General features: G+C 42.9%; 57 protein-coding genes. 31 read left to right on the forward strand and 26 right to left on the reverse strand.

Annotation, left to right across the window (positions count from 1 at the left end; all coding sequences use genetic code 11):
- Positions 1–105: 105 nt before the first annotated feature.
- The 4 genes from HC733_RS05255 to HC733_RS05270 form a co-directional block, all read right to left on the reverse strand.
- Complete coding sequence (locus tag HC733_RS05255) at positions 106–453, reverse strand: sulfatase-like hydrolase/transferase (protein WP_238937459.1); 348 nt, start codon at positions 451–453, stop codon at positions 106–108.
- Positions 454–684: 231 nt separating this feature from the next.
- Entirely contained in the window at positions 685–1872 is a 1188-nt protein-coding gene (locus HC733_RS05260; RefSeq protein WP_190364005.1) for a vWA domain-containing protein, read from the reverse strand.
- Positions 1873–1876: 4 nt separating this feature from the next.
- Positions 1877–2713, reverse strand: coding sequence for an AAA family ATPase (locus HC733_RS05265; RefSeq protein WP_190364006.1), 837 nt, complete (start codon positions 2711–2713; stop codon positions 1877–1879).
- An 83-nt stretch (positions 2714–2796) separates the two neighbouring features.
- Positions 2797–3018 (reverse strand): DUF1653 domain-containing protein, encoded by a 222-nt coding sequence (locus tag HC733_RS05270; protein WP_190364007.1) that lies wholly within the window; start codon positions 3016–3018, stop codon positions 2797–2799.
- 62 nt (positions 3019–3080) lie between these two features.
- Between HC733_RS05270 and HC733_RS05275 the strand changes: the two genes are divergently transcribed.
- The 10 genes from HC733_RS05275 to rpoS all read left to right on the forward strand — a co-directional run bounded on the left by HC733_RS05275 (position 3081) and on the right by rpoS (position 10115).
- The gene (locus HC733_RS05275; protein WP_190364008.1) at positions 3081–3560 is read left to right on the forward strand and encodes a DUF2947 family protein; all 480 of its coding nucleotides are present in this window, start codon (positions 3081–3083) and stop codon (positions 3558–3560) included.
- A gap of 49 nt (positions 3561–3609) precedes the next feature.
- On the forward strand, positions 3610–4242 hold the full coding sequence (locus tag HC733_RS05280; protein ID WP_190364009.1) for a hypothetical protein: 633 nt from the start codon (positions 3610–3612) through the stop codon (positions 4240–4242).
- Positions 4243–4282: 40 nt separating this feature from the next.
- On the forward strand, positions 4283–4576 hold the full coding sequence (gene ftsB, locus HC733_RS05285; RefSeq protein WP_190364010.1) for a cell division protein FtsB: 294 nt from the start codon (positions 4283–4285) through the stop codon (positions 4574–4576).
- Positions 4560–5252 (forward strand): 2-C-methyl-D-erythritol 4-phosphate cytidylyltransferase, encoded by a 693-nt coding sequence (gene ispD / locus HC733_RS05290; protein ID WP_190364011.1) that lies wholly within the window; start codon positions 4560–4562, stop codon positions 5250–5252. The genes ftsB and ispD overlap by 17 nt, the downstream gene beginning before the upstream one ends.
- A complete protein-coding gene (ispF, locus tag HC733_RS05295; RefSeq protein ID WP_190364012.1) occupies positions 5252–5728 on the forward strand; it encodes a 2-C-methyl-D-erythritol 2,4-cyclodiphosphate synthase in 477 nt (158 codons plus the stop codon). The genes ispD and ispF overlap by 1 nt, the downstream gene beginning before the upstream one ends.
- On the forward strand, positions 5725–6768 hold the full coding sequence (gene truD, locus HC733_RS05300) for a tRNA pseudouridine(13) synthase TruD (protein WP_190364013.1): 1044 nt from the start codon (positions 5725–5727) through the stop codon (positions 6766–6768). The genes ispF and truD overlap by 4 nt, the downstream gene beginning before the upstream one ends.
- Entirely contained in the window at positions 6752–7498 is a 747-nt protein-coding gene (gene surE, locus HC733_RS05305) for a 5'/3'-nucleotidase SurE (RefSeq protein WP_190364014.1), read from the forward strand. Before truD ends, surE begins: the two co-directional genes overlap by 17 nt.
- Before the next feature lie 5 nt (positions 7499–7503).
- Positions 7504–8142, forward strand: a complete 639-nt coding sequence (locus HC733_RS05310; protein WP_190364015.1) for a protein-L-isoaspartate(D-aspartate) O-methyltransferase — start codon at positions 7504–7506, stop codon at positions 8140–8142.
- 101 nt (positions 8143–8243) lie between these two features.
- Positions 8244–9071, forward strand: a complete 828-nt coding sequence (locus HC733_RS05315) for a peptidoglycan DD-metalloendopeptidase family protein (RefSeq protein WP_190364016.1) — start codon at positions 8244–8246, stop codon at positions 9069–9071.
- 57 nt (positions 9072–9128) lie between these two features.
- Positions 9129–10115: an RNA polymerase sigma factor RpoS gene (gene rpoS, locus HC733_RS05320; RefSeq protein WP_190364017.1), complete on the forward strand. Its 987-nt coding sequence runs from the start codon at positions 9129–9131 to the stop codon at positions 10113–10115.
- Positions 10116–10206: 91 nt separating this feature from the next.
- Here the strand turns inward: rpoS and mutS are convergent, their stop codons facing one another.
- A complete protein-coding gene (mutS, locus tag HC733_RS05325) occupies positions 10207–12786 on the reverse strand; it encodes a DNA mismatch repair protein MutS (RefSeq protein WP_190364018.1) in 2580 nt (859 codons plus the stop codon).
- Positions 12787–12808: 22 nt separating this feature from the next.
- Here mutS and HC733_RS05330 point away from each other — a divergent pair, with 22 nt between their 5' ends.
- Positions 12809–13300, forward strand: a complete 492-nt coding sequence (locus HC733_RS05330; protein WP_190364019.1) for a CinA family protein — start codon at positions 12809–12811, stop codon at positions 13298–13300.
- Positions 13301–13365: 65 nt separating this feature from the next.
- Positions 13366–14415 (forward strand): recombinase RecA, encoded by a 1050-nt coding sequence (recA, locus tag HC733_RS05335; RefSeq protein ID WP_190364020.1) that lies wholly within the window; start codon positions 13366–13368, stop codon positions 14413–14415.
- A gap of 52 nt (positions 14416–14467) precedes the next feature.
- On the opposite strand, the gene HC733_RS05340 is transcribed toward recA, so the two are convergent.
- A complete protein-coding gene (locus HC733_RS05340; protein WP_190364021.1) occupies positions 14468–15631 on the reverse strand; it encodes a DcaP family trimeric outer membrane transporter in 1164 nt (387 codons plus the stop codon).
- 379 nt (positions 15632–16010) lie between these two features.
- On the opposite strand from HC733_RS05340, the gene acs reads away from it, so the two are divergent.
- Positions 16011–17948, forward strand: a complete 1938-nt coding sequence (gene acs, locus HC733_RS05345; RefSeq protein ID WP_190364022.1) for an acetate--CoA ligase — start codon at positions 16011–16013, stop codon at positions 17946–17948.
- A gap of 93 nt (positions 17949–18041) precedes the next feature.
- Positions 18042–18695 (forward strand): response regulator transcription factor, encoded by a 654-nt coding sequence (locus tag HC733_RS05350; protein ID WP_171626696.1) that lies wholly within the window; start codon positions 18042–18044, stop codon positions 18693–18695.
- Between the two features lie 42 nt (positions 18696–18737).
- On the opposite strand, the gene purU is transcribed toward HC733_RS05350, so the two are convergent.
- The 4 genes from purU to HC733_RS05370 all read right to left on the reverse strand — a co-directional run bounded on the left by purU (position 18738) and on the right by HC733_RS05370 (position 24622).
- Positions 18738–19568 carry a formyltetrahydrofolate deformylase gene (purU, locus tag HC733_RS05355; RefSeq protein WP_171626695.1) on the reverse strand — a complete coding sequence of 277 codons (831 nt, stop codon included), beginning with the start codon at positions 19566–19568 and terminating at the stop codon, positions 18738–18740.
- Positions 19569–20117: 549 nt separating this feature from the next.
- On the reverse strand, positions 20118–20648 hold the full coding sequence (locus tag HC733_RS05360) for a hypothetical protein (RefSeq protein ID WP_190364023.1): 531 nt from the start codon (positions 20646–20648) through the stop codon (positions 20118–20120).
- Entirely contained in the window at positions 20648–20953 is a 306-nt protein-coding gene (locus HC733_RS05365; protein WP_190364024.1) for a helix-turn-helix transcriptional regulator, read from the reverse strand. Before HC733_RS05365 ends, HC733_RS05360 begins: the two co-directional genes overlap by 1 nt.
- A gap of 231 nt (positions 20954–21184) precedes the next feature.
- Positions 21185–24622 (reverse strand): PAS domain-containing hybrid sensor histidine kinase/response regulator, encoded by a 3438-nt coding sequence (locus tag HC733_RS05370; protein ID WP_190364025.1) that lies wholly within the window; start codon positions 24620–24622, stop codon positions 21185–21187.
- A gap of 375 nt (positions 24623–24997) precedes the next feature.
- On the opposite strand from HC733_RS05370, the gene HC733_RS05375 reads away from it, so the two are divergent.
- From HC733_RS05375 to HC733_RS05425, 11 genes are all read left to right on the forward strand, one after another.
- Positions 24998–25261, forward strand: a complete 264-nt coding sequence (locus HC733_RS05375) for a DUF4212 domain-containing protein (protein WP_171626693.1) — start codon at positions 24998–25000, stop codon at positions 25259–25261.
- 12 nt (positions 25262–25273) lie between these two features.
- A complete protein-coding gene (locus tag HC733_RS05380; protein ID WP_190364026.1) occupies positions 25274–26998 on the forward strand; it encodes a sodium:solute symporter family protein in 1725 nt (574 codons plus the stop codon).
- 99 nt (positions 26999–27097) lie between these two features.
- Complete coding sequence (locus HC733_RS05385; RefSeq protein WP_190364027.1) at positions 27098–28936, forward strand: DUF294 nucleotidyltransferase-like domain-containing protein; 1839 nt, start codon at positions 27098–27100, stop codon at positions 28934–28936.
- Complete coding sequence (locus HC733_RS05390) at positions 28936–29559, forward strand: exonuclease domain-containing protein (protein WP_190364028.1); 624 nt, start codon at positions 28936–28938, stop codon at positions 29557–29559. Before HC733_RS05385 ends, HC733_RS05390 begins: the two co-directional genes overlap by 1 nt.
- Before the next feature lie 107 nt (positions 29560–29666).
- Positions 29667–30680 (forward strand): erythrose-4-phosphate dehydrogenase, encoded by a 1014-nt coding sequence (gene epd / locus HC733_RS05395; RefSeq protein WP_190364029.1) that lies wholly within the window; start codon positions 29667–29669, stop codon positions 30678–30680.
- Positions 30681–30722: 42 nt separating this feature from the next.
- Positions 30723–31901, forward strand: coding sequence for a phosphoglycerate kinase (locus HC733_RS05400; protein ID WP_190364030.1), 1179 nt, complete (start codon positions 30723–30725; stop codon positions 31899–31901).
- A 143-nt stretch (positions 31902–32044) separates the two neighbouring features.
- Complete coding sequence (gene fba, locus HC733_RS05405; RefSeq protein ID WP_190364031.1) at positions 32045–33109, forward strand: class II fructose-bisphosphate aldolase; 1065 nt, start codon at positions 32045–32047, stop codon at positions 33107–33109.
- A 426-nt stretch (positions 33110–33535) separates the two neighbouring features.
- Complete coding sequence (locus HC733_RS05410; protein ID WP_190364032.1) at positions 33536–34486, forward strand: porin; 951 nt, start codon at positions 33536–33538, stop codon at positions 34484–34486.
- Between the two features lie 179 nt (positions 34487–34665).
- A complete protein-coding gene (gene phoB / locus HC733_RS05415) occupies positions 34666–35355 on the forward strand; it encodes a phosphate regulon transcriptional regulator PhoB (protein WP_070985814.1) in 690 nt (229 codons plus the stop codon).
- Positions 35356–35393: 38 nt separating this feature from the next.
- Positions 35394–36725, forward strand: a complete 1332-nt coding sequence (gene phoR / locus HC733_RS05420) for a phosphate regulon sensor histidine kinase PhoR (RefSeq protein WP_190364033.1) — start codon at positions 35394–35396, stop codon at positions 36723–36725.
- Positions 36726–36802: 77 nt separating this feature from the next.
- The gene (locus HC733_RS05425; protein ID WP_190364034.1) at positions 36803–37771 is read left to right on the forward strand and encodes a PstS family phosphate ABC transporter substrate-binding protein; all 969 of its coding nucleotides are present in this window, start codon (positions 36803–36805) and stop codon (positions 37769–37771) included.
- Positions 37772–37929: 158 nt separating this feature from the next.
- Here HC733_RS05425 and panC read toward each other — a convergent pair whose 3' ends face one another.
- From panC to sfsA, 7 genes are all read right to left on the reverse strand, one after another.
- The gene (gene panC / locus HC733_RS05430) at positions 37930–38778 is read right to left on the reverse strand and encodes a pantoate--beta-alanine ligase (protein ID WP_190364035.1); all 849 of its coding nucleotides are present in this window, start codon (positions 38776–38778) and stop codon (positions 37930–37932) included.
- A complete protein-coding gene (gene panB, locus HC733_RS05435) occupies positions 38778–39572 on the reverse strand; it encodes a 3-methyl-2-oxobutanoate hydroxymethyltransferase (protein WP_190364036.1) in 795 nt (264 codons plus the stop codon). The genes panC and panB overlap by 1 nt, the downstream gene beginning before the upstream one ends.
- A gap of 22 nt (positions 39573–39594) precedes the next feature.
- The gene (gene folK, locus HC733_RS05440; protein WP_190364037.1) at positions 39595–40077 is read right to left on the reverse strand and encodes a 2-amino-4-hydroxy-6-hydroxymethyldihydropteridine diphosphokinase; all 483 of its coding nucleotides are present in this window, start codon (positions 40075–40077) and stop codon (positions 39595–39597) included.
- The gene (gene pcnB, locus HC733_RS05445) at positions 40070–41428 is read right to left on the reverse strand and encodes a polynucleotide adenylyltransferase PcnB (RefSeq protein ID WP_194709990.1); all 1359 of its coding nucleotides are present in this window, start codon (positions 41426–41428) and stop codon (positions 40070–40072) included. The genes folK and pcnB overlap by 8 nt, the downstream gene beginning before the upstream one ends.
- A gap of 155 nt (positions 41429–41583) precedes the next feature.
- Entirely contained in the window at positions 41584–42489 is a 906-nt protein-coding gene (gene gluQRS, locus HC733_RS05450) for a tRNA glutamyl-Q(34) synthetase GluQRS (protein ID WP_190364038.1), read from the reverse strand.
- Positions 42490–42501: 12 nt separating this feature from the next.
- The gene (dksA, locus tag HC733_RS05455) at positions 42502–42945 is read right to left on the reverse strand and encodes an RNA polymerase-binding protein DksA (protein WP_190364039.1); all 444 of its coding nucleotides are present in this window, start codon (positions 42943–42945) and stop codon (positions 42502–42504) included.
- A 175-nt stretch (positions 42946–43120) separates the two neighbouring features.
- Positions 43121–43828, reverse strand: a complete 708-nt coding sequence (sfsA, locus tag HC733_RS05460; RefSeq protein WP_190364040.1) for a DNA/RNA nuclease SfsA — start codon at positions 43826–43828, stop codon at positions 43121–43123.
- A gap of 81 nt (positions 43829–43909) precedes the next feature.
- Here sfsA and pepB point away from each other — a divergent pair, with 81 nt between their 5' ends.
- Complete coding sequence (gene pepB, locus HC733_RS05465; RefSeq protein ID WP_190364041.1) at positions 43910–45205, forward strand: aminopeptidase PepB; 1296 nt, start codon at positions 43910–43912, stop codon at positions 45203–45205.
- A gap of 39 nt (positions 45206–45244) precedes the next feature.
- Here pepB and HC733_RS05470 read toward each other — a convergent pair whose 3' ends face one another.
- From HC733_RS05470 to gpmM, 5 genes are all read right to left on the reverse strand, one after another.
- A complete protein-coding gene (locus HC733_RS05470) occupies positions 45245–45664 on the reverse strand; it encodes a CBS domain-containing protein (RefSeq protein ID WP_190364122.1) in 420 nt (139 codons plus the stop codon).
- A gap of 113 nt (positions 45665–45777) precedes the next feature.
- Positions 45778–46515: a divergent polysaccharide deacetylase family protein gene (locus HC733_RS05475; RefSeq protein ID WP_190364123.1), complete on the reverse strand. Its 738-nt coding sequence runs from the start codon at positions 46513–46515 to the stop codon at positions 45778–45780.
- A gap of 73 nt (positions 46516–46588) precedes the next feature.
- Positions 46589–47812: a S41 family peptidase gene (locus tag HC733_RS05480; RefSeq protein ID WP_190364042.1), complete on the reverse strand. Its 1224-nt coding sequence runs from the start codon at positions 47810–47812 to the stop codon at positions 46589–46591.
- Between the two features lie 38 nt (positions 47813–47850).
- The gene (locus HC733_RS05485; RefSeq protein ID WP_190364043.1) at positions 47851–48984 is read right to left on the reverse strand and encodes a murein hydrolase activator EnvC family protein; all 1134 of its coding nucleotides are present in this window, start codon (positions 48982–48984) and stop codon (positions 47851–47853) included.
- Between the two features lie 2 nt (positions 48985–48986).
- On the reverse strand, positions 48987–50531 hold the full coding sequence (gene gpmM / locus HC733_RS05490; protein WP_190364044.1) for a 2,3-bisphosphoglycerate-independent phosphoglycerate mutase: 1545 nt from the start codon (positions 50529–50531) through the stop codon (positions 48987–48989).
- Positions 50532–50827: 296 nt separating this feature from the next.
- Between gpmM and HC733_RS05495 the strand changes: the two genes are divergently transcribed.
- The 4 genes from HC733_RS05495 to gpsA are packed head-to-tail and all read left to right on the forward strand — an operon-like array spanning position 50828 to position 53062.
- Positions 50828–51259: a rhodanese-like domain-containing protein gene (locus HC733_RS05495; protein ID WP_190364045.1), complete on the forward strand. Its 432-nt coding sequence runs from the start codon at positions 50828–50830 to the stop codon at positions 51257–51259.
- A gap of 11 nt (positions 51260–51270) precedes the next feature.
- Positions 51271–51528, forward strand: coding sequence for a glutaredoxin 3 (grxC, locus tag HC733_RS05500; protein WP_190364046.1), 258 nt, complete (start codon positions 51271–51273; stop codon positions 51526–51528).
- 37 nt (positions 51529–51565) lie between these two features.
- Positions 51566–52051, forward strand: coding sequence for a protein-export chaperone SecB (gene secB, locus HC733_RS05505; protein WP_190364047.1), 486 nt, complete (start codon positions 51566–51568; stop codon positions 52049–52051).
- 3 nt (positions 52052–52054) lie between these two features.
- On the forward strand, positions 52055–53062 hold the full coding sequence (gpsA, locus tag HC733_RS05510) for an NAD(P)H-dependent glycerol-3-phosphate dehydrogenase (protein WP_190364048.1): 1008 nt from the start codon (positions 52055–52057) through the stop codon (positions 53060–53062).
- Positions 53063–53082: 20 nt separating this feature from the next.
- Here gpsA and trmL read toward each other — a convergent pair whose 3' ends face one another.
- A complete protein-coding gene (gene trmL, locus HC733_RS05515) occupies positions 53083–53547 on the reverse strand; it encodes a tRNA (uridine(34)/cytosine(34)/5-carboxymethylaminomethyluridine(34)-2'-O)-methyltransferase TrmL (RefSeq protein WP_190364049.1) in 465 nt (154 codons plus the stop codon).
- 229 nt (positions 53548–53776) lie between these two features.
- On the opposite strand from trmL, the gene HC733_RS05520 reads away from it, so the two are divergent.
- Positions 53777–54631: a cation diffusion facilitator family transporter gene (locus HC733_RS05520; protein WP_190364124.1), complete on the forward strand. Its 855-nt coding sequence runs from the start codon at positions 53777–53779 to the stop codon at positions 54629–54631.
- Here the strand turns inward: HC733_RS05520 and HC733_RS05525 are convergent.
- The 3 genes from HC733_RS05525 to HC733_RS05535 are packed head-to-tail and all read right to left on the reverse strand — an operon-like array spanning position 54580 to position 57624.
- Positions 54580–55548: an alpha/beta fold hydrolase gene (locus HC733_RS05525; RefSeq protein ID WP_190364050.1), complete on the reverse strand. Its 969-nt coding sequence runs from the start codon at positions 55546–55548 to the stop codon at positions 54580–54582. The genes HC733_RS05520 and HC733_RS05525 overlap by 52 nt on opposite strands.
- Positions 55545–56957: an ATP-binding protein gene (locus HC733_RS05530; RefSeq protein WP_190364051.1), complete on the reverse strand. Its 1413-nt coding sequence runs from the start codon at positions 56955–56957 to the stop codon at positions 55545–55547. Before HC733_RS05530 ends, HC733_RS05525 begins: the two co-directional genes overlap by 4 nt.
- Entirely contained in the window at positions 56938–57624 is a 687-nt protein-coding gene (locus HC733_RS05535) for a response regulator transcription factor (RefSeq protein ID WP_190364052.1), read from the reverse strand. Before HC733_RS05535 ends, HC733_RS05530 begins: the two co-directional genes overlap by 20 nt.
- Positions 57625–57671: the final 47 nt, after the last annotated feature.

Below are 57671 nucleotides of genomic sequence, written 5' to 3' on the forward strand. Positions count from 1 at the left end.
TAATCTCCATTTTGCAAGGTTTTGAGGGGTGAGAAAACAAACGTTGCAAAATGAGGATAGTAAGATCGTTTAGATCATCAAGAAGATCAATGCATTAAGTGATTTTCAGTGTCGACTATATAGCTCGAGTCTATCAGGGTTAAGTTGACCTGAAATAGAATTACTCACTAAAGCTTGCTGTGTACCGGGTACTAAAATATCTTCGTCTGACAGGTGCCATTTACCTCGATAATAGGTTTGATAACCAGCTTCGCGAAACCATGAGCCCATGGTTGGAACCGTGTTGGGTTCCAGCCAAAACATATTTTGGTCAAAAGAAGATTTACCAATTCCGGGTGTTTGACTTACCCCATGAAGAGAGGGGTATTGGCCTGTATAAATAGAGGTTCTGCTTGGTGCACACGCAGTTGAAGCCGCATTATGATTAATAAACTCGATACCGTTTTGGCGCATTTGCAGCAAGCTTTCGCTTTTTTTAGCCTATATGCTTTTGCTTCTGCATTTTCATAAATGGGTGGAAAGCGTTCCTCGTCGGTGGTGATAATTAAAAAGTTAGGCTGCTTGCCATTAATTTTCATGGGAATGTCCTTGTAGCTATGCGGGTTACTCGCAACCAGTGTAATTCAATTTTTGAACTTGCTAGCGCATTAAGCTACAAGGAGGTAATTATTGTGGGTTTTTCGGTTAACTTAGAGTTTTTATCGCTTCACTTAGCCCCTCTAATGTCATTGGGTACATGCGTTTTTGCACTACCTCTTCAATAAGCCCAATAGAATGGTAATAAGGCCAATACTCTTTTGGCTGAGGATTCAGCCAAACTACTTTTTCAAAATGATTGGTTAAGCGCTGTAACCACACAGAGCCTGGTTCTTGGTTCCAATGCTCAACACTGCCACCTGGATAGGCTATTTCATAGGGACCCATGGTAGCATCGCCAACAAATATCAATCGATAGTCTTTACCAAAGCGGTTAATTAACTGATAAGTATCAATTAGGCTTGATTGGCGACGTGCATTGTCTCGCCATACATGTTCGTAAACACAATTGTGGAAGTAAAAAAACTCCAGATGTTTAAATTCACTATGTGCTGCACTAAAGAGTTGTTCACATAAATGAATATAATCATCCATAGAGCCACCAATATCGAATAGCATCAATACATTGACGGCATTATGTCGCTCTGGTGCCATCCTCACATCAAGCATTCCGCCTTGTTTAGCTGTAGCGGCAATCGTTTCGTTGAGATCTAACTGAACGCTGGCGCCACTTCGAGCGAACTTACGTAACTTTTTGAGCGCTAGCTGCATCGTGCGACTCGATATTTCACTATCGGCATCCAGATTACGGTATTGACGTTTGTCCCATACTTTTACCGCTCGGCGTTGACGGTTTGTATCCTGACCAATTCTTACCCCTTCAGGATTATAGCCATAGGCTCCAAATGGCGACGTTCCGCCAGTGCCTACCCATTTACTTCCCCCTGCATGTCTTTTTTGCTGCTCTGCTAGGCGTTGCTTTAGGGTTTCCATCAGTTTGTCGAGTCCACCCATGGCTTCAATTTGCGCTTTTTGCTCTTCAGTAAGATGCTTTTCGAATTCTTTACGTAACCAATCATCTGGTAAATTGGCGTTCTTTTGCAGCTGGGTTAAAAAATCACTGTCTTCAATGCCCTCAAAATAATCCGCAAATGCCCGGTCGAACTTGTCAAACTGGGTTTCATCTTTAATGAATATTGTTTTGCTTAGCTCGTAAAAGGCATCTAGATCTGCAAAAGCCAAACCATGGTTAAGGGCATTCAAACAATCAAGCAGCTCTCGTGGCGAGACCTTGAGACCGTACCTTCTGAGTGTAAAAAAGAATTCGATTAGCATCAGATTATCGCTTGCTCATAAATGCTAGTTTTTCAATTAGGCTGACATCTTGCTCATTTTTAAGTAATGCACCAAACAGTGGCATTAACCCACCTTTGTGAGTATGGTCATGTAATGTTTGTGCATCGATATCTTCTGCCATTAACAGTTTTAGCCAATCTAATAGCTCACTGGTGCTGGGCTTTTTCTTTAACCCAGGGATTTCTCTCAATTTAAAGAATGACTCAAGCGCTCGTTGCACCAAGTCTTGTTTAATATTTGGGTAATGCACATCGATAATCTGTTGCATTTGTTCTGCGGATGGAAAATCAATGTAGTGAAAAAAGCAGCGACGTAAAAAAGCATCGGGTAGCTCTTTTTCGTTATTTGACGTGATGATGACAATTGGCCTAACTTTTGCGCTAATTTTCTCGCCCGTTTCATAAACATGAAACTCCATCTTATCTAGTTCCAATAGTAGGTCGTTTGGAAACTCAATATCCGCCTTATCAATTTCATCAATCAATAATACTGGCCGTTGCTCTCCTTCAAACGCTTGCCATAACTTGCCTTTTACGATGTAGTTGCTGATATCGTGCACTTTTTTATCACCGAGCTGGCTGTCGCGTAATCGCGAAACGGCATCATATTCATACAGCCCTTGTTGAGCTTTTGTCGTTGATTTGATATGCCACTGAATTAGTTCGGTATTGAGGCTATTTGCCAGTTCCTGGGCCAACATGGTTTTGCCGGTGCCAGGTTCTCCTTTGATCAAAAGGGGTTTTTCTAATACCACAGCCGCATTCACGGCTTGTTTGAGTGCACTACTGGCAATGTAATTACTTGTACCTTCGAAGCTCACGTTTATTTCCTAAAGATCTGGTCTGATGAGGTTAGTGTGCCATAAAACAGGGGACGACCTCTAGCGAGTCAACTATTTTCTTCCTAATCTGCACTGATAAACTTGAAGCGAGGAATTAGCTTACCATCTATTTGAACCTGCTCGTTAAACATCGCTAGGGGTCGTACCCAAAAATCAAAATCACCGTAAAGCGTTTGGTATACCACCATTTCCTCGCCTGTTTCGCTATGTGTAGCAACATGGTGTACGCAGTATTTAGGTCCTTTGTAATGCTGATAAATCCCGAGTTTTAATGATTGCTTCATTGTTTGCTCCTGTTGCAGTGCTGTATAATCGGTGGTTATGCATTTGCCTATGTGGCGTAAAGATGAATTATATTTCTATAGATAAATTTAAGAAAGCTTGGGTATTTAAGCACCTAGACTTGCCAATTGATGAAGCTGATCTTGAAGCAATAAAATTAATGAGCCCAGAGCGCTCAGCAGTGCTTTGGAGTACCATGGTTTCAAGGGAAAAAGATCACCCTGATTTTTTTACTAAATCAGAATGGCCAGGTGATGAGAAAACTTGGGTGTCGCAGCTAAATTGGGAGAAACCTTGGGAGTGTGGTGAACAGTACTTGCCTGAGGCGCTATGTGACTTTTTAAAGTGGGAAGATAATACCACGGTCTATTTTTGTTTGAGTCGTGAGCATGTATTTGAAACACGATTTGATGTTTTTAAACGCTGTTGGCAAAACTTTATGTTTTTGGTCGATGGCAGTTTGCTGCTAGGAAAGAAACGCCAAGGCGTTGTGCAGTTTTTGGAAAATGGCCAAGCTAAGCTTGGTGAGCGTCCGAAAAGCTAGCCTGAGTATGCTTACCATGCTATAACTTTTCTCAACTAGCGGAGGGTGTGTGGTAAAGCAACATATAGCAGATACTAAGCAAAGCAATTTATGGCATAACGAGCAAGAACGTTTGCAATTTGCTGAGTTGGTTAATGTATTTTATGCACGAGAGATCCCTGCGCTCGCACAGCAGTATAGTGCTGAGCAATTACAACGTAAGTTGCTGAGCTTGCCTTATTATGTTGAGCGTGCGGCGAGACATATTACTCAAGGTGAAGTGCCGCTAGAGCTGGATAGTCAAAATGGATGTTGGCTGGCAGTGCAGAAAAAAACGTTGCCACTGTTTGATGAACAAAAAAATCAAAGTTTTTATAGTGCAACAACATCGGTAGGTTTGGTGGTGCCAGTATTGTTCACAGATGCACAATACTCTCAGGTTGTCATGGACAGCATAGATCAAGTAAGAGACAATGCGGTACATTGTAACCAATACGGTTGGTTTTCCAGTTCAGGCTTGAGTCATCAACATGACTTTAGGTTATTCAAACCAACTAAACAGCTAATGGTTGCAGCGTGTTGTGGTCACCGTTGGCAATATGGAAAAGTTGTCACGCCACGCGTGTTAAGCCTAAGAGAAATGCTGCTGGCCAGCATGATAAATTGGACCAATGTTAAAGCACCAAAACAACGACATCATTAATCCGCTTTACGCAATATCCTGGCATCTGGGAGGCTAGGCTATGCGCTTATTTCAAATAGTACTATTATGTTTGGCTGCGTTTTTACAATATCGCTTGTGGTTTGCAAATAATGGCATTCAAGATTACACCAGAATTAAAAGTACGGTTGAGTCTCATCAGGAACTTAATACTAAATTATCCAAACGCAATAAATTACTCAAAGCAGATATAGAAGACCTAAAGCTTGGCTTGGAAGGTGTTGAAGAGCGCGCACGCCATGAGTTAGGCATGATCAAAGAAAACGAAACATTTATTCGAGTACTTCCTAGAAAACATCATGAAGCAAACAATTAAAATAGCAGCAGTGGTGCCAGCCGCTGGTGTTGGAAGCCGAATGCAAGTGACGCATCCCAAGCAATACTTAAAGATTGCGGATAAAACCATTCTAGAACACACTTTAAACAAACTTGGGCAATTGCCTGAGCTTAATAAAATAGTTGTTGCAGTAAGCGAAACCGACGACTATTTCAAAGCTTTGCCTTTGCTTGATGAGCGGATCACAGCGGTAAATGGTGGCAAAGAGCGCGCAGATTCGGTGCTCAATGCGCTGCAGGCGCTTGCGCAAGACAAACCGGATTGGGTGCTAGTGCATGATGCGGCTCGCCCGCTCGTCAGTGTTGAAGATATACAAACTTTGATAACACAATGTGTTGCTGATGGCGAAGGGGGCATTCTTGCCGCTCGTGTTAAAGACACCATTAAAAGAGGTGCTACGCACAGTTTAGAAACGGTACCGCGTGAGCAGTTATGGCAGGCTTTAACCCCACAGTTTTTCCCCTACCAAGCTCTAAAAGATGCACTGCAGCGGGCGCTTGATAATGCGGTTGTCATTACCGATGAAGCCTCAGCTATGGAGTGGGCGCAACACCCTGTTAAATTGATCCCAGGACGTAGTGACAATATAAAAATCACAACGCCAGAAGATTATGATTTAGCGTGCTTTTTAATTTCCAAGCAAGAGAGTAAATAATGATTAGAATTGGTCATGGCTTCGATGTGCACAAGTTTGGTGGCGAGGGTCCATTAACTATCTGCGGAGAAAAAATTCCTTATGCACAAGGCTTTATTGCTCACTCGGATGGCGATGTAGCCATTCATGCTTTGTGTGATGCTCTGCTTGGCGCGTTGGCTCTTGGTGATATAGGCAAACACTTCCCTGATACCTCGCAAGAGTTTGCCGGTATAGATAGTCGTATATTGCTGCGCCGCGTTGTTTCGCAAATGCAATCCATGGGATATAAATTAGGTAATTGCGACGTTACCATAGTTGCGCAAGCGCCTAAGATGCGCCCGCACATTGACAATATGCGAGCAAATCTAGCATCAGATTGCCAAGCGGATATTTCGCAAGTTAACGTCAAGGCGACAACGACAGAAAAACTTGGTTTTGAAGGTCGTAAAGAAGGCATTTCGGCGCACGCGGTGGTGGTGTTACTCAAATCATGAATGAACTAAATTATTTATATGGTAAACCGCAATCTAAAGCAGACTTCAAAACGAATGCTGAAGATTTTATGGTGGATGAAATATTAGACATTCCACTGAGCGCAGAGGGCGAACATGTTTGTTTGCAGATAATAAAAAAAGGCGAAAATACAGCATACGTTGCAAAGCAAATTGCAAAGCTTGCTAATGTTGCACCAAGAGATGTGAGTTATGCTGGTTTAAAAGACCGCCATGGTGTTTGTAGTCAGTGGTTTAGCGTGCCTGTTGCGATAAAAAAGCATATCGATTTTAGTGCGCTAAACAGTGACAGTATATTTGTAGTAAAACAAGTTCGCCATAACCGCAAATTACGCACGGGCTGCCACAGCGGTAATCAGTTTCAAATCACCTTACGTAATGTCGATGTGCCGCTAGATATTCTTTCTAGGATCAATGCTGTAAGACAAGGGGTTCCTAACTACTTTGGTGAGCAACGTTTTGGTCATGATGGTCATAACCTAGAGATGGCAGAACGTTTATTTGGAGGCGAACAGATCCGCGATAAAAAGCTTCGTGGCATCGTGATCTCTGCTGCGCGCTCGCATATTTTTAATCAGCTCGTCAGTTTACGCGTTGAACATCATGGGTTAGCCAAAACTTGGCATCGAGAAGTTTTCTTATTAAACGGCAGCAATGCGTTTTTTGAAGATGATATTAGTGATGAGATAATCGCGCGTTTAACAGGTGGTGATATTTTGCTATCTGCACCTATGGTTGGAAAAGGTGATAAAGGCTTAGTTGCGCAAGAAAGGCAATGGTTACAACCATATAGTGCTTGGCAACAAGGGCTTGGACAGTTAGGCTTAAAAGTAGAAAGGCGGGCCTTACGTTTAGTGCCAAAAGATTTGCAAGTACAAACGATAGACAGCAGCACAATCAAGCTGTCATTTAGTCTGCCAAAAGGAACATTTGCTACTGCTGTACTCAGAGAGCTGGTACAGCATAGAGATGCCAGTAAAGACAACTTAACTCAAGAGGTAGTTGATGAGGATCTTGCTTAGTAATGACGACGGTGTACATGCCAAAGGGATTGAAGTTTTATACAAAGCACTCATTCAAATTGCAGAGGTCACTGTTGTAGCTCCAGATAGAAACTGCAGCGGTGCGAGTAACTCTCTGACGTTATTGAATCCATTACGTGCAACTGTATTAGATAATGGTTTTATATCAGTTAATGGTACGCCAACAGACTGCGTTCACTTAGGTGTTAACCAGTTAATGGCTGAGCCGCCAGACTTAGTGGTGGCCGGAATTAACAATGGCGCAAATTTGGGGGACGATACTCTTTATTCTGGTACTGTTGCTGCTGCAAGTGAAGGGCGTCATTTAGGGCTACCTGCCATTGCGGTTTCATTATGCTCCAAACAGGAAAATCATTATGAAACTGCTGCACAGGTGACTTTGGATATCATTAAGCAATTGCGAACTCACCCACTACCCAAAGATCAAATCATCAATATCAATGTACCGAATGTAGCGCTTACTGAATTAAAAGGCATAAAAGTGTGTCGCCTAGGAGCGAGACACAAGGCAGAAACAATGACTAAGCAACAAGATCCGTGGGGCCGAGATATATTTTGGTACGGTAATTTAGGGAGTGAAAGTGACGCGGGTGAAGGTACTGATTTTCACGCGATTAATCATGGCTATGCTGCCATTACCCCCCTAAAAGTAGATATGACAGCCCATGAAAGTCTAGAAGCTATGTCTAATTGGTTATCAGAGGCGTAATAACTGTGCTAAATAGCTATAAACGCAGCGCCAGCGCTTTAGTTCAGTTGCTCAAAGAGCAAGGCGTAGCAGACGAACAAGTGTTAAAGGTGATGCAAGAAACGCCTCGGCATATGTTTGTTGACGATGTACTAAAACATAAATCTTATGAGAATACCGCATTACCAATAGGTCAAGGACAGACGATTTCACAGCCGTATATTGTCGCCAAAATGACAGAAGTACTGCTTCAAGTTGGAGTTACAGGCAAAGTGTTAGAAATTGGCACTGGTTCTGGCTATCAAACTGCCATTTTAGCGCAATTGTTCGAAGAAGTTTGTAGTGTTGAGCGTATAAAAGCCTTGCAATGGCAAGCTAAACGTCGACTGCATTTGCTAGATTTATATAATGTCGCTATGAAGCATGGGGATGGTTGGCAAGGTTGGCAATCAAAGGCCCCTTTTGCTGGCATCATAGTTACAGCGGCAGCTAAGGAAGTACCTCAACAGTTACTTGAACAACTTGAAGACAATGGTGCTCTCATTGTACCTTTAGGAGAACAAGAGCAGCACTTAACTTTGTTTGTTCGCAAAGGCGAACACTTTGTGGAGCACCGTTTAGCCCCTGTACGCTTTGTACCTTTAGTTGCGGGTGATATTATTTAATCTGACGTGTGCTTGAGTTACAAAGCTCGCCTATGAGTGCTCGGTGTTTTGCTGGCGTCAATTGTAAAACCATAATAATTATAACTCTCAAAGGGTGAACGATGCTTAAAACATACCTGTTGATCATGACAACTGCTTGTATGTTATTAAGTGGTTGCAGCAGTCGAACTGCACCTGCTCCTGTAACGAGCTTGGTTATAGGTAAGTCCAGTTCATCACAAAAAATTCATGTGAAAAATAATCGTTATCGCGTGCAAAAAGGCGACACGTTATTTGCTATTGCTTTCAGTGCAAATAAAGATGTGAGAACAATAGCGCAGATAAATGGTATTCAGCCCCCTTACACTATTTATCCGGGCCAAGTTATCTATATAGAGCGTCCACAAAATAAAAATAAAAAGCGCAAAAAATACACAGCAAAACAGGATAAGTCCAGTTCTAATAAACAAAAAAATAACAAAACTGCTAAAAAAGAACTTGATCAGCCAAAACAACGAGAGTATGTTCAAAAACATAGCAGTAAAAATGACAACGCATCTAAGGCTTTGTTTTCTAATGAGGTACGTTGGCATTGGCCTGCTGTTGGTAAGGTGACAAAGCACTTTTCTAGCAAAGAAAATGGCTATAAAGGACTTCAAATCACGAATGTGGAAGGGGCACCTGTAAAGGCTGCTGCGGATGGCATAGTGGTTTATGCAGGTAATGCGCTACGAGGTTACGGTAATTTAATCATTTTAAAACACAATGATGATTACCTCAGTGCATACGCGCATAATTCGAAGTTACAGGTCACTGAGCAGCAAAAAGTTAAAGTTGGGCAAAAAATTGCCGAAATGGGTAGTACAGATGCTTCTAAAACTGCATTGAGGTTTGAGATTCGTTTTAGAGGGCAAGCTGTCAATCCGGTTAAATATTTGCCAAGTAAGTAGTGACGTTAAGGTTTTACTACGCACAACGTCACTATTCATTCACTTGGGAGGATGCGTATGGCTCAAACTGCAAATGTTAAAACCAAAAAAACGGACGATTTTGAAGATAAGCTCGACGAGCTAGATGATATAGATAGCTCAAAAGCCGAACTATTGGAAGAAATTGACGACGATGACGACATCTTCGCCAAAGATGAGAATGTAAAAAACCTAGACGCAACGCAATTGTATCTTGGCGAAATAGGCTTTTCTCCTCTACTTAGTGCTGAAGAAGAAGTGTATTTTGCTCGAAAAGCGCTTAAAGGGTGTGAAGCGTCACGTAAGCGAATGATTGAAAGTAATTTACGCTTAGTGGTAAAAATTTCGAGACGCTATAACAATCGAGGCTTGGCTCTGCTGGACTTGATTGAAGAGGGTAATCTAGGTTTGATCAGAGCCGTTGAAAAGTTTGACCCTGAACGAGGTTTTCGTTTTTCAACTTACGCAACTTGGTGGATCCGCCAAACCATAGAACGAGCGATCATGAATCAAACTCGAACTATTCGCTTACCTATCCATGTTGTTAAAGAGTTAAACGTTTATTTACGCACGGCAAGAGAGCTGACGCAAAAGTTAGATCATGAACCAACAGCGGAAGAAATTGCAGAGTGCTTAGACCGTCCGGTTGAAGATGTGACTAAGATGCTGCGCTTGAACGAAAAAATAACTTCGGTCGATACTCCAATAGGTGGAGATAACGACAAAGCATTGTTGGACATTATTGCTGATGAGAAAGGTCATGGACCTGAGAGTGAGGTGCAAAGCAATGACATCAACAATCATATTGTTGATTGGCTTGGAGAGTTAAATCCTAAACAACGAGAAGTGCTTGCAAGACGGTTTGGTTTGTTAGGCTATGAGCCGTCAACGCTTGAAGATGTAGGTAGAGAAATTGGCTTAACGCGTGAGCGAGTAAGACAAATTCAAGTGGAAGCTTTAAGACGCCTAAAAGATATCTTACAGCATGAAGGATTAAGTACAGATAGCTTATTTGAACAACTATAACTGCTTAGAATTCACTAATAGCTAATAAAAACCACCTATCTCAAGGTGGTTTTTTTGTTTTCTTTTCTTTTTTGTACTTTGAAGAAAGCGACTAGCTAAGCTGCTGTTTTAATTTGTACAGCAATGCATGTGCCTCGCGCGGACTTAACTCATCTGGGTTTATCGCTTTGAGTGTTTGTTCCACTGCAGATAGCTCAGGCTCAACCAATGGTAAAGCGTGTTGAGCAGGCGTGACTGGCTCTACTACACTTTGATGATTTTCCAACTGCAGCAACTTTTGTTTGGCAAGTTGTAATACTGGTTTTGGCACTCCTGCAAGACCCGCAACCTGTAAACCAAAACTCTTACTTGCAGCACCTTCCATCACCGTATGTTTAAAGGCAATTGTATCGTTATGTTCTACGGCATCTAAGTGTACGTTCACCAGACCTGACTGTTTCTCAGCGAGTTCAGTTAGCTCAAAGTAATGTGTTGCAAAGAGCGTTTTCGCTGCCAATTGTCGGGCGAGGTAGTCTGCTGTGGCATACGCCAATGACAAGCCATCATAGGTACTGGTACCCCGACCAATTTCATCCATAAGTACCAAAGACTGTTTGGTGGCATTGTTCAAAATCGTTGCGGTTTCGGTCATTTCAACCATGAACGTCGAGCGGCCAGAGGCCAAGTCATCGCTCGCTCCGATACGCGTAAAAATACGGTCTACATTACCTATATTTGCGGTGCTAGCTGGCACGTAACTACCGATATGTGCCATGAGTACGATCAGTGCAGTTTGACGCATATAAGTTGATTTACCCCCCATGTTTGGCCCAGTAATGATCAACATTTTGCGTTCATTATTGAGGTGAACAGGGTTAGCGATAAATGGCTCCTTACTGACTTGCTCTACAACAGGGTGGCGCCCAGCATCAATGTGTATTTCATCACTATCGCTTAGAGTTGGTTTACAATAATCTAAGGTTTGAGCGCGCTCAGCTAAGGTATTAAGCACATCTAAATCGGCTAGTGCTGCTGCCATCAACTGTAACTGTTCTAAATAAGGTGCAATAAACTCGAACAGTTGTTCATATAGTTGTTTTTCAAGCGCCAGCGCTTTGCTCTGACTACCAAGCACTTTATCTTCATGCTCTTTGAGTTCAGGAATAATGTAACGCTCGTTATTTTTGAGCGTTTGTCGGCGAATGTAATCTGCAGGCACAAGATGAGAGTTGGCGCGGCTAATTTCGATGTAAAAACCGTGAACCTTGTTGTAGCCAATTTTTAAGGTGTTGATCCCTGTGCGTTCGCGCTCTCTGGTTTCGAGTTTTTCTAAAATATCAGTGGCACCTTGACTCAGAGCACGCCATTCATCTAGTTCGGCATTATAACCTGTGGCTATCACACCGCCATCACGGATCAAAATAGGTGGATTGTCGATAATGGCGCGTTCGAGCAGATCTTGTAGTTTAGGTAAAGTCGGCGACTGTGCACAAATTTGTTTGATACGTGCGTCATCACTTTCGGCCAAGAGTTCGTGCAGTGGCGCGAGCGCTTGTAAAGCGGATCGTAAACGGGTCAAGTCTCTTGGTCTTGCATTACAAAGCGCAAGCCTCGCCACCACTCGCTCAATATCACCTATTTGTCGAAGTGCATCATAGGTATCAAGGCAAAGCTGAGTCTCTATTAAACTAGAAATGGCATTGAGCCTTGCATTAAGCTCATTACGATTTCGAATCGGAGTATGAATGCGGCGTTTAAGTAAACGAGAACCCATTGGCGTAGCCGTTTTATCTAGAATTTGCGCCAAAGTATTATCAATGCTGCCTGAGAGATTAACGGTAAGCTCTAAGTTTTTACGCGTAGCTGCATCTAAGATCACTGCATGTTCATTTTTTTCTAAGATGATGGCGCGTATATGCGGCAAAGCGATGCGTTGGGTGTCTTTGACATACTGCATAACACAGCCTGCGGCGACCAATGCAGTGGCTGCTTGCTCTACACCAAAGCCAATTAAGTCTTTTGTGGCAAACTGCTGACAAAGTAAGTGCTTTGCGGTATCTAAGTCAAACTCCCAATCTGGACGACGGCGTGCTCCTTTAAATTGTTCAATGAGGTGTAAATTTTTAAATGACTCAGGATAGAGCAACTCGGCTGGCTGTAAACGTTGCAGGGTTGAACTGAGTGCTTCATCGGTTTTGAGCTCAACGATACAGAATTGTCCTGAATTGATATCAAGGTAAGCAACGCCATATTGCTGCTGTTTGTCTTGCCACAACGCGGCCAATAAGTTGTCTTGACGCTCTTGTAGTAGCGCTTCGTCTGTAACTGTTCCAGGGGTAACAATCCTGACTACTTTACGCTCTACAGGCCCTTTGCTGGTGGCGGGATCGCCTACTTGCTCACAAATAGCCACAGACTCACCCATTTGCACAAGACGTGCGAGGTAGTTTTCAACTGCGTGATAGGGCACCCCTGCCATGGGGATAGGAGCGCCAGATGCTTTGCCACGATGAGTTTGGGAAATATCTAATAGCTGAGCTGCGCGGATAGCATCGTCAAAGAACAGCTCGTAAAAATCACCCATGCGATAGAACAATAAAATATCTTGATGCTCGGCTTTGATCCTAAGATATTGCTGCATCATGGGGGTTTGTTGTTTTATAGTATGTTCTGAATATAAATCTATCGACATGCATCTACCTAAGAGGTTGAATATGGAGCTAAACCAAGAGATTAAGACTCTGGCTGCACAATTGGGCGCTATTTTAACGGATAAACGTTTGACGATCACTACCGCTGAGTCATGTACTGGTGGCGGAATAAGTTATGCGCTAACCGATACGCCAGGAAGCTCTAATTATGTTGATAGATGCTTTGTTACGTACAGTAATGAAGCTAAGCAAGCCTTACTAGGGGTGAGCGCGCTCACTTTGACTAGTTATGGGGCTGTGAGCGAACAAACTGTTGTCGAGATGGCTACAGGCGCTGCACAAGCGGCAAAAGCAGATATTGCGGTTGCTGTATCTGGTATTGCGGGTCCTGGTGGCGGCTCTGATGATAAACCAGTTGGTTTGGTATGGTTTGCAATCAATATACAGGGAAATGTGCGCAGCTATAAGCAAGTTTTTTCTGGTGAACGTAGTTATGTTAGAACACAAGCTATTGCTTTTGCTTTAAAAAATATAGTTTCTCGTATTCAAGGTTAAAAATGTACTTGATACTGTGATTCTATACAGTATACTGAGCCCATTACGCTAGATTGGAGAAGCAAATGAACGATAACAAACAAAAAGCACTCGACGCTGCATTGTCACAAATTGAACGTCAGTTCGGTAAAGGCTCAATTATGAAGCTAGGCGATAGCCAAGCACTAGATATTGAATCAATCTCTACTGGTTCACTGGGCATTGATATTGCGTTGGGTATTGGTGGTTTACCTATGGGTCGTGTTGTTGAAATATACGGACCAGAGTCATCAGGTAAAACTACGTTAACGCTACAAGTTATCGCTGAAGCGCAAAAACAAGGTAAAACATGTGCCTTCGTTGATGCTGAACATGCTTTAGATCCAGTTTATGCGGAAAAGCTAGGTGTAAATGTTGATGAGCTTTTAGTATCTCAACCTGATACCGGTGAGCAAGCACTAGAGATCTGTGACATGTTAGTTCGTTCTGGCGCCGTTGATGTGGTAATTGTTGACTCTGTTGCTGCATTGACACCTAAGGCAGAAATCGAAGGTGATATGGGTGATACGCACGTTGGTTTGCAAGCGCGTTTAATGTCACAAGCACTTCGTAAACTGACTGCCAATATTAAGCGCTCAAATACGCTATGTATTTTCATCAACCAAATTCGTATGAAAATTGGTGTGATGTTTGGTAACCCTGAGACCACAACAGGTGGTAACGCACTAAAATTCTACGCATCTGTACGTATTGATATTCGTCGTATCGGTTCGGTGAAAGAAGGTGAAGAAGTTGTTGGTAACGAAACTCGAGTGAAAATCGTTAAGAACAAGGTTGCTCCTCCGTTTAAACAAGCTGAATTTATCATTATGTATGGTGAAGGTATTTCTAAACATGGCGAGCTAATTGACTTAGGTGTTAAGCATAAACTGGTTGAAAAATCAGGTGCTTGGTATAGCTACAATGGTAGTAAGGTTGGTCAGGGTAAGTCGAACTCAATCAAGTTCTTAAAAGAAAATCCTGAAATCGCCAATGAAATAGAGGGTAAACTGCGTGATATGTTGCTGTTGCAAGCAACTATTAAACCTGAAGAAGGTGAAGAGCCAGCTTTAGCTGCAACGGATGTTGAGCTGTAAAAACTCTAATTAAGCGTAAGAAGCCCAGCATAGCTGGGCTTTTTTATGGTGATTAGAAAACGTATTTAGCTGACAATTGTAAGCGATTTAGGTCGCCATCAAGATTAGCTTCGGTGTCGCGAGTCGCTACTTTATATTCAACGCCAAATGTTAGCTTTTTAACAGGTGAATAAAGCAAGTTTGCACTAAAGCTTTGGCTTGATTTGGTGGGGTTACCTGAAATAGAAAGTAGATTGTCATCGTTATCTGCCGAAAAAAACGAATATAAGAACGTTGAACGAAGTTCATCATTCCAATGATGTTGATAACCTATAAAGCCAGATGTTGAATCAATAGCATGTAAGTTGCTGCCATCGTACACCGCGCCATTTGCCACATTTAAGCCTACATAACGACCTAGTCCCTGACCCTGAGTGAGCATAAACTTCAGATTATTCTTGCCAAAGTTAATACGCCCCGATGCACTGATACCTAGGGATGTTTCGGTTTCATCTGCAGCACCTAACTTGTAAGTAAGTTGACGCGCAAGAGCTGCGATAACAAACTGTCCCCAATCTGCATTGTAGGTATAACGCGCTGTAAAATCAGGCATGCTGGCATCATCGGTGACAACTCTTGCATTATCGGCTGTGGTTACTGTACTTTCAGGGTTCTCTGCAGAAAATGACCAACTGCCCACATCATATTTAACCATTGCTTGGCGAACGAACACCGTGCCCTCTGCTGGGCCAACGAAATCTAGTGTTTCAGGTAGTGCTGAGACATTTTGAAAGTTTGACCAAGCTTGACCAAATGTCCAACCTTTGTAACTAACGTAAGCCTGTCTCAGTCTTGGTGAATATGAGTTAGTGACGCGCTCATTACCACCGATTGAGGCGATGAAATCGAGTTCAATCTTGGTTTTTATATCACTGCCATCATCTAATTTGGTTGTTGTCGCTAAATTAAATCGAGATTGTCTTGCATGCATGTCAAAAACCGCATCTTCAGACGATGTGGCAGACACCGGCGTGGTCCCTGGTACGTAAAAATCTCGGCCAATATTGCCACTGCCTAAAGTACCATCAGAGAAATCACTCCAAATGGCGTCTAGTTTAATGTAGCCACCGTAATTGATATCCGTTTGACCTATAGAAGCGGCGAATGAAGGTGCTGATAGCACGCTGAAAATGCTTGCGGCAATTGTCGTTTTTGTTGTGTAACCGAATGTTGTCATAGTCTTTTTTCCTGTGCAGCGACTCATCACGTGCGATGTTGTCTGATAAAAAGCATCGGTATTCACTTTTGATGAAGGATGGGGATTACTCAATTACCTATTGGTCTATACGACTAAGGTGGTAAAAATTTCACTCAATTGAATAAATAAAATATTCTCAACGGTGGGGTATGTAATTTAGTTCTTTGATATTAAAGTAATTTTATTTTCATCCCGCGCAGTGAAAAAGATTGAATGAGATATGATTATTACTTGAGATTATTTCATGTGAAGGGAGTGTGTTATTTACTTCTACAACTAAGGTCTAATACTTTCATGGCTTTGCCTGAGTGATGCTTGGGTAACGCCTAAAGGCAAACAAATTAAAATGGAGATGACTATGTCGCAGAGCATTTATCCTGTTCCTGAAGCAATAAAGAAACACGCACTCATTGATAACGATAAATATAACACGCTATACAAGCAGTCAATTGAGGACCCACAAGGGTTTTGGGCTGAACATGGGCAACGGCTAGAGTGGTCAAAGCCATTTTCAAAAGTAAAAAACACCTCATTTGATAAAGGTCATATCAGCATTAAATGGTTTGAAGATGGTCAATTGAACGCGTCATATAACTGTATTGATAGACATCTAAAAGATAAAGCAAACAAAGTCGCGCTGATTTGGGAAGGAGACAACCCTGAAAATAGTGAACACATTACCTATCAGACTTTACATGATGAGGTGGCAAAGCTAGCAAACGGCTTGAAAAAATTAGGTGTTCAAAAGGGCGATCGCGTTGCTATTTACATGCCAATGACGCCACAAGCTGTGTATGCAATGCAAGCTTGCGCAAGGATCGGTGCCATTCACTCTGTGGTATTTGGTGGTTTTTCACCTTCAGCGATAGCGGACCGAATAAAAGATTCTGGAGCTAAAGTCGTTATCACCTCAGATGAAGGTCGACGTGGTGGTAATTGCGTACCACTTAAAGCGAATGTAGATGAGGCAGTAGCACAACAGGGTGTAGATATTGAGCATGTGGTGGTGCACCGCTTAACTGGCGGTGAAGTAGAGTGGCAAAGCCACGATGTATGGTGGCACGAGTTAGTCGCAGATGTAGAGGCGAAGTGCCCACCAACGGCAATGAATGCTGAAGACCCACTATTTATTTTGTATACCTCAGGATCAACGGGTCAACCAAAAGGGGTGGTGCATAGCACTGGTGGATATTTGGTCTATGCATCAATGACACATGAGTATGTATTCGATCTAAAAGAAGATGATGTTTACTGGTGTAGTGCCGATGTAGGCTGGATCACCGGCCACAGTTATATTGCTTATGGCCCACTTGCCAATGGCTGTACACAGGTCATTTTTGAAGGCATTCCAACTTATCCAAGTGCCGGCCGTATTGGAGAAATAGTTGATAAACATAATGTAACGATTCTTTACACTGCGCCAACTGCGATTCGGGCATTGATGGCGAAGGGAGATGAGCCAACGGCCACATCGAATCGCGCTAGTTTACGTATTTTAGGCTCGGTGGGTGAGCCAATTAACCCTGAAGCTTGGACTTGGTATTACGACAAGATAGGCAATGGCGCTTGTCCGATAGTGGATACATGGTGGCAAACCGAAACAGGTGGGATCATGATCACGCCACTGCCTGGTGCTACAGACATGAAGCCAGGCTCTGCAAGCCGACCTTTTTTTGGTATCGCTCCTGCGCTATTTGATGCACAAGGCAATGATTTAGCAGACGCTGCTGAGGGTAATTTGGTTATTCTTGATAGCTGGCCGTCACAAGCTCGCACCGTTTACGGCGATCATGAACGTTTTGAACAAACCTACTTCTCGGCATACCCTGGGGTGTATTTCACGGGGGATGGCTGTCGCCGTGATGAAGATGGTTACTATTGGATCACTGGGCGTGTAGATGACGTGCTGAACGTATCTGGGCACCGACTAGGCACAGCAGAGATTGAAAGTGCGCTTGTTGCACATGAGTCAGTGGCTGAAGCTGCAGTTGTAGGTTACCCTCACGATATTAAAGGCCAAGGTATTTATGTATACATCACGCCTAACGAAGGGGTGGTGGTAACAGAAGAGCTGACAAAAGATGTGAGAAATTGGGTCCGTAAAGAGCTTAGCCCAATTGCCTCTCCTGATATGATCCAATGGTCACCTGGGTTGCCAAAAACACGCTCAGGTAAGATCATGCGCCGTATATTGCGCAAAATAGCAGCGAATGAATACCAACAATTAGGGGATACTTCAACGCTTGCTGATCCTAGCGTAGTCGATGAGTTAATTGAAAACCGCTTGAATCGTTAATTGAACGTTAAAAGCTTGAATTTCATTTAATTCTAAACGAGTATATCGGCTGCTATTGTCAAAGATAGTGGCCGAATTTTTTAGGAGCACAGTATGAACCAGTTTTTAATTGCAGACGATCATCCGTTATTTAGAGCGGCATTAAAAGGTGCGTTGCAAAATCAGTTCGATACACTCACTGTGTTTGAAGCCGATACTTTTGATAGCACCCTTACGATACTTTCACAGCAAGATGAATTGGATCTGTTGTTACTGGATTTACATATGCCGGGCAGCGGTGATCTCTATGGCTTGATAAGGGTGAGAGAGGATTATCCAAGTTTGCCTATCGTGGTAGTATCGGGCAGTGAAGATCTTAGTGTGATCTCTAAGGTGATGGCTTATGGTGCTATGGGGTTTATTCCCAAATCTTCATCGCCACAAGAGATTAATCAAGCTATCGACACAGTGTTAGAGGGAGATAACTGGCTACCTGAAAATATAAAAGATAAAGTAGCCAACACAGCCCATGAAGATAAAGAACTCGCGCAACAAGTCGCCTCACTGACACCGCAGCAATTTAAAGTGCTTCAGTATCTGCATGAAGGTCTACTAAACAAACAAATTGCGTTTGAGTTACATATTTCTGAAGCAACCGTGAAAGCACATATCACCGCTATTTTTAGAAAGTTAGGGGTGTACAACCGAACACAAGCGGTATTAATCGCCTCAAAACTACAACTAGAACCGATTGAGCCACAAATATAAAAAGCGCCTTAGCGCTTTTTATATTGCTCACAGAAAAGTGAATTAACTAAACACCACTGTTTTGTTGTCGTTAATAAAAACCTTATGCTCGCAGGCCAGTTGTAGTGCTTTGCAAAAGACCGTTTTTTCAATATCTCTACCCATTTTAGCCATACTCTCAGCATCATTTGCATGACTCACCTGCGTGACATCTTGCACTATGATAGGTCCTTCATCTAGCTCATCGTTGACAAAGTGGGCCGTAGCGCCAATGATTTTTACGCCGCGTTCAAAGGCTTGGTGGTAAGGTTTTGCACCAATAAATGCGGGTAAAAATGAGTGGTGAATGTTTATAATGCGATTATTAAATCGAGCAACAAACTCAGGACTTAAAATACGCATATATTTAGCAAGACCAATGATATCTGGCTGATATTGCTCAATCACGTGTGCCATTTGTTCATCATGTTCTACACGTGAAAGCCCTGAGTGTGGTACACAGTGAAAGGGAACCCCAAAACCTGCGACCAAAGGCTCTAAATCAGGGTAGTTGGCGACCACCGCTAATATCTCGATGTTCATGGCTTTTTCATACTCTTTAAGGAGTACGCCGCCCAGACAGTGCGCTTCTTTGGTTGCCAACAAAACCACTTTGGTTTTTTCGCCATGGTGTAGTGCAACCTGAGCCCCCGCTGGGAGCTGCTCTCTTAGCTGCTCTAAAAATTGTGCATGTGGCTTGCCAGTTAACTCGGTGCGCATAAAAAAGCGTGAGCCTTCTCTATCTACAAACTCATTATTACGGGTAATGTTTAAATTATGCTTAAAGCATAAGTTGGTGATTTTGGCGATGAGCCCAACGCCATCAGCACATTGCGTAGTCAGTATGTAATTCATTTTCCTCATTCCTATAAAACCCCTTTTTTGCAAGGGGGTTTAGCATACTAGCAACCCAAAATCTTTAGGTTAACCATAAATTGCAAATTAATGGTTATTTTTTGCAATTAGCCGCCGTTAAGCAAAGTTACAAATAATGCTATGCGGAATAAGTCGTTGGAATCAGGCAATCAGATAGAGTAGAAATTAAAAAAGCCACTAAAGGTGGCTTTTACATCGGCCGCTAACCACCAAAAGGAGGGGCCTTTTGTTGTTGTGGCAGCGTTGGGCCATTTCCAGGACCGCCTTGGCCCGCCCCATTGATTAATTTGAGTAGTTTTGGATCAACAATTTTCATCACGGATAAATCTCTCCCTAAATTCTGCTGGGCATGCATAGCTTAGCTAAGCTCTGCATAACCTTAACAAAGACTGCTGCGTTATCTCTAATATACAACTTAATATTGCGTACTAACCACCAAAAGGAGGGGCCTTTTGTTGTTGTGGCAGTGCAGGGCCATTTCCTGGACCGCCTTGGCCCGCCCCATTGATTAATTTGAGTAGTTTTGGATCAACAATTTTCATCACGGATAAATCTCTCCCTAAATTCTGCTCGGCATGCATAGCTCACCATCGCACAACTCTCCATTACTTTGATGAAGACTACCATATTGTCTCTAATATATAACTTAATAGGCGCATTGCTTAAAAAGCTATATTTGTATAGTAGTACCTCTATCCAAGTCACGAAATTAATAGTACACGCTAGAATAGCTATACAGATAATTCCAGCCTCTTGCGGTACAAAGCGATGTGTTTTACATACGTTATTAAAATATTCATAACCCGTCTTGCTATATAACCACATGGCAAGACGTTTACGATAAACAATAGGCAGTAAAAATACAAGGCTGATAAACACACAATAAATGTAAAAGTGAGTGTTCCACTGCATCACTATGTCAGTCATGGCTAAACCGAAGATTTCAAGTGTTAGGCAGGATATGAAAAACCATCGGGCGCTTTCAACCTTCCAAGTCATGATAAGTCCAAACAGTACGCAGATCATGGGTACATAATCGATTAAAATGTAAATGTTCATTATTCAATGTCCTTTGCATCTGGGTTGTCTGTATTTGTTGGTTTGGCGTCTTTGGCTTGTGAAAAGTTAAAATAGGTGCCTGTAATATCTTTGCCAAAAATAAGAAATAACTCAAATAATTGCGCAAAGCTCATATCGGTTTTACCCGATTCATAATTGCTGATGGTCGCTTGGTCAACATTGAGTTTGCGTGCTAAATCAGACTGCGACCAACCTTTCTCGCGTCTTAGTATGCGAATTGACGCTTGTACTTCCGCTTTAAAGCCTTCAACCTTCCGCTGCCGTGTATGAGTATTGTTCTTCATTAATCGCGCGCTCCCTCCTCTGAGCTAAAGTAACGCAAAATTAACACTGAAACACAAAGGTAACAACAAAATAGTTGGCTAATAGACTGAAATTAATCACTTTATGAAAGTATTCATCAAATGCACACTGTGGTTTTAAGATTGAGCTCTTTTAGGTGTTAAATTACCTTTATTGGTGTCGATACATCGAACGGCTAAGGGGGCAAATCGAAAATAATCATCACACACCTGCTAATGACCTATGCGATGATTGAGCAAAGCTTTTAACTTAGCTGGCTTAACAGGCTTGCTTAGATAATGAATTTGTTCTGTTTTGGTCTGCTGTTTTAATGCATCATCACGTACCGCGGTAATAAGTACCGCAGGTACTGTGGTTTGCCAGATGCTTCTTAAGTTTTTGATGACAGAAATACCATCATCGTCTTGCCCAAGTTGATAGTCCATTAAAATCATGTCGGGCGCTGGTTGGTTATTAGCGTATTCGATTGCTTCATGGGCTTGGCTGAAAAGCACAGCGTCAATATGCCATTTGCCTAGCAAGCTGTTCATGGCCTCTAGATTTTTTGGATCGTCATCCACCACCATCACGGTAAGTTGCGATTTTTTACTGCTATCAGCTTGAAGGTTATCGTCGGCTTTGGACTCAGCCAGTTGTGCATCACCAAAAGGAATGATAATAGAAAATCGGCTACCTTTACCGACAATCGAAGTAACTTCTATTTCCAAACTCAGTAAATCACACAGCCGCTTTACAACGCCTAAACCAAGCCCGACACCTTTGTTATCATTGCTTTGAATGCGATAGAAGTCGTTAAAAATTTTGCTTAATTGATGCTCAGAGATACCAGGGCCGGTATCCCACACATCAAGACGTAAGCTGTGTTTTTTGTTACGGCACGTTACCAGCACTTTACCTTGCTCGGTATATTTTACGGCATTAGATACGAGATTTTGGATGATGCGTCTGAGATAGGTTATATCGCTATGCACGTAGGTGTGATTGCTGCGAACTTTCAGTTGTAAGCCTTTTTCGCTGGATAAAATCGCATATTCATTGGCAAGTGGGTTTAATATATCGTCAATGCAAAAGTGCCTTGGTGTGGGCTTCATGGCACCTTGTTCCAATTTGGCGATATCCAGCAGTGACGACATCAGGTGGACTGTAGAATCTAAGCTATCAGAGAGCTTTTCAAAATTACTTTGATCTTTATGATTAAGGTGCTTTTCGTCGATGGCTGCCAGATATAAACGGGCAGCGTTGAGTGGTTGTAATATGTCATGACTGGCCAATGCTAAAAAACGCGTTTTACTATCATTGGCTTGCTCAGCTTCTTTTTTAGCAGCCATTAAGGCTTTTTCGGTGTCGATACGTGATGCAATCTGTGCTTGTAAATCGGTATTGATGGTGCGGATCTCTTGGGTGCGAGCCTCGATGCGGTTTTCTAGATCCATATTGATCTCTTCTAGCGCATTTTGGGTGGCAATGTGCATAGTAATATCTGAGAAGCTGGTAACAAAGCCGCCTTCTGGTAAGGGATTTCCGCGCATTTCGTATACTTGGCCATCGCGACGGTGGCGAATAAAGTGATGCGGAGTACCATTGCGTAAATGCTGAACACGTTTATCGACTAGGCGCTCGATATCACCTGGGCCGCACTCTCCGCGCTGGGCGTTAAAGCGGATCACTTGTTCAATAGGTAAACCTACTTCTAAAAACCCCTCTGGATAGGCAAACATTTCGCCGTAGCGTTTATTCCATGCGACTAAGTTGAGGTCTTTATCTACCACTGAAATACCATGGCTGAGGTTCTCTAAAGAGGTATACAGCAAGTTTTGGTTAAACTGCAGCGCTTGCGTAGTTTCATCAAAGAAGTTGACTACCTCTTCAAAAGCCATCTGTTTGCCCGAGGCCACGGTATGGATGAGGGCTTGTGCTGAAGAGGCACCTAAAACACCCGTGAGTGCTCGCTCACAGTATGCGATAAAATCGGCATCGGGGTGAGCGTTATTATCATCAATGCTATGGCTGAGCGCATAGTGGCTCAGTAATTGATTAGAACGCTGAATACCCAAGAATGTTTGCAGTAGTACTTTAAAGTCATAAACGCTGGCTTTGACATTTTTATCTAAACGCTTTGAAAAACGCGCTTGCTCTTTGGGAAATACAAACGCAGCGGCTTGGATTTTATCAATCAAGCGTTCATGGGCTGCAAGTGAAAAGCTAATGTAACAGGTGATGTTTGCTAATAGTGCAATGAGTGTACCGCGTGTGATGATGCTTTGTCTTAGTTCATAGTCAAAGGGGGCTGCCGTTCCGACCACTGGTAGCATTAAAAAAAGTGCCCAACAGCTAAAGCCTGCTAGCAAACCAGCATAAACACCGTATGCGTGCCCTTTGCGCCAATACAGCCCACCCACGATAGCTGGTAATAGTTGAGTTACCAAAGAAAAGGCAACTAATCCCATATTTGCCAGCGCTTCACCATGTCCAAACCACTGCTGATACAAATACGCTAACAGTAAAATTGCAGCGATAGTGATGCGACGGATCATTAAAATAGGGGTTTTATAGTTGCGTGTAAGTGCACTGCGTTTAAGCTTACGTTTTAACAGCAGCGGTAACACAACATCATTAGATAACATGGTACTTAGTGTTAACGTTGCAACCACTATCATCGCTGTGGCTGCCGATAAACCACCTATGAATACGAAGGTTGTGATCACTGGGTGATTTTGCATCAGCGGCAGTGCTAGAACAAAGCTATCGGCGGCAATATTATTGCCGATGTCGGGGTGGATTGCTGCCATTGTTATGGGGATTATCATCGCAGCTGTAAGTAAAAGATATAGCGGAAATGCCCAGCGCGCGGTATGCAAGTGGCGATGGTTTTGGTTATCGACCACGGTGACATGAAATTGCCTTGGTAAACAAACTATCGCTGCTGCCGCCATCAGTGTCTGGCCAATAAAGTTAAAATTAAAGGCGTCAAAATTAAACCAGTGTTCAAAAGAAATCGCTTGGTCTTGTGGCAGTTGTATTAAAGTCACAATAGCCAAAAATGCAACCGCAGCCAGCGCTAAAAACTTGATGATTGACTCAAAAGCCACTGCCAACATGAGTCCAGAGCGATACTCAGTTACATCTACTTTGCGAGTTCCAAAAAAGATAGCAAACAAAGCCATGATCAAAGTGCCTGTGAGCGCAAGTACGTTCCCAGAAAGCGCTTCATCCTGTTGCAACAACAAAAAGCTGCTGCTGAGTGCTTTGAGTTGCAGCGCAATATAAGGAATTGTTGCAAGCAGCGCTATCATGGTAACCATAACGGCCGTTGTTTGGCGCTTGCCATAACGCGCGGAAATAAAGTCTGCAATGGTGGTGATATTTTGCTTTTTACTGACCAGTAGTAATTTTCGCAAGAAGCCATGGCCAAATAAAAACAGCAGTGCGGGGCCTAATAATATCGGCAGATAATGCCAACTGCTTGTTGCTGCGGTTCCAACGGCACCATAGTAAGTCCAAGACGTACAGTAAATACCCAATGAAAAAGCGTACACGAAAGGATGATGGGTAATGCGCATAGCCAAAGGCGTGGTTTTATCCCCCCAGTTGGCTAACCAAAATAATACACCGATATAGCTCAGTGCAACGAGAATGAGAGCGGCTGTCATTGTTGTTCTTCTTAAACTGCGATTTCGTTACCTTATCATAATTTGTTTTTAAGTCTGTATAGGGCACTCGTTTTAATAATGTGTAACTCTTTGTTTTTAAATAAAGTAAATGTTCTGTGAGATATGTTTAGACTAATGTCGTATAAGCGTCATATTTCACGCTCAATGTCACATTTTTTCATAGCATTCTTTTAACTTGTTGATATTTAAGTTTTTTGTTTTGTATTAATTTCATTCAAGGTGCAGTTTACGTTAAGGTAAACTTGCTGCTACGACTAAGGTCTCAATTTCTTCTGGCAAAGCCATTGCTAAGGTAAATGATGACAATTAATACCAACACAGCTCATTAAAGAGCACGTGATAGGGGATATAAAAATGGCTTTTAAAGACGAACAACAAGCAAAAGCATACTGGTCAGAAAATCTCAGTTTAATGTTCAAACTATTGGCAATTTGGTTTGTCGTGTCGTTTGGTTTTGGCATTTTGCTGGTAGATGTACTCAATGAAATCCGTTTCTTTGGATTTAAATTAGGTTTTTGGTTTTCACAGCAAGGCGCAATCTACACCTTTGTAGCCTTGATTTTTGTCTACGTATTCAAAATGAATGCATTAGATAAAAAATATGGCGTAGACGAATAAGGGGCAATTTCGATGGATGTACAAACTCTCACATTTATTATTGTTGGTTTGAGCTTTGCGCTTTATATCGGCATCGCGATTTGGGCAAGAGCTGGCTCGACACAAGACTTTTATGTTGCTGGCGGTGGTGTCCCACCATTTGCTAACGGTATGGCGACTGCTGCCGATTGGATGAGCGCAGCGTCGTTTATTTCTATGGCGGGTATTATTTCCTTTGCGGGTTACGACGGTGGTGTTTACCTCATGGGGTGGACCGGTGGTTACGTACTGTTAGCTCTGTGCTTAGCGCCTTATTTACGTAAATTTGGCAAGTTCACTGTGCCAGATTTTATTGGCGATCGATACTATTCACAAGTGGCACGCGTGGTTGCCATACTTTGTGCCATATTTATTTGCTTTACCTACATAGCGGGGCAAATGCGTGGTGTCGGTGTGGTGTTTTCTCGCTTTTTAGAAGTAGACATTGAAACAGGTGTTTACATCGGCATGGTGATTGTTTTCTTCTATGCTGTGCTTGGCGGGATGAAAGGGATCACCTACACGCAAGTGGCACAGTATTGTGTGTTGGTATTTGCCTACCTTGTTCCGGCGATTTTTATCTCTTTGATGATGACGGGTCACATACTGCCTCAAACTGGGTTTGGTGCAACACTTGCTGATGGCTCAGGGATGTATGTATTAGATAAGCTTGATGGGCTGAGCGCCGAACTTGGTTTTGCGCAATATACCGAAGGCTCTAAGAGCATGATTGACGTATTTGCCATTACCGCTGCACTCATGGTGGGAACTGCGGGTTTACCTCATGTTATTGTGCGTTTTTTCACAGTTCCCCGTGTTAAAGATACTCGTATTTCAGCAGCTTGGACTTTGGTCTTTATTGCAATTGTATACACCACGGCACCTGCGGTTGCGTCTTTTGCACGCGTTAATATGATAGATACCATTAACGGTAAAGATGGTAGTGGTACTGCTTATGCCGATGCACCAACTTGGGTGAAAAACTGGGAAAGAACAGGGCTAATTGTTTTTGAAGACAAAAATAACGATGGCAAGATGTCTTACTCTGCAGGTAAATTGGAAGATCCCAATAGTGCCAATGAAGTTAAGATTGACCGCGATATCATGGTATTAGCAAACCCAGAAATTGCAGATTTACCAGCTTGGGTTATCGCTTTGGTAGCTGCGGGCGGTATTGCTGCTGCCTTATCTACCACAGCAGGTTTATTGCTGGTGATCTCGACTTCCGTTTCCCATGATTTGCTCAAGCGTACCTTAAAACCAGATATCAGCGATAAGCAAGAGCTACTTGCTGCAAGGTTATCAGCCATGGTTGCAATCGTTATTTCAGCATATTTTGGGATTAATCCTCCTGGATTTGTGGCTTCTGTGGTTGCGTTTGCCTTTGGGTTAGCGGCTGCGAGTTTCTTCCCTGCGATTATTATGGGGATATTTTCTAAGAGCATGAACAAAGAAGGGGCAATTGCGGGTATGGTAACGGGGATAACATTTACTGCCGCCTATATTATCTACTTTAAGTTTGTCAGCCCAGAGCTTAATACCCCTGCACACTGGTTATTTGGTATATCGCCAGAGGGCATTGGTATTGTCGGTATGATGGTGAACTTTGCGGTAGCAGCCGTGGTACTTAAGTTAACCGCGCAACCACCTGTTGAAGTACAACAAATGGTTGAAAGTATCCGCAATCCTAAAGGCTCAAGTGCAGCGCACGCGCATTAATGGGTTAAATATGAAAAAGGACACCCAGCCCATTGGGCTGGGTTTTTAGTTTAAACGGCAGTAGCTTAATAGTTTGTGATATGCGCTCAGGAGTATAGGATGACACCAGAAATAGCTGAGGTTAAACAGTTTGTTATTAAACAGATGCCGTTCAGTCAGTTACCAGAAGCCGCGAGTCATTTTTTTGCTACTCATCTCGAAGTTATCTATTTAACACAGCAAAACCAACATCAGTGGTTGCGAAGCAGCGAGCTGTATTTATATTTGGTCCGCTCAGGAAGCTATGACTTGTTATCCGCCAGTGGTGAAGTGATCACGCGATTAGCTGAAGGTGATTATTTCGGTTATCCGTCATTACTCACAGGTGAAGCAATTAAAAATCAACTGAGTGTAAGCACACCGGGGCTTGTGTATGTACTTAATCAAAGCAACTTTGATTTTTTGCGACGAGAATACAAGCTATTTGAGCAGCATTTCGTAAAAGCACACGCAAACCGACTGTTATCTTCTCATTACAAACAAACTCGAGATAACTGGAGCGAACAGAAGATAAGTGACGTAATGAGTAGAGGGGCTGTGACTTTGACTCCCGATGCACGCATTGTTGATGCCGCTAAAACCATGAGTCAACATGGGGTTTCTTCAATTATTGTGAGTGAAAAAGAGCAATTATTGGGCGTTGTCACCGACAGGGATTTACGCAATCGAGTGTTGGCACAAGAGCGTGACCCCCATGCGCCGTTATCGGCAATTATGACTAGATCGCCGAAGTATGTATTTGAGCATAACCGCGTTTTTTCGGCGCTGCATTTGATGTTAAAACATAACATTCATCACCTGCCTGTTTTAAATGAACATCATGTGCCGCTTGGGATGTTAACGAGCACAGACTTGTTGCGTCAGCAAAAAAGCGATCCTGTGCAATTGATTGGCAATATCTATAAAGCACAAGGTGTTGCCCAGCTTAAATTACTCGCATCAGAGATCCCCGAGCTGCTAAAAAGTTTTGCCTATAATGTAGAAGACACCTCTTTAATTGGTAAATTGTTAAGTGGCCTAAGTGACGCATTGACGGCGCGTCTTATCGCAATTTACCAGCAGCAACATGGCCAAGCACCGTGTGCATATAGCTGGATCTGTTTTGGCTCTCAGGCGAGGGAAGAGCAAACACTGCATTCAGATCAAGATAATGGCTTACTCCTTCCAAACGAGGTAACACAAGCGCAGCGAACATACTTTGCGAACATGGGGGAGTTTGTTTGCGAGCAGCTTGCGCAGTGCGGCATTAAGAGTTGTCCAGGTAATATTATGGCCAGTAACGAAGCGTGTAGAGGCTCTATGGCGCAGTGGTTAGCACGTTTTGAAGATTGGATATATGCGCCGACGCCCAAGGCGATGCTCAATTGCAAAATTTATTTCGATTTACGCTTTATAGAAGGCTATAGTGCGCTCTATAGCGAGTTCACTGCAAAACTGGCGAAGCTGAAAAAAGATGACTTGTTCTTCGCCGCAATGGCGACGGATATCAACACAAATTCTGTGCCGCTTGGGTTATTTCAACAACTTAAGCTAGAAAAAGATCAACAGCAGCATAAATTTTTAGATTTGAAACGCCGAGGTGTGGTGATCATTAATGATCTGGTTCGTCTGTATGCACTTAAAGCGCAAATATATAAAGCCAACACGCTAGAGCGTTTGGAGGCATTGCTAGGTAGTAACTTACTCAATAAAAGTGATGTTTATGATCTTAAAGACTGTTGGCGTTATCTGACTCAGCTACGGTTGAATAATCAGTTAGAACATCAACACTTACCTGAAAACTGTATCGATCCTGCAGACTTAACGTCGCTCGAAAAGCACCAACTGAAAGAGGCATTTTATTTAATAAAACAGGCACAGCAGGCATGTGCTTTTAAGTTTGCTAGAGGAAGTTTGTAGTGTTCGCAAAGCGCTGGTGGCAAAAAATCTATAAGCAATATCAGTTAAAGCAATGTGATTTTGAGGCGCTGGACTATCTGGTAGTAGACATTGAACTGACAGGGCTTGATGCCAAACAAAATGAAATCGTTTCGATCGCTTGGTTGGCGATTGAGACCGGTAGAATTGACTTGAATTCAGCTCAGTACCATATCCATAAAGGGGTAAAAGCTTTAGAGCAAAGTCCTGTGTATCACGGTATTGACGACAGTATGCTAAAAGAAGGTGAGTCGTTAGAGTATCTAATGCATGCTTTATCACAGGCCTTAGATAAAAAAGTGTTAGTTTGCCACAGTGCGTTAGATTGGCCATTTATCAAACAGGCTGGTGCAATGACAGGGATCTCGGTTGAGCCACTCGGTATGCTCGATACCATGGAGATAGAAAAAAGACGTTTACATAGCTGCGGACAACCTATTGCTGGAGATAGTTTGACTTTAGCCTCATGTCGTAAACGTTATCATTTACCCGATTATCAAACTCATCACGCTTTGACGGACGCGTTGGCCACGGCCGAGCTTCTACTTGCACAAGTTAATGCGATGAATGCAGGAAAACGCATTAAATTAGCTGATTTATTTTAAAAAAAACATCATTTCCCTTACACATTTAGTCTCGGTCGATTACAATAGCGCCATCTTTGGAGCGATGCTCCTATCATCTTTTTGCATGTAGCTGGATTTTCACTTTAATGACAATCAAACTGGCAATTAATGGATTTGGTCGTATTGGACGCAATATTGTGCGCGCGTTATACGAGTCTGGACGCCAGAAAGAGATCCAAATTGTAGCGATAAATGAACTGGCAGACCCAAAAGCGGTTGCGCATCTTTTAAAATACGATACCTCGCACGGCCGTTTTGCCTTTGACGTAAAGCATCAAGCGCCTTATTTAAATGTAGCGGGTGATAACATTCAATTGTTTAGCGAAGCCGATCCGAGTTTGCTCCCTTGGCAAGCACTTGATGTTGATGTAGTACTTGAATGTACAGGGGTATTTCATTCTCGCCAAGATGCACAAAAGCATCTCAACGCGGGCGCAAAAAAAGTGCTGTTTTCCCAACCGGCAGATGCCGATGTCGATGCCACCATTGTTTATGGTATTAATGAAGAAGAACTAGATCCTTCGCATACTATAGTATCCAATGGTTCATGTACGACTAATTGCATAGTGCCCGTGATTAAAGTGCTTGATGATGCGTTTGGCATTGAATCGGGTGCGATAACAACGATTCATGCTTCTATGCATGATCAGCAAGTGATTGATGCATACCACAGTGATTTGCGCCGAACACGTGCCGCAAGCCAATCAATTATTCCCGTTGATACTAAATTAGCGCGCGGTATTGAGCGTATTTTGCCTAAATTTCATAGTCGTTTTGAGGCAATTGCTGTGCGAGTTCCTACCATCAATGTGACAGCCATGGACTTGAGTGTGACGCTAAATCAAGATGTTGATTTATCAAAGGTCAACCACGTATTACAGCAGGCTGCTTCTGGCCGCCTTGAAGGGATTTTAAGTTACACCGAAGAGCCCTTAGTCTCGGTTGATTTTAATCATGACCCACATTCTTGTATTATTGATGGCACACAAACACGAGTTAGTCATAAACGACTTGTAAAATTATTGGTATGGTGTGACAACGAGTGGGGATTTGCTAATCGTATGCTCGACACCGCAGCAGCTATGTTGGCACAGAAATAGTTTATTTGAATATTGAAGTATCGTTTATAAAGGAGATGGTCCATGTCAGTCATTAAAATGGCCGATTTAGATTTAAGTGGCAAACGCGTATTAATTCGTGAAGATTTAAATGTGCCTGTTAAAGAGGGCAAAGTGACCTCCGATGCCCGTATTCGTGCATCGTTACCAACTATTAAATTAGCGCTAGAAAAAGGCGCTAAAGTGATGGTGATGTCTCACCTAGGTCGTCCGACAGAAGGTGAGTATGATGCACAATATTCATTGCAGCCTGTAGTTGATTATTTAAATGATGCATTAGAGCAGAATGTTCGCTTAGTGACTGATTACCTAGATGGCGTTGATGTTGCAGACAACGAAGTTGTGGTATTTGAAAACGTTCGCTTTAACGTAGGTGAAAAGAAAGATGATGAAACGCTTTCTAAACAGCTTGCAGCATTGTGTGACGTGTATGTAATGGACGCATTTGGTACGGCTCACCGTGCTCAGGCGTCTACTCATGGTGTTGGTTTGTTTGCACCAGTCGCTTGTGCAGGTCCACTATTAGCAGCCGAATTAGAAGCACTTGGCAAAGCGCTTGATAACCCGGCGCGCCCTTTGGTGGCGATTGTTGGTGGCTCTAAAGTATCCACTAAGCTCACTGTACTTGATTCGCTATCAAAAGTGGTTGATCAGCTTGTTGCCGGTGGCGGTATTGCCAACACCTTTATTGCAGCTGCAGGATACCCAGTTGGTAAATCATTATATGAAAAAGACTTAATCGCTGAGGCAACCAAACTAACAGAAGCTGCTCGCAGTAATGATGGTGATATCCCAGTGCCAACCGATGTTGTTGTTGGCTCAGAATTTTCAGAATCGGCAGTGGCTACAATCAAAAATGTTAGTGAAGTGACCGATGAAGATATGATTTTTGATATCGGTCCTGATACAGCGAATACGTTAGCAAAAATCATTGAGCATGCAGGTACTGTTGTGTGGAATGGTCCGGTTGGCGTATTTGAGTTTGACCAATTTGGAAATGGTACAGAAGCGATTGCAAATGCCATTGCCAAATCTAATGCCTTCTCGATTGCTGGTGGTGGTGATACATTAGCTGCAATTGATAAATATGGTGTTGCAGACGATATTTCTTATATTTCTACAGGAGGTGGTGCCTTTTTAGAGTTTTTAGAAGGGAAAAAACTACCAGCTGTAGCTATGCTTGAAAAAAGAGCAAGCGTTTAATATTTTCATAGGCCAGCTTTGCTGGCCTTATTTGTTTATATCACTCTCACTAAGATATAGACAAATAGCAGTGGCTAAGGTCACATACAATTTATCCCGTTCAAACTAGATGACAAGTGTCATCGACTATTGGAGAAAGCAAAATGGCTTTAATCAGTATGCGTCAACTTCTTGATCATGCAGCAGAGCATGGTTATGGGGTTCCAGCTTTTAACGTAAACAACCAAGAACAAATGCGCGCCATTATGGAAGCGGCTGATAAAACAAACAGCCCTGTTATTGTGCAAGGTTCTGCGGGTGCGCGTGCATATGCTGGTGCGCCGTTTATACGTCATATGATCTTAGCTGCTATTGAAGAATGGCCACATATTCCGGTTGTTATGCACCAAGATCATGGTACTTCTCCTGCGGTTTGTCAGCGCTCAATTCAATTGGGTTTCTCATCAGTCATGATGGATGGATCACTACTTGATGATGGTAAAACGCCTTCAAGCTACGAATATAATGTGGATGTGACTCGTCGTGCGGTAGAAATGGCACACGCATGTGGTGTTTCTGTTGAAGGCGAGCTTGGTGTGCTTGGTTCTTTGGAAACTGGCGAAGCTGGTGAAGAGGATGGTATTGGTGCAGTGGGTAAACTAACTCACGATCAATTGCTGACTGACCCTGAAGAAGCCGCTGACTTTGTACGCAAAACTGGTGTTGACGCACTAGCGATAGCCTGTGGTACATCACATGGTGCATATAAATTCACACGTCCACCAACAGGCGATATTCTAGCGATTAATCGTATTAAAGAAATTCATGCTCGTATTCCAAATACACACTTGGTAATGCACGGCTCTTCATCTGTGCCACAAGATTGGCTTGCAGTGATCAATGAGTACGGCGGTGAGATCCCAGAAACTTATGGTGTGCCGGTTGAGCAAATTGTTGAGGGGATCAAATACGGTGTAAGAAAAGTAAACATCGATACCGATCTTCGTTTAGCTTCAACTGGCGCTATTCGTCGTCACTTAGCACACAATCCAGCAAACTTCGATCCACGTAAGTTCTTAGCTGAAGCGACCAAAGCAATGACAGAGATCTGTGTCGATCGTTATGAAGCCTTTGGTACAGCTGGGCAAGCGAGCAAGATCAAACCTATCTCATTGGATGATATGCACTTACGTTATCTATCTGGTGAGTTAAATCCTCAGATCAAATAATAACTAAGTCTGCTATTAGTTAAATCAAAGCCTCCATGTGAGGCTTTTTTTTGGATCATTATTTTACCTTCGATCACATTTAAAGATCAGTAAGTTACCAATATATCGCTGTTGGGATCAGTATTTTACTACCTTAAGCGTAATAGATCTTAATATATGGCATTTTTGTATGTTTTTTAGCTAATTATATGGTTGTAAAGGTATTTATAGGCCTTTGTGTAAGTAAAATAGTGATCCGTGAGCGGATCGGGTTAGTAAGATTTTGATCCCAAACTGGTAACTTAGTATAAATTTGATCTTTACCGTGATAATTTCTTGATCTCCCTCCAAGAGCGACTAATTTTTATACTGAAGCTCGTGTTTTGAGTCATGTGAGTTCAATGGAGTTGAACTTAAAAAAACGTCATTCCTTGAGGCTGCGCAATCATGAAAATAAATGCACCAATGGTTTTATGTTCTTCTTTATTGATGTTGTCGAGTTTTGCAAATGCAGAAGCTGTGAAAGTTTATGGCAGAGTGCACGCGGGTGTTCAGTACAGTGATATCTCAAGCGAAAGCGAAACCAGCGTCGAAAGTTATGCATCTCGTTTGGGTCTTAAAGGCGATGCGAAAATAAATGACGCTTTAGAGGTGTTTTTTAAATACGAATTTGAAGTTAACCCAGCTGATAATGATAAAGACGGTAAAAGTGGTGAAAACATCACTGCTAGATCCCAATATGTTGGCTTAAAAGGCAATTTGGGGCAAATATTGATTGGCCGAGATGATACTGCCATGAAAAAGTCTCAGGGCAAAGTCGACATGATGAATGATTTTGAAGCGGACATTAAAACTTTATTCGCTGGTGAAAATCGTTTGGGTGATACTATTCAATACAGCACGCCTGAGCTCAACCATTTGAAATTTGTAGTTAGCTATATAGCCGAAGACAATAGCAAGCAAAAAGGAGAATCTGGTTTATCGGTTGCTGCTATATATGGTGATAGCGCATTAAAGAAAACACCAGTATATATTAGTGTTGCTCATGATGAAGAAGTGGCGGGGCAAGATATTAACCGCATCACAGTGCAAGGCAAAATGGGTAATGCAACACTGGGTGGCATATACCAACAAAGTGAAAAAGTAGATTCTAACGATAAAGTCGACAGCTTCATGGTAAGTGCATCCTACAAAATAGACAGTTATAAATTACTCGCACAATATCAAGATTCAGATGGTGCGAGCGGAAAGCTATCAGACTCTGGTAATGCAACCTCCGTAGGTGTAGAAAAAAGCCTTTCAAAGCAAGCGCGTATGTATTTTTGGTACTCGCAATTTGACTTAGATAACAATCCAGATCAGGAGCATATGGCACTCACACTACGCTATGATTTTTAGTTAAATGTTTTTATTTTTTAAATAATCCAGTAACATCAATAGGCTACGAAATTATTTCGAAGAAGGTTTTATTTGCAAATTTTTTGGCAGCTTTTGAAAATCCAGTGTACTATTTCATAAAACTGTCACACTAAGTCATAATAATGACACCAACTTCGGTAATGAAAGAGAACATTGGGATGTCACGTAAAGTACTTGTAGTTGATGATGAAGCGCCTATCAGAGAAATGCTGGTATTTGTTTTAGAGCAAAATGGTTTTCAAGCCATTGAAGCTGAAGATTATGATTCGGCAATTGCCGCAATGGTAGAGCCATATCCAGATATGGTATTACTAGACTGGATGTTACCTGGTGGTAGTGGTATTCAGATCGCTAAAAAGTTTAAGCAAAGCGAATATACTCGTCAGATCCCAATCATCATGTTAACCGCACGTGGTGAAGAAGAAGACAAAGTCAAAGGCTTAGAAGTAGGGGCTGATGACTATGTTACAAAACCGTTTTCACCGAAAGAATTAATGGCGAGGATCAAAGCTGTGATCCGTCGCGTATCGCCTACTTCGCTAGAAGAAGCGATTGAAGTGCATGGTTTACGTTTAGACCCTATTTCACACCGCGTAACGTCGGCAGGTAGTGAACTTGATATGGGCCCTACAGAATTCCGTTTACTACACTTCTTCATGACCCATCCAGAGCGTGTATACAGCCGTGAGCAGTTACTTGATCATGTGTGGGGCACAAACGTCTATGTTGAAGACAGAACGGTTGACGTACATATCCGCCGTTTGCGTAAAGCAATTGCGCCACTAGGCCATGATAGACTGGTACAAACTGTACGTGGTGCAGGTTACCGTTTTTCTAGCAAGTTATAGTATAGGCTCGCAGTAGTTGTGTTAGGACACTATCATATATGTACCGAGTGATTAATAAACAGGCGTTATTCAAACGCCTGTTTTTGTATTTTTTGCCTTTGACTTTGATAGGTATTCTGATCGGTGCCCCCTTTGTGTTGTTATTTATAGGGGCTCTTTCATTATTACTATGGCACTATCACCAGCTCTATCGTTTAAGCGACTGGTTACTTAATCAAAGAAGCTTTAATCCACCTGAAGGTGAAGGTGCTTGGGAGCAAATTTTTGAAGGTATCTATCATCTACAGCACCGCAATCGTAAAAAACGCAATGAGTTAGCAGAGCTGATCCGACGTTTTCGAGAGGGAGCGGAAGCTGTGCCAGATGCGGTCGTGGTATTGCAGCAAGACATGAGTATTGTATGGTGCAATCAGCTGGCGCTAAAAGTACTCGGCTTACAATGGCCAACAGATCATGGCCAGCGCTTGGATAACTTGATCCGAGATCCGAAGTTTGTAAAGTATATGAATGCACATCAATTTGATGAGCCTCTGGAACTTGACTCAGGCCATGCTAGTGAGCAAGTGCTAGAGTTTAGGGTAATGCCATATGCTGAGCAATTGATGATGGTGGTTCGCGATATCACTCGCTTAAAACAATTGGAACAAATGCGAAAAGACTTTGTAGCGAATGTTTCTCACGAGTTGCGCACGCCACTTACGGTTGTGACGGGTTATCTTGAGATGTTAGACAGTGATAACTTACCATCACCAGCTATGTGGAATAAAGCCCACTATACCATGATCGAACAATGTAAGCGCATGGATAGCTTGGTCAATCAGCTACTGTCTTTATCTAGAATCGAGGGTGCTCGTAAGCAAGAAAAAGACAAACCAGTTGACGTGCCTAGAATGCTCTCATTAATCGAGATAGAAGCAAAATCACTGAATCAAGAAAAGCACCATCAGCTGATATTTAATGTCGACCAGTCTTTGGATATTTTAGGAGCGGCGGATGAATTACGCAGTGCTTTTTCAAATCTAGTTTTTAACGCCATTCACTATACAAAGCCTGAAGGCATTGTTGAGGTGAAGTGGCAATGTGATGAGCAAGGACGCCCGCGCTTTTCAGTGATAGATAATGGCGACGGTATAGCGCCGGAGCATATTCACCGCTTAACAGAACGCTTTTATCGTGTAGATAAGGCGCGCAGTCGTAAAACGGGTGGTTCAGGGTTAGGATTGGCTATCACAAAGCATGTACTGACAAGACATGATTCAGCGCTTGAGATCACAAGTACCGTTGGTGAAGGATCTACATTCTCATTTGCCTTTCCAAAGTCAAAACTAACTTTTATGACAAATAATGAAAGTCATAAAAGTGTCATTTAAGAGTAATTTTTCTGTCATCGAATGACTGCAAAATAGTCTGCGTTATTTAACTGGGACGAACAATTGGAGTAACCCCAATGAAATTTAAAAGCTTAGTTGCCGCAATGGGTGTGGCTGTAACAACCTTAGTTTCAACACAAGTTTCTGCGTTAGATACAACTCTACCAGAATATAATAAAACCAGCGGGATCTCAGGTAACTTCTCTTCTGTGGGTTCCGATACGCTTGCAAACATGATGACGTTCTGGGCGGAAGAGTATAAGCGTATTTACCCTAACGTAAACATCCAAATTCAAGCGGCAGGTTCTTCTACTGCGCCTCCGGCACTAACAGAAGCAACTGCTAACTTCGGCCCTATGAGCCGTAAGATGAAGTCTAAAGAAATCGAAGCGTTTGAAAAGCGTTATGGCTATAAGCCAACAGAAGTACGCGTAGCTATCGATGCTTTGGCAGTATTTGTACACAAAGATAACCCAATCGAAGGTCTACGTATTGACCAAGTAGATGCTATCTTCTCATCAACACGTAAGTGTGGTGCAACTGAAGAAGTAACGCGTTGGAGCGACGTCGGCTTGACGGGCGATTGGGCTGTAAAAGACGTTCAACTTTATGGTCGTAACTCGGTATCAGGTACTTATGGTTACTTTAAAAAGAAAGCACTGTGCAAAGGTGACTTCCGTAATAACGTAAATGAACAGCCAGGTTCTGCATCGGTAGTACAGTCAATTTCTTCATCAGTGAATGCGATTGGTTACTCAGGAATTGGTTACAAAACATCAGGTGTTCGCACAGTACCTATTGCCAAAAAAGGTGATAACTATGTTGATGCAACTATTGAAAACGTAGCGAATGGTAAGTATCCACTGTCTCGCTTCTTGTATGTTTATGTAAATAAGCACCCTAATAAGCCGTTAGCACCAATCGAAGCTGAATTTTTGAAAATGGTTCTATCACAAGACGGTCAAAAAATTGTTGAGAAAGATGGATATGTGCCACTTTCTGGCAAAATGGCCAGTGCAGAGCTTAAAAAGTTAGGCTTATTATAAGTTTTATTCTATCGCCTACGGATGGGCTTTAGAAAGCGCTCACAAAAAAACGACCCTCAATGAGGGTCGTTTTTTATGGGCAACAATAACTTGTCAGGAGCAAAGAGTTGCGACAGTTACTCGTGTTGCGCCGTATCAAAATATATAAAGCAGTACTCTTATAGGCTTACTTGCATATTATCGATAAGTCTAACTTTACCCAAGAACGCCGCCGCAAGAATGACCATATGTTTATCGCTAGGGCTTGCAGGTTTTAATGTTTCAGCGTTAGCAACTTTAAAGTAATCAGGTTTCAAACCGTGCTCGAGCAGTGTTGCTTTTGCATGCTCTTCGAGCTGTTGAAAACCCGTATTGCCTGCTTGTAGGCTACTTACCGTATCACTTAGTGTTTGAAAAAGAACTTTAGCGGTGTCTTTTTCTTGTGCGCTTAAATAACCGTTACGAGAACTCATAGCGAGCCCCGAGGCTTCACGCTTAGTAGGCACACCCACGATTTCAATAGGCATAGACAAGTCTCTGACCATGGTTTTGATCACTTGCAGCTGTTGGTAATCTTTTTCACCAAAACAGGCAATATCAGGTTGCACCATATTAAATAGCTTAGTAACAACCGTCGCAACCCCTTTAAAATGACCAGGGCGAGACCCGCCGCAGTAGCCTAAAGATACTTCAGGTACGTCAACATAACTTTGTGCAGCAAGGCCGTTCGGGTAGATAGTTTCAACACTTGGGGTAAAAACAAGATCGGTTTCTAATTCAGCGAGACCTTGTTTATCTTCCATCAGTGTTCTTGGGTAGCTGTCTAAGTCCTCTGATGCTCCAAATTGCATTGGGTTTACAAAAATACTCACCACCACTTTATCTGCGAGTGTTTTTGCTTTTTCTACCAAAGAGAAATGACCATGATGTAAGTTGCCCATTGTAGGCACAAATGCAATGCTAAGTCCTTGCGAGCGCCAAGCTTTGATTTGGCTACGTAATGACTTAATTTCTGATACTGACTGCATTATTTAAACTCGTGTTCGGAAGTTGGGAAAGCGCCAGATTTAACATCTTGGCAGTATTTCTTAACTGCATCAGGCATATTGCCTGTTTCAGCTAAGTAGTTTTTAGAAAACTTAGGAATGTAACCTGCTGAAATACCGACTAAATCATGCATAACCAAGATTTGCCCATCGGTGTCTTTACCCGCGCCTATGCCAATCACAGGGATAGTTAAAGCTTCTGAAATTCGCTTTGCAAGCGCTGATGGAATACATTCTACAACTAATAATTGCGCGCCAGCTTGTTCTAGAGCCTTGGCATCTGCAATCATTTTTTGGGCTTGTTCATCGCCTCGCCCTTGAATTTTAAAGCCACCAAAAACATTTACAGATTGTGGCGTTAGACCCAAATGACCGCACACAGGGATACCTTGCTGAGTAAGTGCACGAATACTCTCTAGCAGCCATTCACCACCTTCTAACTTAACCATATTTGCACCTGCACGCATTAGCTGAGCGGCATTTTCGCAAGCTTGAGCTGGGTTTGCATAAGTCATAAATGGCATATCAGCCACCACAAACAACTCTTTACTCCCCGCTCTCACACAACGTGTATGATAAGCAATATCCGCATTTGTCACCGCTAAGGTATCATCTGCGCCTTGTAGTACCATACCAAGAGAGTCGCCAACTAAAACAACATCCACCCCGTTGTCGTAGAACAGTTTTGCAAAACTTGCATCATAGGCGGTGAGGGCTGTAATTTTATTTTGCTCTCGTTTCATTTTTGCCAATGTGGATACAGTTACTTTAGCCATGTCGGTCCTCTTGATGGGGTTATTATTTTAGTGGGGTTAAATCATTTAAAGGTACATTTTTGCAGATCTCTGCAAGCGGTTCACCGCTTGGTAGTACGAGAACTGGGGCAATTTCTAATAATGGGTAGACCACAAATTCTCTTTGGCATAGGCCATAATGCGGAACAGTTAAGCGTTCAGTATCTATAACTTGGTTACCAAATAACAAGATATCTAAATCTAACGTGCGCGCTCCCCAGCGCTCATCTTTGCGCTCACGGCCTTGCTCTAGTTCAATTGTTTGCAATGCATCTAGCAGTGCGTGGGCATCGAGCTCAGTATCAAGGCAAGCAACAGCGTTAACATAGTCGGGCTGATCCTGTGGACCCATTGGCTTGGAGCCATAAAATTGCGAACAGGTTAGCAACTGTGTATCAGATATGCGGTTCAATGCGTCAAGTGCACGCTTCAGCTGCTCAACTGGTGCATTAAGGTTTGCGCCTAAGCCAATGTAAACTTTAGTCATTGTTCTGGGGCTTCTTCTTTGGTTTTCTGCGATAGCGGCGGCGAGGCTTGCCTGCTTCTTGTGAAGGTAATGACTTCACCATCTCCTTTTGACCGTTGATATCTTGCTTAAGATAATCCGTCCACCAATCAGCCAATTCTTGCTGTTCGTTTTCGCCGCTTTCTACTCGTAATAATAAAAAGTCATAAGCTGCTTTAAAGCGAGGCTGTTGCGATAATCGATATGCTCTTTGACCACCACGCTTATCTAAGCGCATTTGAATATGCCAAATATCACGAGCGCCGAGAGTGAATCGCTTTGGCACCGCAATGTGTTGTGAGTTTTCAGCTAAAACATGGTTCATTGCCTGTGCAAATGCGTCAAACACCGGCATTTGCTCTTGTTGCTGGAGCTGTTCACTACGTTTTAGCAGTGGGAACCAAAGTAGTGCTGCATACACAAAAGCAGGGGTTACTTTTTTGTCTGCATTAATACGTTGATCAGTATTGGCAAACATTTGCGCTATAAAACGAGACTCAAAACCACTGTCGCTTTGCTCAATGATGGCATCAAGCGTTGGAAATAACTGCTTGAATAATCCCATTTCTCTGAGCATATGGTAGTTTTGCTCAGCTTTGCCATTAAGAAATAGTTTTAACGTTTCTTCAAATAATCTGGCTGGCGGTATATTGCTAAGTAGATCAGCTAATTCTTTAATTGGCGCTTTGGTGGCAGGGGCTATCTGCATATCAAGTTTTGTTGCAAAGCGCACAGCACGAAGCATACGCACAGGGTCTTCTCTGTAGCGAGTCTCAGGATCGCCAATCAATTCAATTTTGCGCTCTTTAATGGCTTTAATTCCATTGGCAAAATCATGAATACTGAAATCATTGACAGAGTAATACAGCGCATTGATTGAAAAATCACGACGTTCAGCGTCTTCTTCAATAGTACCGTAGACGTTGTCTCTGAGCAGTTGTCCGTGCTCACTCGATTGACTAATGGGGTTTTTACTATCTTGACCTTGGTGATGGCCACGCATGGTGGCGACTTCTATAATTTCACGGCCAAATACGATGTGTGCCAAACGAAAACGTCGACCGATTAAGCGGCAATTGCGAAACAGTTTTTTAACCTGCTCTGGTGTTGCATTAGTGACTACATCAAAATCTTTAGGCTCAATGCCTAATAAAATATCTCGAATACAACCGCCCACGAGGTATGCGTCATAGCCGCCATCTTTTAGGCGATACAATACCTTGATTGCGTTAGGGCTAAATTGCTTGCGAGAAATATTGTGCTCACTGCGCGGGATCAATTTTGGCTCAGTACAGGTTACTGGTGCTGCCTTAGCTTCACTTTGGCCAACCAATTGTCTGCAAAATTTAAATAGCTTAGAAATAATAACCTGTCTCCTAAAACAGTGGATACGCCAAAAATAGTAAAATACGTAGGTGAACCTACAAGGCTCGCTATGATATACCAGTGGCGGCAAAAAATTAAGTTTTGGACTTAAATATTGTTCGCTCAAAGGTCATTATTTATGGGTTTTTCGAGAACCTTTGGGATAGTATTTAAAGAAAACGACTGGGTTGCCCATGTTAGAATTTCTTCAGTGTTGGCATCGTCTAATTCTCTTGGAGGATTAAACCCTAAAAAGCGCAGCGCAGCTAATGTAGCTGGCTTAGGATTGTGCTTGTCTATGGCTGGTGCGTGGTTTTGCTTTGATAACTTAAACCCTGGCTTAGCAACGGCCAGCGGAACATGTGCATACTGTGGTGCAACATAGCCCAGTTGTTGAAACAAACCTAACTGTCTGGCCGTGGGTTCCAATAGATCCGCACCTCTGACAACATGGGTAATATTTTGCTCAATATCATCTAGTACAACGACTAACTGATAGGCAAACAAGCCATCTCTGCGTTTGACGATGTAATCTTCATGCGCAATTTTGTTGGGAATGTGTACTTGCCCTTGGATCTGATCGTTAAACGTCTCTACCGGGAAATTTTGCTGCAAACGCAGCGCATTACCTGCAAAGGGCTGGTTTAGTGATCTGCAGTGATTATCATAGAGTCCACCACGCAATTTAATGTCTTTTCGGGTACATTGGCAGGCATAAACTAAGGATTGTTGCTCAAGTAAAGCTAAGGCCTCATGATACAAAGCATGCCGCTGACTTTGGTACACCACTGTTTCGTCCCAGTGCAATCCATAAGCTTCTAAAGTGCGCAGAATGTCACTATCAGCACCTTTGACTACACGAGGCGTATCAATATCTTCTATACGAACTAACCATTGACCCTGTTGGCTTTTGGCAGCTAAAAAGCTAGCGAGCGCTGCGATGAGCGAACCAAAATGTAGAGGACCCGAAGGCGAGGGAGCAAATCGACCGCGATAGCTCCCTTGATTGGATAATGCTGGGGTGAGCATAATGGGCTGAGATTAACCTCGGCCGTTTTGCTTTTCTTTAATTTCAGCCAGTGTTTTACAATCAACACATAAATCGGCTGTAGGACGCGCTTCTAAGCGTCGGATGCCAATTTCGATACCACATGATTCGCAGTAGCCAAAATCGTCATCTTCGATTAGTTGCAGTGTTTTTTCTATCTTTTTGATCAGTTTACGTTCACGGTCACGTGTACGCAGCTCTAAAGAAAACTCTTCTTCTTGTGCTGCACGGTCAACAGGATCTGGAAAGTTTGCCGCTTCATCTTGCATGTGCATCTTGGTGCGATCAACTTCGTTACGCAAATCTTTACGCCATGCTTCTAGTATTGCTTTAAAATGCGCACGTTGTGCGTCATTCATATATTCTTCGCCCGGTTTTTCCTGATAAGGTTCTAAACCGGCTTGAGCCAATAACCCTAGTCTCTTTTGTTCAGGCATAGCATTCTCCTAAATCCTTAATACATTACCCCAGCTAACGCCGGCGGCTATAAATAGCAGAATCTCCCCCCCTAAGCAAACACTTTTTCATTTTTTAGTATGGCATTTACTTAGACATCTCAGCCTTAGAGACGAAATTCTAATGGGCACGTATATGGGGATTATTATCTCTATTTCAACTTATTTTCACAGGTACTTGATGTGATAGGGTAATTTCATATTCAGAAAGCTTAGCCTTATACGCCAGTACTTCAACTCCTGCATCGTATGCTTGCTTAAGTAACATGGCATAGTGCTCGTCAATATGCTTGGCTGGCGCGACATCGTTGATCCCTTCATGCATCACGATAAACAATAATACCGCTCGTGCGCCTTGCTGCTTGAGGTGCATTAACTCCCGCAAGTGTTTTTGCCCCCTAATGGTCTGTGCGTCGGGAAAATAACCGTAGTTCTGTGCCAATAAGGTGACTGATTTGACTTCAACATAGCAAGGAGCATGGCCGTCTTGTTCAAGTAAAACATCTATTCGGCTGTTCTCTTCGCCGTATTTAACTTCTCTGTGACACTGTTGATAGCCACTCAACTGACTGATAATTCCTTGCTCAATACCTTCACAAGCAACGGTGTTGGCATGATTGGTATTTACACAAATAAAATCCCCCTGAGTGTTTTGTGTAAGTTCCAATGAGTGCGGGTACTTGCGTTTTTTATTGTCACTGGTTGAGTAGTAGGCGCTAAAGCCTGCGTCGGCACAGCCTGTCATTTTCCCTGTATTGGCGCAATGAACAGTAAATTCACCTTGTTGCTGACAATGTAAATCAACTAAAAAGCGTTTGTAACGTTTTACGAGAGTTGCTTTATCAAGCGGGCTTGAAAATTTCATCAATTAATCGCATTAGGTTGGGTCAATATGCTTGCTAGTGTACACTTTAGGACACTATCAAGTGTAAGAGAATATAGGGTTATGTCTGACAAATTTATTGTGCGTTTAAGTGAAGAAGCGGCTGCGCCGCATTGGGGAGTTGGGGCTTCATTATCTTTTGATAATCAAGGCGCAACAGTTCACTTAAATGAAAATGAAACACTTAAAAATATCCAAAAGGCAGCAAGAACACTTGCACAACAAGGAATTATTCAAGTTGAGCTGCAAGGTGAGCAATGGTGCACTGAATCACAATGGGCTTTTTATCAAGGCTTTGTTAGTCCAAAACAATTGGCAGGCGTCACCTTTGTCGAAAATGCGCAATCTGATTTGAATGAATTGGCCGCTTTGCAAACATCTGCAACTTGGGCTCGACAAATGATCAATGGTACGGCAGAAGATATTTACCCTGAAAGCTTAGCGGGTAAAGCTGCTGAGTTTATCCAATCTCTTGCGCCTGAGCATGTAAGCTACCAGATCATTAAGGGCAAAGCGTTACTTGAGCAACAATGGATTGGTATTCATGAAGTAGGGCGTGGCAGTGAACGTCCGCCAGTATTACTAGAGCTTGACTATAACCCAACAGGTGATGCTGATGCGCCAGTGAGTGCGGCATTAGTGGGTAAAGGTATCACGTTCGACTCTGGCGGTTATTCAATCAAACCCAGTGAAGGGATGCTTGGGATGAAATGTGATATGGGTGGTGCGGCTACGGTTACAGCTGGTCTGGCTTTGGCCATTCAGCGTGGCATTAACAAGCGCATTAAATTGTTTTTATGTTGTGCCGAGAACTTAATTTCTGGTCATGCTTACAAACTGGGTGACATATTAACGTATAAAAACGGTACTACCGTAGAGATAGTTAATACCGATGCTGAAGGCCGTTTAGTACTCGCCGATGGTTTAATGGCAGCGGGTGAGACGGGGGCGAAACTTATCATTGATGCTGCAACGCTCACTGGGGCTGCATTAGTGGCGGTGGGACAAGAATACAATGCTTTATTTGGTTTAGATAAAGAACTGGTTTTTGATGTTCAGCAGTTCGCTGGTGAAGAATTTGAAGCTGCTTGGCCTCTGCCTTTAGAAAAATGGCACCAGCATAACTGTCCATCAGCCTATGCCGATACCGCAAATAGCCGCGCGCAAAAAGGCGGTGGCTTTGGTGGTGCATCAAATGCAGCAGGATTTTTATCTCGCTTCGTACCAAATGAAGGGAAAGGCTGGGTGCATATCGATTTGGCTGCTTCGTTTCGAGATAGTGCTGGTAGCCAATGGGCTGCGGGCGCGACAACTTTGGGTATGAGAACGGTAGCTCGCACTTTGGCTGAAAAGGCGTAAAGTATTTATGGGCAATGCTGCTTTGCATTGCCCATTTAGTTATGAAAGTAGAGCTGCCGCCAGACGAACAAAGTCTGAGGAAGTTAAGATCCCAAGAAGCTTATTATTTTCATCAACAACAGGCATGCATCCATGGCGGTTACTGACAAAAAATTCGGCCACTTCCGCCAGACTTTGATTTGGCTGAATGCTGGCAAAGTCGGTGGCCATGATATCTTCAACAACTGTATATTTTTCTTTTCGCTCAAGAGCATTGGCTCCATACGTGGCCATAATTCCCATCACTTTTGCAATCATAATTTTCTGCGTTAGCATACCTTGCAATATCCCTTGCTCATCTATAACAGGTATGTGACGAATGTTTTTCTCGCGCATTAAATCATGGGCGTCCTTAAGTGACGCTTTAAGCGAGACAGCAAAAGGATCGGCTGTCATGAGATCGGCAACTGTGTTTAACATCATTTATTCCTTCCAACTAAGCTTGGTTAGCAACTAAGTCAACATACCTAAGTTATAACGCAGATTTTTACTCTGTGCTTGAATCAAGATCAAACTAAGTGCTTTTTAATGGGTTAATCACTGGTGGGAATAAAAAATCGTGCTTTAGGTTTTTTGTGCTCGGCTAATTGAATGTACTTTAATTCAACTAATTGTGATACGGGGACTATTTCATAGCCCTGAGCTGTCAGTTCGGGCAGCGCTATAGTCAAAAAAGCCACGGTTTCGGGGTAGGGGTGTGCAATAGCAATCGCAAACTGCTCGGTGTCGGCAGTATGTTTTAACGCTTCTAATTGTACTCGCAAGGCTTCAGCAGTAGGCTCGTTGTCTAAAAAAATATGGCGGCTGATGTTTTCTACACCATATAAATTAGCAACGTTCTGTGCTTGGGTATACTCTGTTGTGCGACTATCGAGAAAGAATAAGCCGCGCTTTTTTAATACTTCCATGGTCCACTTCATTGGCTCAACATATTGAGTTAACGCCGACCCCATATGATTATTAACCCCTTTGACCTGAGGGAGTGTCGATAAGGCATGACCTAAGGTACTTTGTAACTGCCATTTGTTCATATCTAAAGTTAATGCGCCTGGGCCAAGCGCTTTATCTTGCGTTGATTGCATCGGCACGTGCAGTAGCAGCTCTTTTTTCTGTTTACTGGCTAAATAGGCAAATTGTTGGGAGTAGGGGGTATGAGGCAAAATAGAAAACGACAACTGCCCAGGTAACGCGAGCAGCTGTAAATCTCGTTTATGATTGCCAATATCATCTATAACAATGGCAATTTGTTTTGCCGCGCTTGGCAAAGCCATCAGCCAAAGCGCAAAAAGTCCCCAATGTATGCGTCGCACAGTCCCATTTCTTATTGTTTGTAATAGTTATAATTTAATGTTTTTTAAGTAACTTTCTTGCATCAGTTAAATGAGAATCTAGCCTGGCCAATTGCTCTTTTTTGGCTGTTTGTTCACCAGCCATTATAGCGCTTTTACTTAAATGTGAAAGCACTTGCTTTGTAAGGATAATATCAGGCTCAATGCCTACTCCCTCTATTGAGCGCCCAGAAGGCGTATAATAGCGTGCGGTCGTTAGTTTCAAAGCCGTAGTACCATTGCCAATCGGGATAAGCGATTGCACAGAGCCTTTGCCAAAAGAAGGCGTACCCACAACCAAAGCTCGTTGGTTATCTTGTAAAGCACCCGCAAGTATTTCGGCCGCAGAGGCGGAGTTTTCATTGATCATAATAACCACTGGAGCACCGTTGAGGATATCGCCTTGCTGGGCACTGAAGTGTTGATTTGCATCATAAAACCGTCCTTGTGTTGATACGATAGTACCTGCATCTAAAAATAGATCCGATATAGCGACAGCGCTGGTGAGCGTGCCACCAGGGTTATCTCGTAAATCAATGATTAAACCCGCAAGTGGCTCGCCATTTTCCAAGCGAAGCTTATTAAGGTGTCTGGCAACATCGTGATAGCTGTTGTTATTGAAGCCATTTAATGACAAGTAGCCATTACCATTGTGTAGCAATAAGCTTGTTACGCTTTCTAAGTTAATTTCTTGGCGGCGAAGTGCCAGTGTGAGTTGTTGTGTTTTACGTTCGACCGTAACGTGAATAATTGAAAACTCAGCCTTTTGAAGCAATTTAGAGACATAAGCAATGTCTTTGTCAGTCACGTCTTGATTGTTGATAGACACGAGTTTATCGCCACCTTCAATACCTGCTATATCAGCGGGAGAGCCCGGCAGCGTATTAACGATAACCACACGGTTGGCGATTTCTTCAACTTCGATACCAATACCGGTATAACGTCCATTTGCGGCACTAAAAATGGCTTCAAGCTCGGTTTCTGAAAGATATTTTGAGTATGGATCCAATTGCGATAAAAGTTGTTCAAAATTACTTTTGTCAACATGACTTAGTGGCAAATCTTCAACATAATAGGCATGGAGATGGAACAGGATTTCTTCCACTTGCTCTTGGGTAAAGCGTTGCTTTGCAAACGTACTTGGGGTGATGAAAGTTAGGCAAAGTAACACGCTAAAGAGTAGTGCCCAACCATGATATGTACGAGTGAAAGCATATTTAATGCGATTTACTATGTTCATGTGCTGCTCCAAGTGTTGGTGCAGCACGGGTTATTCAATTAACTTGCTTTACACCATTTTACCGGGTCGACAGCGCTCCCTTTATGCCGTATTTCGAAGTATAGACCAGATCGAATTTGTCCGCCGCTTTGGCCAACCAAAGCAATTGTTTCACCGGTATTGACTAAATCACCAACATCTTTGAGTAAAGTTTGAGTATGTCCATATAAGCTCATAAAGCCTTCGCCATGATCGACAACCATGACCCAGCCAAATCCGTTGAGCCAGTCGGCATACACCACTTGTCCTTGCTTAATACTATTCACAGGCGTACCTGCTTGCGCTTGAATAACCACGCCTTTCCAGCTCATACCAGCATGTTTACTTTGTCCAAAGCGGTGACGTAACCGTCCTTTGCTTGGCCACTGCAGCTTACCTTTATTCTGTGCTAAACCCTCTAGCACCACTTCCTCTGGTTGTTGGATTTTGGCAAGCTCTTCAAGTGTTGCAATCAAGGTTTGCTCATTCTCTTTTAAGTAGTCGATAGCTTGCGCGGTTTGTTGTAAAGCGGCATTTAGCTCTTGCAGATGTGTTTGACGTTCTTCTTGGCGTGCAATAAGCGCTGCTTGACGTTGTTGTTGCTGCTGTTTAAGTGCGGCTAGTTGCTCTTGTTTGCGTTTAAGTTGTTGCTGATTTTCAGCAAGCTCAGAGAAAATCTGTTTTAGCTCTTCTAACTGGTTTATTCTGGCTTTGTTGAAATAGTCATAATAGCTAATGGTACGTTCTAAAGTTGCGCTTTGTTCTTGGTTTAAAAGCATCTTTGAGTAGTCATGACTACCAGTCATATAGGCGCTTTTAAGTTGCGATGCGAGCAGCTTTTGTAAACGTTGTTTTTTGCTTTCGAGACTTTTCGCCTCGCTTTGCAGGGTATATTGCTGTTGCTGATTTTCAGCAATACCGCGCTCAGTAAGTGACAATGCCTTGGCATTTTTAGCAATGTCTAACTCTTGAGCTTTTAGTTTGGTGCGCAGCGCCTCGATATTACTACGCTGCTGCTGGTAGTTTTTTTGGCTCTTTTTGAGCTCTTGTTGTACTTCAGTTAAATCTTGCTTGGTGCGAGATTCATTGGCGATAACCGAAGTCACCGCCAATGAAATGCCAAGTGCAAATAACTTACCGGGCAAGTTAAGCATGGTTATTTCAAGGTCATGATCGGTGTGCCAGTCATCTCACTTGGTTGTTCCATACCAAGTAAGTGCAGCATAGTCGGTGCAACGTCACTTAGTGTTTTCCCATCGTGTGGTAGGGCATCTCGACCAACATAAATAAATGGCACGGGCTCTGACGTGTGTGCCGTGTGGGCTTGGCCTGTTTTAGCATTAGTCATCTGCTCAGCGTTACCATGATCTGCTGTGATAATGGCTTCGCCGCCAACTTGCCCAAGCGCCTCAACAACTCGACCGATACACTTATCCACCGCTTCACACGCCTTTACTGCAGCACTGAATACACCAGAATGACCCACCATATCACCATTTGGATAATTACAGATAATGACATCGTATTGGCCACTGTGAATTGCTTCTACCAGTTTATCAGTGAGTAGCTCCGAGTTCATTTCTGGTTGAAGATCGTATGTAGCAACCTGTGGCGAAGGGATCAGCTCGCGTTTTTCGCCCTCAAATTCATCTTCTCTGCCACCACTGAAGAAAAACGTAACGTGTGCATATTTTTCTGTTTCAGAGATGCGCAGCTGCGTTTTGTTGTGCTTTGCTAGCCACTCACCGAGCACGTTAGTTAGCGCTTCAGGTGCGAATGCCACTGGTGCATCGATGTCGGCGGCATACTCTGTCATCATCACAAAGGCACTTAGCTTAGGCGAGACTTGTTTGGTAAAACCATTGAACTGTTTGTCGACAAAGGTACGTGTCATTTGACGCGCTCTATCGGCTCTAAAGTTCATAAATATTAATGTATCGCCATCATTAATCGTTGCCGCTTCGCAGCCTTGCGGTTGAATCACGCTTGCTTTGACAAATTCATCATTTTCGTCACGATCATATGCTGCGTTAAGTGCTGTTACACCATCTTCATACGTATACTGAGCTTGCGCGCTTACCATTAGGTTGTAAGCGGCTTCTATGCGCTCCCAACGGTTGTCTCTGTCCATCGCATAATAACGACCAATTATAGAAGCAAGGCGACCACATTTTAGCTCTGAAAATAGTTTTTCAACTCGCTCAATCGAGGCCAAAGCACTGCGTGGCGGCGTATCTCGGCCATCTAAAAAGGCGTGAAAATAAACTGCCTTTGCGCCGCGACTAGCCGCAAGCTGTATGCCTGCAATGATATGATCTTCATGGCTATGCACACCACCTGGACTTAAAAGCCCCATTAAATGCACAGCTTTACCTGCTTGAACCGCTTTATCAATGCTATCAACTAATACTGGGTTGTGGGCAAATTCACCATCCGCAATTGCTTTGGTGATGCGAGTGAAATCTTGATAAACGATACGGCCAGCGCCTAAGTTAACGTGTCCCACTTCCGAGTTACCCATTTGACCATCAGGCAGGCCCACATCTAGTCCAGAACCTGAGATCAATGTGTGAGGTTTGGTTTGCCATAAATGGTCTAGCACAGGGGTGTTGGCTGCTAAAATAGCATTGCTTTCGCTTTCTTCTCGATAACCCCAACCGTCTAAAATCATTAGAACAAGTGGTTTTTTTTGTGCAGTCATTTGGGCTCCTTTAGAACTAATCTTTTCACTTGTGTCAGGTGGAAAAGTTGACACATCAGCGCGACATAACGATTGCGCCTAGCATACCTTGTTCTGCGTAAAAATTCAGCCCCGTTGCTATGATTTATCCTCATCATAGATAACTTTAAAGCCCTTTCACTGGGGATATGTGTATTAGGTACAGACAAAGGGCTATACCCAAAGGAACGCAAAATGTATACTTCGGAGCTACTCATTATTACGGGTGTGTGAGTTTAACTAAAATCGCACATTTAGAAAGTTAAGTTGGAAGGTGCATGGAACAATACATCGAGTTTATAGGCAATAACGCGATTTTAAGCGTTATTTGGTTGGCTCTTGTCGTTATGATAGTGGCAAGCTGGTTTAAAAGTAAGTTTTCAGCCATCGTGCAGGTGAACCCTCAACAGTTAACTTTATTGGTCAACCGTGAGGAAGGTCAAGTTGTCGATATTCGCTCATTAAAAGAGTTTAACGCTGGCAGGATCGCAGGTGCAATACAGCTAAGTGCCGAAAAAGCAAAACAAAGTGACTTTGCAGGGCTTGAAAAGCACAAAAGCAAACCCATTATACTGGTGTGTACTACAGGTATGACGGCCTCGGGTATTGCAAACACAATGCATAAAGCAGGCTTTGAGCATGTTTACGTGCTTAACGGTGGTATGGGCGCATGGCAAAGTGCCGGACTGCCAACTACAACAGGAAAGTAACGGGAGTCTTTATGGCTGAAGTTGTGATTTACACGAAAGATTATTGTCCTTTTTGTCACCGAGCTAAGGCGCTGCTAGATGCAAAAGGTGTAACATACACCGAGTATGATATAGGTAAGCAACCTGAGCTACGCGAGCAAATGATAGAAAAAGCCAATGGTGGTTACACAGTGCCACAAATTTTTATCAATGATAATCACATTGGTGGCTGTGACGATATGATGGCTATCGAAGCAAACGGCGAATTAAACGCTTTGCTAAACTTGTAAGAAAATTTAATAAAATTCAAAGAATCTAGGAACACTCATGACAGATCAAAACCAAAATGCGGCAGCAGAACAACAACAAGAAGCACATTTTAATATTCAACGCATCTACACTAAAGATGTTTCATTCGAAACACCAAATTCTCCAGCGATCTTCCAAAAAGAGTGGGCTCCTGAAATTAAGCTAGACATGGACACGCGTTCAGAAAAGCTAGATAACAATGTGTTTGAGGTTGTATTGTCGTTGACTGTAACTGCGAACATTGGCGAAGAGACTGCATTTTTATGTGAAATTCAACAAGCAGGTATTTTCTCAATTGCTGATCTTGAAGAAATACAAATGGCGCATATGTTAGGCGCATTTTGCCCGAACATCCTGTTCCCATATGCTCGCGAAGCCGTTGCTAGCCTAGTGAACCGTGGTACTTTCCCACAATTAAACCTAGCACCAGTAAACTTTGATGCGCTATTTGCTCAGTACATGCAGCAAAGAGCAGCGCAAGCAGAGCAAACTGCTGACGCATAAGCGATGAGTTCAGTTCAGTCAGCTGTAACTGTACTAGGGGCGGGGTCTTATGGCACCGCCCTTGCTATTTGTTTTGCCCGAAACGGTCACAAAGTGACACTGTGGGGGCGAAATGAGAAAGACGTTGCGACGCTTGCAGCTGAGCGAAAAAACCAACGTTATCTTCCCGATTGCCCTTTCCCTGATTCTTTAGCGCTAGAAAGTGATTTGAAAAAAGCGGTTGAGGCCAGCGAAATAGTGCTGTTGGTAGTGCCAAGTCATGCCTTTGCTGACACTTTAGCCAAGGTGCGTGATAACTTATTACCTAACGCAAGAGTTGCTTGGGCAACCAAGGGGTTAGAGCCAGATACAGGGCGTTTGCTGCAAGAAGTCGCACTACAGCAACTGGGTGATAAAGTGCCATTGGCTGTATTATCAGGACCGACGTTTGCCAAAGAGATGGCTGCGGGATTACCTACAGCAATTTCTGTGGCTGCAACTGATAGTGCATTTGCAGGCGAATTAGCGAAGTTACTGCACTGTGGTCGCTCGTTTCGAGTTTATAACAATGACGATTTTATCGGTATTCAACTCGGTGGAGCGGTTAAAAATGTCATTGCCATCGGTGCGGGTATGTCGGATGGCTTTGGTTTTGGTGCCAACGCGCGAACGGCATTAATCACGCGCGGTTTGGCCGAGCTTTGTCGTTTAGGTAAAGCACTAGGCGCTCGCTCTGAAACGTTCATGGGAATGGCTGGCTTAGGTGATTTAATTCTCACGTGTACCGACAATCAATCGCGCAACCGTCGTTTCGGTTTGGCATTAGGTGAAGGCCAATCTGTGGACGATGCGATGCAAAGTATCGGTCAGGTGGTTGAGGGTTACCGCAATACCAAAGAAGTGTATTTACTGGCGCAAAGAAGTGGTATTGAAATGCCAATTACCGAGCAAATTTATCAAGTTTTATATCAGCAAAAAGATGTAAAAGAAGCCGCTATGGCACTACTTGGTAGAGAGCAAAAAGCGGAGTGATCCGCTTTTTGTTAGCCATTTTACACTGCGTTGGCAAAGTCTAGTTGACGCCAAGACTCGTAAACAAATACTGCAACAGCGTTGGATAAATTCATACTTCGACTATCTGCACGCATTGGTATGCGAAGACGCTGCTCTTCAGGCAATGAAAAAATAATATCTTCAGGTAAGCCTCTCGTTTCTGGACCAAATAGCAGGCAATCTCCAGCTTGATATTGAGGTTGATGATGATACTTCTTACCCTTTGTTGTACAAGCAAATACGCGCTTAGGTTGGCAATCTTTTAGGTAATCTTCGAATGAAGCGTGGCGCGTTACATGGCTAAATTCATGATAATCTAGCCCAGCACGCTTAACACGCTTGTCATCCCAATCAAAACCAAGTGGCTCAATAAGATGAAGGGCATAACCCGTATTTGCGCACAAGCGAATGATATTCCCAGTATTGGGTGGAATTTCAGGTTGGTAAAGCACGATATCTAACATAATCACCTCGAAAAGTTCATTGCGCTTAGTATAACGAAATGACAGCGCATTGGGTAAGCTTTAGCGGCGGCTTTTCGCCTTTTATGTCATCAATATTTCACTTCCCTTGCATAGACTGTAAACTGTTGAAATGAGTTGTCTTTAATCGAACCATAGAGGTTTTTGGTCAATGAAAGAAAATGTAAAGCCAAGTTATGAGCTTTTAGTTCGCTTTGCCAGTGTGTTCACCATGTTGATGGTGAGCTTAATGATCATCACTAAATGCTGGGCTTGGCTATCATCTGGCAGTGCCTCCATGTTGGGATCATTGACCGACTCGTTGCTTGATATCAGTGCCTCCATGATGAGCTTTTTGGTGTTGAGTTATGCTCTGCGCCCCGCTGATGATGACCATCGCTTTGGGCATGGCAAGGCCGAAGCCTTAGCCGGCTTGGGGCAAGCCGCTTTTATCGCAGGCTCAGCCTGCTTACTTGCCTTTCATGCGATTGAACGTTTAATTAACCCCGTTGCTTTAAAACATTCACTGCTTGGTGTGTGGGTAAGCTTATTTGCGATTGTGTGTACTTTGTTAGTTGTAGCTGTGCAATATCAAGTTGTTAAGCGGACACAATCTATTGCTGTAAAGGCCGACTCGTTACACTACAAAGGCGATGTGTTATTAAATATGGCAGTATTGCTCGCCATTTTGCTGTCGTATCACGGTGTTCTATACGCTGATCCTATCTTTGCCATTGGTGTTGCAGGGTATTTACTTTACAACTGCTGGGATATAGCGAAACAAAGTGCCGCACATTTGATGGACCGAGAGCTACCTGATGAAGAAAAGGCTGAAATCATTATGCTTGCGTCAAGTCATGATAGTGTATACGGCGTACATGATTTGCGTACTCGGCAAAGTGGTAAAATTAAGTTTATTCAGCTTCATTTAGAGCTTGATGATGACATGCCGTTAATGCGCGCGCACGCGGTGACTGATGAAGTGGTGGAAATGATCCAGCAGTCTTTTGAAGGCGAGCTAGATATTTTAATTCATCAAGACCCAGTTTCTTTGGTGGTTAATCCTAAGCTATCACAAAATAGATAAAACTCATTGAGCACAGTTTGTCGAATATCATCTGTCTCACACAACAGTTCGTGTTTGGCGCCGGCAATGGTTTTTAACTGTGCATTTGGGTGTGTCTGTGCAAATAGAGCGTGTGCACGATTGTCGACTACTTCGTCTTGCTCAGCGCTAGCAATAAATAATGGTGTTTGGATAGCTAAATCGGGAATTTTTTCAATAAAGCTAAAGGTTTGATTAAGCCAACCAAAACTGACGCCACCTAAACATAGCTCTGCCTCATTTTGGTATAAAGTGCGAAACCGTTGATAGCGAATATGGCAATGGGTGAGCTGGTTTTCTGCAAATGGCACTGGCAGGTAATTACTCTGACCAATCGCGTAGTGCTTAGCCAGTCCCAACCAACAGCCTATCTTTGCTACCCATTTGGCAAGCTGATAGGGTGTGTTGTGTGTATGAATATCAAACATAGGGGCAGATAGAAAAGCGCCACTTATACTATGACAATAGCGCGATAAATAATCGCAGCTAACTGCCGAACCCATTGAGTGAGCAAGAATAAATAATGGACCTATTTGCTGAGGCATCACTATTTTTTCGATAAAAGCATTAAGGTCGTCACCATAGTCTGTGAATTTAGCAACATATCCTATCTGAGCATTGCGTGTTAAGCGCTCCGATAGGCCTTGGCCAATATGATCATAGGTAAATACCGCAATATTATTTTGGGCCAGTTCCCACAATAACTCTTGATATTTCCATGCAGACTCTATGCGTCCATTGACTAGCACAACACTGTACTTGGCTGTTTTGGGAATGTGATAGCTGTAAAATAGTCTCCCACTTGGGGCTTTTAGATAGCCTTGTTCACAGCGTTGCCAGTGCTGCTCGATATCACTATTGTGTTGTGCAAGTTGGGTGCTGTAGCTGTAAAAATTCATATGGGTAATGTGATCTTAACCACCAAGCCTTGTGGTTGATTATGTTGAAACGCTAAATTACCATGGTGCGCGAAAATAGCGCGTTTGGCAATGGCCAAGCCCAAACCAATCCCGCCGCTGTCTCTATTTCTAGATTGGCTGGTACGAAAAAAAGGTTGGCATAGTTGTGCCAGAGCGTTATCAGAGACCCCCTCGCCATCATCACAGATTGAAATCTCAACAGCCTGTTTTGATACCGAAAATGATAGCTTAACGTTATTTTTGGCATATTTTATCGCATTGCGTAGTACGTTTTCGATGGCACTACTCAATAGTGCTCCATCACACATTAAAGTGAGCATAGGCGGCGCGGCAGAGGTAAGGTTTTTGCCCATTTGCTCAGCTTCAAATTGCGCATCTAACATCACATTGTCTAATAAAGTTGCAAAGCTAACTTGTTGCATATGCAAGCTATTTTGACCATGTTCTAAGCGAGATAAAGTGAGAATATCAGCAAGCATTTTATCTAAGCATTGTGCTTCTTTTTCGATGCGAGCTAGGTAGGTGAGTTGCTGCTCACTGGCATTTTCCTGAGCTAAAGCATTAGCCAGAGTAAGTCGAGTCAGCGGTGAGCGTAATTCATGAGAGACATCGGCGAGTAATTGCTTATGGGTCATGACACTTTGTTCAAGTTTATCAGCCATATGATTGAAATCATGCATGAGCGTGGTTATTTCATCATTGCGGCGCTTGGGGATATTGACGCGGGCATCTAGTTGACCCGAAGCAAGTGCTTTGGCACTGCTTCCCAATGAATTGAGCGGTGCAACTAAACGACGACTAAATAACACACTGAGCAAAATAGACGGTAGCAGTATGGCAAGTGCCTTGAGCCAAAATGGCAGCATTTTTACACGCATCAATAATGGGTTTTCTCGAATAGGTTTAACTTGATAGAGTTGATATTGCTCGTTGCCTAATCGAATGGGGAATGGACCATAAGCAAAATAGCGCTCAGTTGCGATAAACAAAGGCATATTAGAAGTTTGAAAATGTAGTAAAGATAAATCTAGATCCTGCTTGTTTTCTTCAGAGCTAATGCTTTGCTCAATATTTTCATGTGCCAGATACAGCCACTTATGCTGATTAAAACGAGGATGTGCAATGACTTTCTCTACAGGTTTTTGTTTTTTATTGACCAAACGTTCAATACTATGAGTGAGATGGCTCATGCTATCAAGCAGCTTTCCCCTTAAAGGCTTGGTTTCTAGTTGCTCGGGTTGTAAGTGGCTCAGTGCAACTAACAGTAACAAAATGCTGATGATAGTGAGCCAAAAAGCCAAAAATGCCTGTAAAAATAATCCAGAGGGTTTAAATTTGCTCCAATTGCTTTGCTTATTCTCTAAAGCATCATTGTGCCAAAAAGACATAGCCACTTCCTCTGATAGTTTGGATGCAGTTGCTGTCACTGTACTGCGCTATTTTCTTTCTTAGGTTGCTGACATGCATATCAATTGAGCGGTCGAAAGGGGCTAATCGACGGCCAAGCACTTGTTGGCTTAAGGTATCTTTAGTGACCACTTCTCCGACATGGCTCATCAGTTGATGCAATACAGCAAACTCGGTGCCAGTTAAGATGATTTCATGTTCTAAAACATGCACTCTACGAGCAAGATGATTCAACGTTACATGATTGACAGTCTGTTCAGCATTTTGGTTGCTGGCCTGTTTAACAAAGTCGATACGCCTGCTGATAGCATGAATTCTTGCTAATAACTCTCTGTGGTTAAATGGCTTTGGTAAGTAGTCATCAGCGCCCAGTTCTAGACCAAAAATACGGTCAAAGTCATCGCCTTTAGCCGTGAGCATAATAACAGGCGTAAGATTAGACGCGCGTAATCTTTTTAAGACCTCAAAGCCATCTAAACGAGGCAGCATCACATCCAGTAATATCACATCATACTGCTCACTCGTTGCCTGCAATAGGCCCTGCTCACCATCAAAAGCTTGAGATACATCGCACCCTTGTGTGGTTAAGTATTCTTTGAGGAGATCGCTCAACGCTCGGTCATCTTCAATTAGTAGCAGTTTGCTCATAGGTGTTTTTCTCGTTACTTCGTTATTCTAGGGTCTGTTTATCTTTC

The organism is Pseudoalteromonas sp. S16_S37, assembly GCF_014694405.1.
Lineage (GTDB): Bacteria > Pseudomonadota > Gammaproteobacteria > Enterobacterales > Alteromonadaceae > Pseudoalteromonas.

Excerpts from the sequence above, each read along its gene's own strand:
- ispD (WP_190364011.1), top strand. The coding sequence starts at position 4,560 with ATGAAGCAAACAATTAAAATAGCAGCAGTGGTGCCAGCCGCTGGTGTT.
- mutS (WP_190364018.1), bottom strand. The coding sequence starts at position 12,786 with ATGTCGATAGATTTATATTCAGAACATACTATAAAACAACAAACCCCC.
- HC733_RS05385 (WP_190364027.1), top strand. The coding sequence starts at position 27,098 with ATGACACCAGAAATAGCTGAGGTTAAACAGTTTGTTATTAAACAGATG.
- HC733_RS05380 (WP_190364026.1), top strand. The coding sequence starts at position 25,274 with ATGGATGTACAAACTCTCACATTTATTATTGTTGGTTTGAGCTTTGCG.
- dksA (WP_190364039.1), bottom strand. The coding sequence starts at position 42,945 with ATGCCTGAACAAAAGAGACTAGGGTTATTGGCTCAAGCCGGTTTAGAA.
- gluQRS (WP_190364038.1), bottom strand. The coding sequence starts at position 42,489 with ATGCTCACCCCAGCATTATCCAATCAAGGGAGCTATCGCGGTCGATTT.
- HC733_RS05260 (WP_190364005.1), bottom strand. The coding sequence starts at position 1,872 with ATGCTAATCGAATTCTTTTTTACACTCAGAAGGTACGGTCTCAAGGTC.
- HC733_RS05475 (WP_190364123.1), bottom strand. The coding sequence starts at position 46,515 with ATGGCTTTGCCAAGCGCGGCAAAACAAATTGCCATTGTTATAGATGAT.
- secB (WP_190364047.1), top strand. The coding sequence starts at position 51,566 with ATGACAGATCAAAACCAAAATGCGGCAGCAGAACAACAACAAGAAGCA.
- HC733_RS05270 (WP_190364007.1), bottom strand. The coding sequence starts at position 3,018 with ATGAAGCAATCATTAAAACTCGGGATTTATCAGCATTACAAAGGACCT.
- HC733_RS05340 (WP_190364021.1), bottom strand. The coding sequence starts at position 15,631 with ATGACAACATTCGGTTACACAACAAAAACGACAATTGCCGCAAGCATT.
- pepB (WP_190364041.1), top strand. The coding sequence starts at position 43,910 with ATGTCTGACAAATTTATTGTGCGTTTAAGTGAAGAAGCGGCTGCGCCG.
- acs (WP_190364022.1), top strand. The coding sequence starts at position 16,011 with ATGTCGCAGAGCATTTATCCTGTTCCTGAAGCAATAAAGAAACACGCA.
- HC733_RS05360 (WP_190364023.1), bottom strand. The coding sequence starts at position 20,648 with ATGAACATTTACATTTTAATCGATTATGTACCCATGATCTGCGTACTG.
- HC733_RS05410 (WP_190364032.1), top strand. The coding sequence starts at position 33,536 with ATGAAAATAAATGCACCAATGGTTTTATGTTCTTCTTTATTGATGTTG.
- HC733_RS05255 (WP_238937459.1), bottom strand. The coding sequence starts at position 453 with ATGCGCCAAAACGGTATCGAGTTTATTAATCATAATGCGGCTTCAACT.
- HC733_RS05400 (WP_190364030.1), top strand. The coding sequence starts at position 30,723 with ATGTCAGTCATTAAAATGGCCGATTTAGATTTAAGTGGCAAACGCGTA.
- HC733_RS05315 (WP_190364016.1), top strand. The coding sequence starts at position 8,244 with ATGCTTAAAACATACCTGTTGATCATGACAACTGCTTGTATGTTATTA.
- HC733_RS05330 (WP_190364019.1), top strand. The coding sequence starts at position 12,809 with ATGGAGCTAAACCAAGAGATTAAGACTCTGGCTGCACAATTGGGCGCT.
- HC733_RS05370 (WP_190364025.1), bottom strand. The coding sequence starts at position 24,622 with ATGACAGCCGCTCTCATTCTCGTTGCACTGAGCTATATCGGTGTATTA.
- HC733_RS05495 (WP_190364045.1), top strand. The coding sequence starts at position 50,828 with ATGGAACAATACATCGAGTTTATAGGCAATAACGCGATTTTAAGCGTT.
- HC733_RS05520 (WP_190364124.1), top strand. The coding sequence starts at position 53,777 with ATGTTGATGGTGAGCTTAATGATCATCACTAAATGCTGGGCTTGGCTA.
- HC733_RS05525 (WP_190364050.1), bottom strand. The coding sequence starts at position 55,548 with ATGAATTTTTACAGCTACAGCACCCAACTTGCACAACACAATAGTGAT.
- HC733_RS05480 (WP_190364042.1), bottom strand. The coding sequence starts at position 47,812 with ATGAACATAGTAAATCGCATTAAATATGCTTTCACTCGTACATATCAT.
- trmL (WP_190364049.1), bottom strand. The coding sequence starts at position 53,547 with ATGTTAGATATCGTGCTTTACCAACCTGAAATTCCACCCAATACTGGG.
- HC733_RS05375 (WP_171626693.1), top strand. The coding sequence starts at position 24,998 with ATGGCTTTTAAAGACGAACAACAAGCAAAAGCATACTGGTCAGAAAAT.
- phoB (WP_070985814.1), top strand. The coding sequence starts at position 34,666 with ATGTCACGTAAAGTACTTGTAGTTGATGATGAAGCGCCTATCAGAGAA.
- HC733_RS05535 (WP_190364052.1), bottom strand. The coding sequence starts at position 57,624 with ATGAGCAAACTGCTACTAATTGAAGATGACCGAGCGTTGAGCGATCTC.
- gpsA (WP_190364048.1), top strand. The coding sequence starts at position 52,055 with ATGAGTTCAGTTCAGTCAGCTGTAACTGTACTAGGGGCGGGGTCTTAT.
- sfsA (WP_190364040.1), bottom strand. The coding sequence starts at position 43,828 with ATGAAATTTTCAAGCCCGCTTGATAAAGCAACTCTCGTAAAACGTTAC.
- grxC (WP_190364046.1), top strand. The coding sequence starts at position 51,271 with ATGGCTGAAGTTGTGATTTACACGAAAGATTATTGTCCTTTTTGTCAC.
- gpmM (WP_190364044.1), bottom strand. The coding sequence starts at position 50,531 with ATGACTGCACAAAAAAAACCACTTGTTCTAATGATTTTAGACGGTTGG.
- HC733_RS05365 (WP_190364024.1), bottom strand. The coding sequence starts at position 20,953 with ATGAAGAACAATACTCATACACGGCAGCGGAAGGTTGAAGGCTTTAAA.
- recA (WP_190364020.1), top strand. The coding sequence starts at position 13,366 with ATGAACGATAACAAACAAAAAGCACTCGACGCTGCATTGTCACAAATT.
- panC (WP_190364035.1), bottom strand. The coding sequence starts at position 38,778 with ATGCAGTCAGTATCAGAAATTAAGTCATTACGTAGCCAAATCAAAGCT.
- fba (WP_190364031.1), top strand. The coding sequence starts at position 32,045 with ATGGCTTTAATCAGTATGCGTCAACTTCTTGATCATGCAGCAGAGCAT.
- HC733_RS05530 (WP_190364051.1), bottom strand. The coding sequence starts at position 56,957 with ATGTCTTTTTGGCACAATGATGCTTTAGAGAATAAGCAAAGCAATTGG.
- HC733_RS05275 (WP_190364008.1), top strand. The coding sequence starts at position 3,081 with ATGAATTATATTTCTATAGATAAATTTAAGAAAGCTTGGGTATTTAAG.
- truD (WP_190364013.1), top strand. The coding sequence starts at position 5,725 with ATGAATGAACTAAATTATTTATATGGTAAACCGCAATCTAAAGCAGAC.
- HC733_RS05425 (WP_190364034.1), top strand. The coding sequence starts at position 36,803 with ATGAAATTTAAAAGCTTAGTTGCCGCAATGGGTGTGGCTGTAACAACC.
- ftsB (WP_190364010.1), top strand. The coding sequence starts at position 4,283 with ATGCGCTTATTTCAAATAGTACTATTATGTTTGGCTGCGTTTTTACAA.
- phoR (WP_190364033.1), top strand. The coding sequence starts at position 35,394 with ATGTACCGAGTGATTAATAAACAGGCGTTATTCAAACGCCTGTTTTTG.
- ispF (WP_190364012.1), top strand. The coding sequence starts at position 5,252 with ATGATTAGAATTGGTCATGGCTTCGATGTGCACAAGTTTGGTGGCGAG.
- surE (WP_190364014.1), top strand. The coding sequence starts at position 6,752 with ATGAGGATCTTGCTTAGTAATGACGACGGTGTACATGCCAAAGGGATT.
- HC733_RS05350 (WP_171626696.1), top strand. The coding sequence starts at position 18,042 with ATGAACCAGTTTTTAATTGCAGACGATCATCCGTTATTTAGAGCGGCA.
- purU (WP_171626695.1), bottom strand. The coding sequence starts at position 19,568 with ATGAATTACATACTGACTACGCAATGTGCTGATGGCGTTGGGCTCATC.
- rpoS (WP_190364017.1), top strand. The coding sequence starts at position 9,129 with ATGGCTCAAACTGCAAATGTTAAAACCAAAAAAACGGACGATTTTGAA.
- panB (WP_190364036.1), bottom strand. The coding sequence starts at position 39,572 with ATGGCTAAAGTAACTGTATCCACATTGGCAAAAATGAAACGAGAGCAA.
- epd (WP_190364029.1), top strand. The coding sequence starts at position 29,667 with ATGACAATCAAACTGGCAATTAATGGATTTGGTCGTATTGGACGCAAT.
- HC733_RS05485 (WP_190364043.1), bottom strand. The coding sequence starts at position 48,984 with ATGCTTAACTTGCCCGGTAAGTTATTTGCACTTGGCATTTCATTGGCG.
- folK (WP_190364037.1), bottom strand. The coding sequence starts at position 40,077 with ATGACTAAAGTTTACATTGGCTTAGGCGCAAACCTTAATGCACCAGTT.
- HC733_RS05470 (WP_190364122.1), bottom strand. The coding sequence starts at position 45,664 with ATGTTAAACACAGTTGCCGATCTCATGACAGCCGATCCTTTTGCTGTC.